This is a genomic window from Neoaquamicrobium sediminum, assembly GCF_013240295.1.
GTDB classification, from domain to species: Bacteria; Pseudomonadota; Alphaproteobacteria; order Rhizobiales; family Rhizobiaceae; genus Aerobium; species Aerobium sediminum.
On record NZ_JABETK010000002.1, the window covers coordinates 2163838 to 2221508 of the forward strand.

48 protein-coding genes and 6 pseudogenes (1 of these 54 running past the window's edge) are annotated in these 57671 nt (G+C 63.0%); 19 read left to right on the forward strand and 35 right to left on the reverse strand.

The window, feature by feature from the left end; genetic code table 11:
• The 4 genes from HK436_RS22410 to HK436_RS22425 all read left to right on the forward strand — a co-directional run.
• Positions 1-227 carry the 3' end of an NAD(P)H-dependent oxidoreductase gene (locus HK436_RS22410; RefSeq protein ID WP_173193311.1) on the forward strand. 361 nt of this gene lie to the left of the window's left edge, so 227 of the gene's 588 nt are visible here — the last part of the coding sequence; the start codon falls outside the window, past its left edge; its stop codon occupies positions 225-227.
• An 86-nt stretch (positions 228-313) separates the two neighbouring features.
• Complete coding sequence (locus HK436_RS22415; RefSeq protein WP_173193313.1) at positions 314-961, forward strand: helix-turn-helix transcriptional regulator; 648 nt, start codon at positions 314-316, stop codon at positions 959-961.
• On the forward strand, positions 958-2391 hold the full coding sequence (locus tag HK436_RS22420; protein WP_173193315.1) for an MFS transporter: 1434 nt from the start codon (positions 958-960) through the stop codon (positions 2389-2391). Before HK436_RS22415 ends, HK436_RS22420 begins: the two co-directional genes overlap by 4 nt.
• 2 nt (positions 2392-2393) lie before the next feature.
• Entirely contained in the window at positions 2394-3023 is a 630-nt protein-coding gene (locus tag HK436_RS22425) for a LysE family translocator (RefSeq protein WP_173193317.1), read from the forward strand.
• A gap of 6 nt (positions 3024-3029) precedes the next feature.
• Here the strand turns inward: HK436_RS22425 and HK436_RS22430 are convergent, their stop codons facing one another.
• The 11 genes and pseudogenes from HK436_RS22430 to HK436_RS22480 form a co-directional block, all read right to left on the reverse strand.
• Positions 3030-3836 carry an ABC transporter permease gene (locus HK436_RS22430; protein WP_173193319.1) on the reverse strand — a complete coding sequence of 269 codons (807 nt, stop codon included), beginning with the start codon at positions 3834-3836 and terminating at the stop codon, positions 3030-3032.
• On the reverse strand, positions 3833-4714 hold the full coding sequence (locus tag HK436_RS22435; RefSeq protein WP_173193321.1) for an ABC transporter permease: 882 nt from the start codon (positions 4712-4714) through the stop codon (positions 3833-3835). Before HK436_RS22435 ends, HK436_RS22430 begins: the two co-directional genes overlap by 4 nt.
• Positions 4707-5773, reverse strand: a pseudogene (locus HK436_RS22440) (ABC transporter ATP-binding protein). The gene HK436_RS22435 and the pseudogene HK436_RS22440 overlap by 8 nt, the downstream one beginning before the upstream one ends.
• A 91-nt stretch (positions 5774-5864) precedes the next feature.
• A complete protein-coding gene (locus HK436_RS22445; protein WP_173193323.1) occupies positions 5865-6992 on the reverse strand; it encodes an extracellular solute-binding protein in 1128 nt (375 codons plus the stop codon).
• 247 nt (positions 6993-7239) lie between these two features.
• Positions 7240-8637 (reverse strand): NAD(P)(+) transhydrogenase (Re/Si-specific) subunit beta, encoded by a 1398-nt coding sequence (locus HK436_RS22450; RefSeq protein ID WP_173193325.1) that lies wholly within the window; start codon positions 8635-8637, stop codon positions 7240-7242.
• 3 nt (positions 8638-8640) lie between these two features.
• Positions 8641-9069, reverse strand: a complete 429-nt coding sequence (locus tag HK436_RS22455; RefSeq protein WP_173193327.1) for an NAD(P) transhydrogenase subunit alpha part 2 — start codon at positions 9067-9069, stop codon at positions 8641-8643.
• Positions 9069-10337, reverse strand: a complete 1269-nt coding sequence (locus HK436_RS22460) for a Re/Si-specific NAD(P)(+) transhydrogenase subunit alpha (RefSeq protein WP_173193329.1) — start codon at positions 10335-10337, stop codon at positions 9069-9071. The genes HK436_RS22455 and HK436_RS22460 overlap by 1 nt, the downstream gene beginning before the upstream one ends.
• A 90-nt stretch (positions 10338-10427) precedes the next feature.
• Entirely contained in the window at positions 10428-10655 is a 228-nt protein-coding gene (locus HK436_RS22465) for an aa3-type cytochrome c oxidase subunit IV (RefSeq protein ID WP_173193331.1), read from the reverse strand.
• A gap of 82 nt (positions 10656-10737) precedes the next feature.
• Positions 10738-11955, reverse strand: coding sequence for an MFS transporter (locus HK436_RS22470; protein WP_173193333.1), 1218 nt, complete (start codon positions 11953-11955; stop codon positions 10738-10740).
• On the reverse strand, positions 11952-12494 hold the full coding sequence (locus HK436_RS22475) for an NADPH-dependent FMN reductase (RefSeq protein WP_173193335.1): 543 nt from the start codon (positions 12492-12494) through the stop codon (positions 11952-11954). Before HK436_RS22475 ends, HK436_RS22470 begins: the two co-directional genes overlap by 4 nt.
• Positions 12495-12497: 3 nt before the next feature.
• Positions 12498-12932 carry a YybH family protein gene (locus HK436_RS22480; RefSeq protein ID WP_173193336.1) on the reverse strand — a complete coding sequence of 145 codons (435 nt, stop codon included), beginning with the start codon at positions 12930-12932 and terminating at the stop codon, positions 12498-12500.
• Between the two features lie 74 nt (positions 12933-13006).
• On the opposite strand from HK436_RS22480, the gene soxR reads away from it, so the two are divergent.
• Together soxR and HK436_RS22490 are read left to right on the forward strand one after the other, a co-directional pair.
• Positions 13007-13477, forward strand: a complete 471-nt coding sequence (gene soxR, locus HK436_RS22485; protein ID WP_173193338.1) for a redox-sensitive transcriptional activator SoxR — start codon at positions 13007-13009, stop codon at positions 13475-13477.
• A gap of 90 nt (positions 13478-13567) precedes the next feature.
• On the forward strand, positions 13568-14269 hold the full coding sequence (locus HK436_RS22490; RefSeq protein ID WP_173193340.1) for a hypothetical protein: 702 nt from the start codon (positions 13568-13570) through the stop codon (positions 14267-14269).
• A gap of 12 nt (positions 14270-14281) precedes the next feature.
• Here the strand turns inward: HK436_RS22490 and HK436_RS22495 are convergent, their stop codons facing one another.
• The 11 genes and pseudogenes from HK436_RS22495 to HK436_RS22545 all read right to left on the reverse strand — a co-directional run bounded on the left by HK436_RS22495 (position 14282) and on the right by HK436_RS22545 (position 29524).
• Complete coding sequence (locus HK436_RS22495; RefSeq protein WP_173193342.1) at positions 14282-15118, reverse strand: ABC transporter ATP-binding protein; 837 nt, start codon at positions 15116-15118, stop codon at positions 14282-14284.
• 162 nt (positions 15119-15280) lie between these two features.
• Positions 15281-16594: an ABC transporter substrate-binding protein gene (locus HK436_RS22500; protein WP_173193344.1), complete on the reverse strand. Its 1314-nt coding sequence runs from the start codon at positions 16592-16594 to the stop codon at positions 15281-15283.
• A gap of 51 nt (positions 16595-16645) precedes the next feature.
• Positions 16646-17722 carry a branched-chain amino acid ABC transporter permease gene (locus tag HK436_RS22505; RefSeq protein WP_173193346.1) on the reverse strand — a complete coding sequence of 359 codons (1077 nt, stop codon included), beginning with the start codon at positions 17720-17722 and terminating at the stop codon, positions 16646-16648.
• 12 nt (positions 17723-17734) lie between these two features.
• On the reverse strand, positions 17735-18694 hold the full coding sequence (locus HK436_RS22510) for a branched-chain amino acid ABC transporter permease (protein ID WP_173193348.1): 960 nt from the start codon (positions 18692-18694) through the stop codon (positions 17735-17737).
• A gap of 28 nt (positions 18695-18722) precedes the next feature.
• On the reverse strand, positions 18723-18866 hold the full coding sequence (locus HK436_RS22515) for a DUF3096 domain-containing protein (RefSeq protein WP_173193350.1): 144 nt from the start codon (positions 18864-18866) through the stop codon (positions 18723-18725).
• Between the two features lie 15 nt (positions 18867-18881).
• Positions 18882-19709, reverse strand: coding sequence for an ABC transporter ATP-binding protein (locus HK436_RS22520; protein ID WP_173193352.1), 828 nt, complete (start codon positions 19707-19709; stop codon positions 18882-18884).
• A complete protein-coding gene (locus HK436_RS22525; protein WP_376769200.1) occupies positions 19706-21604 on the reverse strand; it encodes an AMP-binding protein in 1899 nt (632 codons plus the stop codon). Before HK436_RS22525 ends, HK436_RS22520 begins: the two co-directional genes overlap by 4 nt.
• Before the next feature lie 306 nt (positions 21605-21910).
• Positions 21911-22585 (reverse strand): Crp/Fnr family transcriptional regulator, encoded by a 675-nt coding sequence (locus HK436_RS22530; protein ID WP_173193356.1) that lies wholly within the window; start codon positions 22583-22585, stop codon positions 21911-21913.
• Between the two features lie 96 nt (positions 22586-22681).
• Positions 22682-23482, reverse strand: coding sequence for an N-acyl amino acid synthase FeeM domain-containing protein (locus tag HK436_RS22535; RefSeq protein ID WP_312860671.1), 801 nt, complete (start codon positions 23480-23482; stop codon positions 22682-22684).
• Between the two features lie 135 nt (positions 23483-23617).
• On the reverse strand, positions 23618-25939 hold the full coding sequence (locus tag HK436_RS22540; RefSeq protein ID WP_194248563.1) for a putative bifunctional diguanylate cyclase/phosphodiesterase: 2322 nt from the start codon (positions 25937-25939) through the stop codon (positions 23618-23620).
• A 106-nt stretch (positions 25940-26045) separates the two neighbouring features.
• A pseudogene (locus HK436_RS22545) lies at positions 26046-29524 on the reverse strand (indolepyruvate ferredoxin oxidoreductase family protein).
• A gap of 380 nt (positions 29525-29904) precedes the next feature.
• Between HK436_RS22545 and HK436_RS22550 the strand changes: the two are divergent.
• Both HK436_RS22550 and HK436_RS22555 read left to right on the forward strand, forming a co-directional pair.
• Positions 29905-30462, forward strand: coding sequence for a TRAP transporter small permease subunit (locus tag HK436_RS22550; RefSeq protein ID WP_173193358.1), 558 nt, complete (start codon positions 29905-29907; stop codon positions 30460-30462).
• Positions 30462-31853, forward strand: coding sequence for a TRAP transporter large permease (locus HK436_RS22555; RefSeq protein ID WP_173193360.1), 1392 nt, complete (start codon positions 30462-30464; stop codon positions 31851-31853). Before HK436_RS22550 ends, HK436_RS22555 begins: the two co-directional genes overlap by 1 nt.
• Positions 31854-31994: 141 nt before the next feature.
• On the opposite strand, the pseudogene HK436_RS33705 reads toward HK436_RS22555, so the two are convergent.
• Positions 31995-33154: pseudogene (locus HK436_RS33705) on the reverse strand (TRAP transporter substrate-binding protein).
• A 233-nt stretch (positions 33155-33387) separates the two neighbouring features.
• Between HK436_RS33705 and HK436_RS22565 the strand changes: the two are divergent.
• Positions 33388-34158 (forward strand): gamma-glutamyl-gamma-aminobutyrate hydrolase family protein, encoded by a 771-nt coding sequence (locus HK436_RS22565; RefSeq protein WP_173193362.1) that lies wholly within the window; start codon positions 33388-33390, stop codon positions 34156-34158.
• 21 nt (positions 34159-34179) lie between these two features.
• Here the strand turns inward: HK436_RS22565 and HK436_RS22570 are convergent, their stop codons facing one another.
• The 5 genes and pseudogenes from HK436_RS22570 to HK436_RS22590 all read right to left on the reverse strand — a co-directional run bounded on the left by HK436_RS22570 (position 34180) and on the right by HK436_RS22590 (position 38357).
• A complete protein-coding gene (locus tag HK436_RS22570) occupies positions 34180-34590 on the reverse strand; it encodes a hypothetical protein (protein WP_173193364.1) in 411 nt (136 codons plus the stop codon).
• Positions 34591-34652: 62 nt separating this feature from the next.
• Positions 34653-35650: pseudogene (locus HK436_RS22575) on the reverse strand (2-hydroxyacid dehydrogenase).
• 89 nt (positions 35651-35739) lie between these two features.
• Positions 35740-36759, reverse strand: a complete 1020-nt coding sequence (locus tag HK436_RS22580) for a LacI family DNA-binding transcriptional regulator (protein WP_173193750.1) — start codon at positions 36757-36759, stop codon at positions 35740-35742.
• Positions 36717-37778: a DMT family transporter gene (locus tag HK436_RS22585; RefSeq protein WP_194248564.1), complete on the reverse strand. Its 1062-nt coding sequence runs from the start codon at positions 37776-37778 to the stop codon at positions 36717-36719. Before HK436_RS22585 ends, HK436_RS22580 begins: the two co-directional genes overlap by 43 nt.
• Before the next feature lie 102 nt (positions 37779-37880).
• Positions 37881-38357, reverse strand: coding sequence for a MarR family winged helix-turn-helix transcriptional regulator (locus tag HK436_RS22590; protein ID WP_173193366.1), 477 nt, complete (start codon positions 38355-38357; stop codon positions 37881-37883).
• A 98-nt stretch (positions 38358-38455) separates the two neighbouring features.
• On the opposite strand from HK436_RS22590, the gene HK436_RS22595 reads away from it, so the two are divergent.
• The 5 genes from HK436_RS22595 to HK436_RS22615 all read left to right on the forward strand — a co-directional run bounded on the left by HK436_RS22595 (position 38456) and on the right by HK436_RS22615 (position 44095).
• Entirely contained in the window at positions 38456-39229 is a 774-nt protein-coding gene (locus HK436_RS22595) for a creatininase family protein (protein ID WP_173193368.1), read from the forward strand.
• A 73-nt stretch (positions 39230-39302) separates the two neighbouring features.
• Positions 39303-40340: a CobW family GTP-binding protein gene (locus tag HK436_RS22600; protein WP_173193370.1), complete on the forward strand. Its 1038-nt coding sequence runs from the start codon at positions 39303-39305 to the stop codon at positions 40338-40340.
• Entirely contained in the window at positions 40340-41314 is a 975-nt protein-coding gene (locus tag HK436_RS22605; protein WP_173193372.1) for a WD40 repeat domain-containing protein, read from the forward strand. The genes HK436_RS22600 and HK436_RS22605 overlap by 1 nt, the downstream gene beginning before the upstream one ends.
• A gap of 103 nt (positions 41315-41417) precedes the next feature.
• Positions 41418-42653, forward strand: coding sequence for a putative DNA modification/repair radical SAM protein (locus HK436_RS22610; protein WP_173193374.1), 1236 nt, complete (start codon positions 41418-41420; stop codon positions 42651-42653).
• Positions 42654-42655: 2 nt separating this feature from the next.
• A complete protein-coding gene (locus HK436_RS22615; protein WP_173193376.1) occupies positions 42656-44095 on the forward strand; it encodes a UdgX family uracil-DNA binding protein in 1440 nt (479 codons plus the stop codon).
• Positions 44096-44122: 27 nt separating this feature from the next.
• Here HK436_RS22615 and HK436_RS22620 read toward each other — a convergent pair.
• The 3 genes and pseudogenes from HK436_RS22620 to HK436_RS22630 all read right to left on the reverse strand — a co-directional run bounded on the left by HK436_RS22620 (position 44123) and on the right by HK436_RS22630 (position 47938).
• Positions 44123-45393: pseudogene (locus HK436_RS22620) on the reverse strand (glycerate kinase type-2 family protein).
• A 14-nt stretch (positions 45394-45407) separates the two neighbouring features.
• Positions 45408-46724 carry a guanine deaminase gene (gene guaD, locus HK436_RS22625; RefSeq protein ID WP_173193378.1) on the reverse strand — a complete coding sequence of 439 codons (1317 nt, stop codon included), beginning with the start codon at positions 46722-46724 and terminating at the stop codon, positions 45408-45410.
• Positions 46721-47938: a urate hydroxylase PuuD gene (locus HK436_RS22630; RefSeq protein WP_173193380.1), complete on the reverse strand. Its 1218-nt coding sequence runs from the start codon at positions 47936-47938 to the stop codon at positions 46721-46723. Before HK436_RS22630 ends, guaD begins: the two co-directional genes overlap by 4 nt.
• Positions 47939-48065: 127 nt before the next feature.
• Here HK436_RS22630 and HK436_RS22635 point away from each other — a divergent pair, with 127 nt between their 5' ends.
• Together HK436_RS22635 and dps are read left to right on the forward strand one after the other, a co-directional pair.
• Positions 48066-48986: a LysR family transcriptional regulator gene (locus HK436_RS22635; RefSeq protein WP_173193382.1), complete on the forward strand. Its 921-nt coding sequence runs from the start codon at positions 48066-48068 to the stop codon at positions 48984-48986.
• 251 nt (positions 48987-49237) lie between these two features.
• On the forward strand, positions 49238-49726 hold the full coding sequence (dps, locus tag HK436_RS22640) for a DNA starvation/stationary phase protection protein Dps (protein ID WP_173193384.1): 489 nt from the start codon (positions 49238-49240) through the stop codon (positions 49724-49726).
• Here the strand turns inward: dps and xdhC are convergent, their stop codons facing one another.
• Genes xdhC through uraH form a run of 4 tightly spaced genes read right to left on the reverse strand, consistent with a single transcriptional unit; the run spans position 49727 to position 54724 of the window.
• On the reverse strand, positions 49727-50533 hold the full coding sequence (xdhC, locus tag HK436_RS22645; RefSeq protein WP_173193386.1) for a xanthine dehydrogenase accessory protein XdhC: 807 nt from the start codon (positions 50531-50533) through the stop codon (positions 49727-49729).
• A 12-nt stretch (positions 50534-50545) separates the two neighbouring features.
• Positions 50546-52885, reverse strand: a complete 2340-nt coding sequence (xdhB, locus tag HK436_RS22650; protein WP_173193388.1) for a xanthine dehydrogenase molybdopterin binding subunit — start codon at positions 52883-52885, stop codon at positions 50546-50548.
• A 1-nt stretch (position 52886) separates the two neighbouring features.
• Positions 52887-54359, reverse strand: coding sequence for a xanthine dehydrogenase small subunit (gene xdhA / locus HK436_RS22655; RefSeq protein WP_173193390.1), 1473 nt, complete (start codon positions 54357-54359; stop codon positions 52887-52889).
• Positions 54359-54724, reverse strand: a complete 366-nt coding sequence (uraH, locus tag HK436_RS22660) for a hydroxyisourate hydrolase (protein WP_173193754.1) — start codon at positions 54722-54724, stop codon at positions 54359-54361. The genes xdhA and uraH overlap by 1 nt, the downstream gene beginning before the upstream one ends.
• 173 nt (positions 54725-54897) lie before the next feature.
• Here uraH and puuE point away from each other — a divergent pair.
• From puuE to HK436_RS22675, 3 genes and pseudogenes are all read left to right on the forward strand, one after another.
• A pseudogene (gene puuE / locus HK436_RS22665) lies at positions 54898-56330 on the forward strand (allantoinase PuuE).
• Positions 56331-56342: 12 nt separating this feature from the next.
• Entirely contained in the window at positions 56343-57170 is an 828-nt protein-coding gene (locus HK436_RS22670; RefSeq protein WP_173193392.1) for a bifunctional allantoicase/(S)-ureidoglycine aminohydrolase, read from the forward strand.
• Entirely contained in the window at positions 57167-57664 is a 498-nt protein-coding gene (locus tag HK436_RS22675) for an ureidoglycolate lyase (protein WP_173193394.1), read from the forward strand. Before HK436_RS22670 ends, HK436_RS22675 begins: the two co-directional genes overlap by 4 nt.
• Positions 57665-57671: the final 7 nt, after the last annotated feature.

Here is a 57671-nt window from a genome sequence, read left to right on the forward strand (position 1 = left end):
TTCCCGGCCTCAAACAGGTGATCGCCATCACCACGCTCGGCTCGCCATGGTGGGTCGACCGGTTGGTGTTGCGGCGACCGGTGCGCCGTGTCCTCAAGACTGCCGTCTTCGGCGGCTGCGCACCCAATGCACGCTTCACCTATCTGCCTTTCTATCAGGCCGAGACAGCGACGGACGACAGGATTGCCCGTTTCGAGAAGCGTATCGCCCGAGCGATCGGAAGCTGAAGCTCCCGGTTTTGGCCCAAGGCTTGTTTCTAGGCTGGCCGGCACAATCAATATAGAAACCTTTTGGTTTTTATATTGAGGTCAGCATGCAGACGCCAGCTACCAGCGCGGATCGGATCCTGCGCTTCCTCAAGTTCCGGGGACCGCAGACCGCGGAAACGCTCGCGCGCCATCTCGGCATAACCGTTCCGGGCACCCGCAAACATCTCGGCGCTTTGCTTGATGAGGGTCTCGTGCAGCATTTCGACGAGGCGGGGTCGGTCGGCCGCCCACGACGTTACTGGCAACTGACCGAGAAGGCGCAGGCCCGCTTTCCAGACGCTCACGCAGCGCTGACCGTGGAAATGATCGCCTCGATCCGCGCTGTCTTCGGTAACGACGGTCTCGACCGCCTGATCGGTGAACGTGAGCGCCAGACACTGGCCCGCTACCGCACCGCGCTTGCCGGGATTGATGAGTTCGCCGCGCGGGTCGAGTGCCTCACCCGGCTTCGCAGCGAGGAAGGCTACATGGCCGAAACCATCAAGCTCGACGATGGCGCGCTGCTGCTCGTGGAAAATCACTGCCCGATCTGCGCGGCAGCGCGAACCTGCCAGAACTTCTGCCGGTCCGAACTCGATGTCTTCGCGGCAGCCCTGGGTCCCGACGTGGTGATCGAGCGCGGCGAACACCTGCTTTCCGGCAGTCGCCGGTGCACCTACCGTATCGTACCGGTCAAGGAGTTCGCGGCATGAGCCATACGCAAGAGCTGCGTCCTGACTGGCGTGACCTGTGGGCGAGCGGTGACCTTGGCCGCTTCTGCTTCATCTCGCTCGGCATCGTCCTGCATGCCTCCAACGAGACGATGATCGCCACCATCATGCCGAGCATGATCTCCGACATATCCGGTGTCGAACTCGTCGGCTGGTCTCTCTCCATCTACGAGATTGGCTCCATCACCGCAGGGGCCGCCGCCGGGCGGCTGGTCAGCTACATGGCGCTGCGCACCAACATGGTCGTCGCCGCCCTGCTTTATGCAGCCGGCGCCGCGCTCTGCGCCACCGCGCCCGACATGCACTGGTTTCTCGCCGGCCGGTTGCTCGAAGGCTTTGGCGGCGGCGCGCTCGTATCGCTGTCCTATGTGTCGATCGAGAGGGTGTTCCCGCGCCTGATCTGGCCGCAGCTCTTCGCCATCATCTCGGTTGTCTGGGGCGTGTCGGCCTTCGGCGGCCCCTTGGTCGGCGCGCTTTTTGCAGAAACCGCCTCGTGGCGCTGGGCGTTCGGCGCGTTTGCCATCGCCGGAGCCGGCATGGCGCTGGTCAGCCTCGGAGTGCTGCGCGGGCCGCAGGCCACACAGCGCAAGACCAGCCCCGAAGGCGTGCCGCCCTTCCCCTGGTTGCCGCTCCTGGTGATGGCGGCAGCGATCATGGCGATCGCCCTCGCGGGCGTCCGCAACGACCTCGCCAGCGCCGTCATACTGCTTGCGGTCGGCGCTGTCGGCCTTGCCGCGTTCTTCCTGCTCGACGCCAGGAAACCACGTTCGCGGCTGTTCCCGACGCGGCCGCTCGACATGCGCACGCAGGTCGGCAACGGCATCGTCATGATGGCGGCATTGTCGGCCGGCACCATAAGCTTCTCGATTTACGGCCCGCTGATACTCACCAGCCTGCATGGTATATCGATCCTGACCACCGGATACATCATCGCGGCGGAATCGATTGCCTGGTCGGTCATGTCCATCCTCGTCGCCAAGGCGCAGCCGCAGCACGAGCGCGCGATCATTCTTGCCGGCGCTCTGATGATTTTCGGCGGCATGGCCGGCTTCGTCTTCGCCGTTCCTGGTGGCTCGATACCGTTGATACTCGCCTGCGCGGTGCTGCAGGGCGGTGGCTTCGGCATTGCCTGGCCGTTCGTCACCCGTCTCATCGTTTCCTCCGCGCGTGAGGAGGAACGAACCGTCACGTCGTCGGCCGTGCCAACCATGCAGAGGATCGGCTACGCCGCCGGCGCGGCATTGGCCGGCATCGTCGCCAATGCGGCTGGATTCTCCGAAGGTCTTTCGGGTGAAACAGCGGCAAGCGTGGCCCAATGGCTGTTCCTTGCATTCCTGCCCTTCGGCGTGCTGGGTTCCGTCGCGGCGCTACGGCTGATGAACGGCGAGCGCAAGCGCACCACGATGGAATAGCCATGCCCGAGACGACAAACCTGATCGCTTTCGCCCTCATCGCGCTCGGCATGGTGCTGACGCCCGGCCCCAACATGATCTACCTGATATCCCGGTCTATCAGCCAGGGTGCCGTCGCCGGCCTGATCTCGCTGGGCGGCGTGGCGCTCGGTTTCGTCTTCTACATGCTCGCCGCCGTCTTCGGCATAACCGCGCTGGTGATGGCGGTGCCCTTTGCCTACGATTTGCTTCGCTTTGCAGGCGCGGCCTATCTGCTGTGGCTTGCGTGGCAGGCCGTGCGGCCCGGCGGGCGCTCGCCGTTTCAGGTGCGCGAGTTGCCGAAGGACAGCCCGCGCAAGCTGTTCCTGATGGGACTGTTTACCAATCTCCTGAACCCCAAGGCGGCCGTGCTTTACATGTCGCTTCTGCCGCAGTTCATCGATCCTGCAGGCAACGTGCTCACGCAGGCCCTCACCCTCGGCTTCATGCAGATCGCGATCAGCTTCGTGGTCAACGCGATGATCGCCATCGCCGCAGGCGGCATCGCGCTCTTCCTGATGAGGCACCCGTTCTGGCTGGCGCTCCAGCGCTGGTTCATGGGAACCGTCCTGGCCGGCCTCGCCGTCAGCATGGCTATCGAAGCGCGGCGCTAGAACACCCTACGCCGCTTTGCCCGCCCTCGCCTGCCTGCGCCGCGCGATCTCGTAGGCGACGGCGCCCAGAACCGTGATCGCGATCATGATAAGCGCCAGCGCGTTGACGGCTGGCGTCAGTCCGGTCCGCACCTTGGTGGCGATGAACACGGTCAGCGGCGTGTCGAACCCGCGCACGAACAGCGTCGTGTTGTAGTTCTCGACCGACTGGAGCACGGCGAGGAAGGCTGCCGCGATCAGGGCCGGCTTGAGGAACGGCAACAGGATGCGCCGGAACACCATGAATTTCGACGCTCCAAGGCCGAGTGCCGCCTCCTCCTGCGTGCGGTCGAAGCGTTGCAGCCGCGCGGCGACCATCAGCATGACGTAGCAGATGATGAAGCTCGCCTGCGCGACGACGATGAGGAACAACCCGCCCCCGACGCCAAGCTGGCGCCACAGGACCAGCGTGGCGATGCCGATGACGACACCGGGCGTGAGCAGTGGCGAGACCATCACGGCGTAGAGGAAACCGCGTGCCCGCGCGTGCAGGCTGGTCAGCATCAGCGCCGCAGCCGTACCGACCGGCAGCGCGATCAACACAACAAAGAACGCGACCACGATGGACGTCCAGACCGACTGCCACATCGCGCTGTCGGACCAGAGTTCGGAGAACCATTGCAGGGTTGTACCCTGCCACGGCGTGACCGTCGGAAACCGGCTCGCATTGAAGGTCGCAGCCCCCATGATCGCGAGCGGCGCGAACAGATAGACAAAAAACGCGACGAGATAGAAGCCGAACAAGGCGCGCGAGATGCGGTCAGCGGCGCTCATTTCGCGACGTCCGTCAGGTTCACGCGCGCCAGCTTCAGCGTCACCAGCACCACCGCCAGGCAAAGCACGAGCAGCACCAGCGCATAGGCGGCACCGCGGTTCCAGTCGCCGCCCTCGAAGAACCAGTTGTAGATGATTTCGGTGAACCAGCGGCTGCCCGGCGCACCGAGCAGCGCCGGCGCGACATAGGAGCCGGCTGCGAGCATGAAGGTGAAGACGCAGCCGGTAGCGATGCCGGCCTTTGCATGCGGCATCACCACGCGCCAGTGAATGCGCCAGGTCGATGCGCCGAGGTCACGCGCCGCCTCGATCTGCGCCTTTTCAAGGCTTTCGATCGCGTTGTAGATCGGAAACAGCATGAACAGGATATAGGCGTAGATCATGCCCGCCAGCACGCCGCCATTGCCGTAATATCGCATCGGCTCGTCGATGACGCCGACACCGAGCAGCAGCGCATTGAGCGGCCCGCGGAAGGCGAGCAGGATGTACCAGGCGAGCGTGCGCAGCACCTCGTTGATCCAGAACGGGATCGTCAGAGCAAGGAGCGCGATGGCCGTCTGGCTGGGCGTCGCGTGCTGCGCCAGCCAGAAGGCGAGCGGATAGCAGACCACGAATGTCGCGAACGCCACGAAGGCGCTCGCCCAGATCGTCTTGAAGAAGATCGAGCGGTGGACTGCCTCGTTGGCGAGATAAAGCACGTTGTCGAGCGAATAGACGTCGTTCGGTCCGCCGATCTGGGAAGGCGGCAGGTTCGGTCGCAATGCGTAGTCGACCATCATGATGTTGGGCGCGAGCACCATGCCCGCAATCCACAACAGCACCAGGGCCAGGAAGGTGGTGGCAAGCCCGCCGCCGAAGCGCTTGTAGAGCTCACCCATCGGCAAGCACCACGGCATGGCGCTGGTCGAACGCGAAGGAGGCGCGAGAGCCGATGGCAGGCGCGCTCGAAAGATCTGTGCTGGAGATCGAGGCGACGAGTTCCGACCCGTCGTCGAGGCGGCCATGGGCGAGCGCGAACGCGCCCTCGAAATCGATCCGCTCCACGGTGGCATTCAACGTGTTGTCGCCGCCCTTGCCTGTCGTGAGCGCCTCCGGCCGCACGTAGAGCCGAGCGGCATGTCCCTGCGCTACGTCCGGCCCTGCCCGGCCGCGCATGACGCCGAGCTTCGTTTCGATGGACGCGATACCCGCTTCAATCGCCGCGATCTTGCCGGAAAAAGCATTGGTTTCGCCGACGAAGGCCGCCACGAACGGCGTCGCCGGGTTGTCGTAGAGTTCGCGCGGCGCGCCCACCTGTTGCAGCACGCCGGCACTCATCACCGCGATGCGATCGGACATCGCAAGCGCCTCAGACTGGTCGTGCGTGATGTAGATGAAGGTGACGCCGGTGCGCTTCTGCAACGCGCGCAGCTCGGCACGCATGTGCTGGCGCAACTTCAGGTCCAGCGCCGACAGCGGTTCGTCGAGCAGCAGCACCTGCGGTTCGACCGCGAGCGCGCGGGCAATCGCCACGCGCTGGCGCTGGCCGCCGGAAAGCTCGCCCGGCATGCGGTCGCCGTAGCCTTCCAGCGCGATCAGTGTCAGCAGTTCGTCGGCCCGCTTGCGCCGCTCGGCCTTTGAGGCCCCCGCGCTTCCAGCCCGAAGGCGATGTTTTCCCAGACCGGCATAAGCGGAAACAGTGCCAGCGACTGAAAGATCATCGCCGTCGGCCGCTGGTCCGGGCCAAGCCCCGCCATGTCGCGCCCGCCGATGACGATCCGGCCCTCGGTCGGGTTCAGGAAGCCGGCTATCATCCGCAGGATGGTGGTCTTGCCGCATCCCGAGGGCCCGAGGATGGAAAAGAACTCGCCACTCTCCACCGTAAACGAGACGCCGCCCACGGCCCGCGTCGTGCCAAAGGTCATGCCGATGTCGTGAAGTTCAACCGAATGCGACATGCCGCCCCTTCTTCAATCCGGTATTCCAGCCATGCCGCGCACGGGCGCCGGTGCATCGGGAGCCGCCAGTCGGCGGCTCCCGAATAATGGATCAGGCCGAGAGGAAGCGGTCCTGATATTCGTTGCGCTTGGTGACGTACCAGCTCTCCTGGATCGGCCACCACCACAGCTTGTCGAGCGCGTCGCCCGGATAGGCTGCGGCGAAGAACGCCTTGGCTTCGTCGGACAACAGGTCGGCAGCGCCCACTGCGGTCGAGTTGATCGACGTGGCATTGGAGTACATCGCGCCTGCTTCCGGCGTCAGGAACCAGTTGATGAAGGCATAGGCCTGGTCGATGTTTTCCGCGCCTGAAGGGATCGAGACGCCTTCCATCCACGCCAGTGCGCCTTCCTTCGGCGCGATGAAACCGACCGGCAGGCCTTCCTTGGCAAGTGCCGCACCGGTCGAATCCCAAGTCTGGCCGATCGCCGCGCCGTTGACGCGGAACGCGCCCTGCGCCTCGTTCTCGTTCGACCAGAACTGCACGATGTTGCCCTTGCGGGCGATCGCCTCGGCGAGGATCACGTCGAAGATTTCGACCTGAGCTTCCGGGCTGGCAAAGGCGTCGAGCAGCGGGCGCGGCAGCTTGCCTTCCGCTTCGAGCCAGAGACCGAGACCGACGAGGCTTGAATGGCCGCGGACAGTGGCCTTGCCTGCCATCTCTTCCTTCCAGATGTCGCCGTAGGATGCGGTGCCGTATTCCAGCGGAGCCTGTTCCTTGTCGAAGGCGAGCGCCTCCGTGCCCCAGTCAGTCGGCACCTGATAGCGCTTGCCGTCGACCACCGCGCCGAACTTGGCGGAATTTTCCCAGGCGCTCGGCAGGCACTTTGCGACTTCGATCTTCGCCTCGTCGAGCGGCTGGATCAGCTCGAATTCGACGTAGTTCGGCACGCGGTCAACGGTCGGCCAGATGATGTCGAAGCCGGCGCCGTTGTTGGCGCGGAGCTGGTTCAGCAGCTCGTCATTGGTGCCGTAGGGCGTGTAGTTGGCCTTGATGCCGGTGGACTTCTCGAACGCGGCCAGCATCTCGTCGTTGAGGTAGCCTGCCCAGGCAAAGACGTTGACTGAGCCGGATGACCCTTGCGCGAAGCCCTTGCGGGACACGAAGGGGGCTGCGAGCGAAAGCCCCGCCACGCTTGCGGCGCCCTTGAGTAGCGTGCGTCTTTGGAACATTGCCATGAAAGTTCTCCCTGTCAGGTTGCGTATTGCACGCGTTTATTTTCGCTATGATACAGTTCGATGACGATCCTGCAATTGACTCGATAGGCTGATGGCCGCACGGACCAGCCGGCTAACTGATTACCTGCGCATTTTCAGTGACGTGTTCCGCCCTGGCGACAAGCCGACGCGACAAATTGGCTTCGGGAAGTGACAAAAAACCCGGCGCTTCCGCCGGGTTTTTCATATTCGGAAAGGAGCGTGGGCCTTAGTGGTCCATCGCCTTGACGATCTCTTCCGTCATCTTCTTGGCGTCGCCCAGCAGCATCATCGTGCCGTCCTTATAGAACAGCGTGTTGTCGATGCCGGCGTAGCCGGACCCCAGCGAGCGCTTGACGAACAGGCAAGTGCGCGCCTTGTCCACGTCGAGGATCGGCATGCCGTAGATCGGGCTCGACTTGTCGTCGCGCGCGGACGGGTTGGTCACGTCGTTGGCGCCAATCACATAGGCGACGTCGGCCTGCGCGAACTCGGAGTTGATGTCCTCCAGTTCGAACACCTCGTCATAGGGCACATTGGCTTCGGCCAGCAGCACGTTCATGTGGCCGGGCATGCGGCCGGCGACCGGATGGATCGCGTATTTCACCTCGACGCCGGCGGCCTTGAGCTTGTCGGCCATTTCGCGCAACGCGTGCTGGGCCTGCGCAACCGCCATGCCATAGCCGGGCACGATGATGACCTTCTGCGCGTTCATCATCAGATAGGCCGCGTCATCGGCCGAACCCTGCTTCACCGTGCGTTCGATGCCGTCGTCGGCTGCCGCGGCCGTCTCGCCGCCGAAACCGCCGAGGATGACGGAGATGAACGAGCGGTTCATGCCCTTGCACATGATGTAGCTGAGGATCGCGCCCGAGGAGCCGACGAGCGCGCCGGTGATGATGAGCGCGAGATTGCCGAGCGTGAAGCCGAGGGCTGCGGCGGCCCAGCCCGAATAGGAATTCAGCATCGATACGACGACTGGCATATCCGCGCCACCGATCGGAATGATGAGCAGTATGCCGAGCAGCAGCGACAGAAGCACGATCAGCCAGAACACCGTCGTCGACTGCGTGGTCACCATCATGATGACCAGCACCACCAGCGCGATGCCGATGCCGGCATTGATCACGTGGCGCATGGGCAGCAGGATCGGCTTGCCCGACATACGGCCGTCAAGCTTCAGGAAGGCGATGACCGAGCCGGTGAAGGTGACGGCACCGATGGCAACGCCCAGGCTCATTTCGATGATGGCCTGCGTGTGGATAGCTCCGACCATGCCGATACCGAAGCTTTCCGGCGCATAAACGGCGGCGGCCGCGACGAGAACCGCCGCGAGACCGACCAGCGAGTGAAAGGCAGCAACGAGCTGCGGCATCGAGGTCATGGGAATGCGACGTGCGATCACCGCGCCGGCGCCGCCGCCGATTGCAAGACCGGCGAGGATCAGCGCGAACCCGGATGGCGACGGAATCGCAAGCGCCAGAGTCGTGAGCACGGCAATGGTCATGCCGATCATGCCGTAGACATTGCCCTGGCGGCTGGTCGTCGGATGGGACAGGCCGCGCAGCGCCATGATGAACAGCACACCGGAGATGAGGTAGAGGAAGGAGGCGAGGTTTTCGCTCATCTGTCAGGCCTCACTTTCTTTTTTCTTGTACATCGCCAGCATGCGCTGGGTGACGAGGAAGCCGCCGAAGATGTTCACCGACGCAAGGATGACGGCGATGAAGCCGAAGCCCATCGCCGCGCCTGACACCGAAATGCCGACGGCCAGCAGTGCGCCCACGATGATGACGGAGGAGATCGCGTTGGTCACGGCCATCAGCGGCGTGTGCAGCGCCGGCGTCACCGACCAGACGACGTAGTAGCCGACGAAGATCGCCAGCACGAAGATCGCGAAGCGGAAGATGAAGGGGTCGACGCCGGTTGCCGCGTGGGCGCCGGCTGCGATCGCGTCGGCTGCCTGCGCTGCCTTCTCGTCCTGAAAGGCCAGGCGCACAGCGGCGGCAGCCTGCTCGAGCTGCTCGATGGCGCGTTCCAGAGTACCGTTCTGTTCCATCACGCACCTCCCTTGGTTTTGGGTGCCGCGGGTTTGCGGGCTGGAGCCTTGCGGGGCGCAGCAGCCTTCTTGGGCGCTGCAGCCTTTTTCGCTGGCGCGGCTGCCTTCGCAGTCGCTTCGGCCCCTGCCGCTTCCGCCTTGGCGAAGTTCGCGTGCACCACCTTGCCGCCATGCGTCAGCAGCGTTGCCTTGACCAGTTCGTCATCCGGGTTGACGACCACCGCCTTCTTTTCCTTGTCGATCATCGTCTCGAGGAAAGCGAAGAGGTTCTTGGCGTAGAGCAGCGACGACGATGCTGCGACACGGCCGGGCACGTTCAGATGACCGATGATCTTGACGCCGTTGGCGGTCGTGACGACCTTGCCCGGCACTGAGCCCTCGACGTTGCCGCCGCGCTCGACAGCGAGGTCGACGATCACGGAACCCGGCTTCATCGAGGCGACCATCGCCGCCGAGATCAGCTTCGGCGCGGGACGGCCGGGGATCAGCGCGGTGGTGATGACGATATCCTGCTTGGAAATGTGGTCGGCGGTCAACGCGGCCTGCTTGGCCTGGTATTCCTTCGACATTTCCTTGGCATAGCCGCCGGCGGTTTCCGCAGCCTTGAACTCCTCGTCCTCAACGGCAAGAAATTTTGCGCCAAGCGATGCGACCTGCTCCTTGGCGGCTGGCCGCACGTCGGTCGCCGTCACCACACCGCCGAGCCGCCTCGCAGTCGCGATCGCCTGCAAACCAGCCACGCCAACGCCCATGACGAAGATCTTGGCAGCGGGCACCGTGCCGGCAGCGGTCATCATCATCGGCAGCGCGCGGTCATATTCCGCAGCCGCGTCGATGACGGCCTGATAGCCGGCGAGGTTCGCCTGCGACGACAAGACGTCCATCGATTGCGCACGCGTGATGCGGGGCATGAATTCCATGGCGAAAGCGGAGATGCCGGCTTTGGCCATCGCCGCGACAGCCGCATCGTTGCCGTAGGGGTCCATCGACGCGAGCACGACCGCGCCCGATTTGTAGCTCTTCAGCTCGGAATCTGTCGGTCGGCGCACCTTGAGCACCACGTCGGCCTTGCCCGCATCCGAAGACTTGCCGATGGAACCACCGGCGGCAACGAAATCGGCATCGGGTATGCGCGAGCCTGCCCCGGCGTCCTTTTCGACGACGACGTTAAAGCCCAGCCCGGACAGCCGTTTCACCGTATCCGGCGATGCCGCAACCCTCGCTTCCGTTGCGTCAACCTCTTTCGGCACGAATATCGTCTGTCCCACCGGCAAATCCTTTCGGTTGGAACCTCATCCCCGACACGCGACAGTCCCCCGCGGAACTGCCGAAAGCAACCCCCGACAGCGGTTGCGCGACTAGCGCAGCAGGAATGCGCCGACGGCGCTGATCAGGATAAAGAGGATCGTTGCTGAGAAGAAGCCGGCGCTCGTGAAGAAGCCGAACGCCATCGCGATGAGAAGCGCGACCGTGAGGAGCGACACGTATTTCGTGATACCGAGGAACAGAGAGTAGGTCTTCTCGTGTTCGGAATAGTCCATCTCGGCGCCCATTTCGACCGGACCGGTCGGTGTGTTGTCTGCCATCGCAGGAATCCCTCCGGAAATGCTATCGAGCGCTGATACCTAAATCAGCGCTCGAGGGCAATGGGAGGAATGTCGCGGCACCCTATGTGGACCGCCACGCTACCGCGCTGACGAAAGCGACAACAGCAACGAGGCAAAGCAGCAGCCCGCCCAGCAGAAAGGTCGGCGGATAGCCATAGGCGTCGACGAGGGGCTGACTTGCCACCGGCGACAGGAACTGGCCGAGAAAGATGCTCGACACCAGGCCTCCCGATAGCCGCCCTCTCAAATGCGCCGGCGCCGCAGCCAGCAGCGTCGTGCTTAGGTTCGGCATCACCAGACCGAAGCCGACGCCGGAGAAGACCATCGCGGCCACGAGCAGCCCCAGGTTGGGCGCAATCCCCTGCAGCAGCATACCGAGCCCCATGATCGCGAAGCCGGTGCCGAACAGCACCCAGGGCGACAGCCGCTGCCGCAGGCGTCCGAACGCGAGCGATCCCGGCAGCACGCCCAGCGTCGAGGCGCCGAAGGCCAGTGCGATCGTCGTCGGTGTGCCGTTGTAGGCTTCCGCGATCAGGAAGGGCGACTGGGTGGGCAGGATCATGTAGAGGAGCGGGCAAAGCAGCGCGAGCGCGTAGACCGCCATCACGACGCTCATGCTGGCCGGCTCACTGCCAGGCATGGCGCCCGCCGCCTGCGTATCCAGGCGGGGACGGTTTGGAACGAACAGCCAGAAGGCCAGCACCAGCGGCGCGGCAGCAAGGTAGATCAGGAACGCACCACGCCAGTCCATCTCGGCAAACACCCCGGCCATGAGGATCATGCTGAGTGCGACCACCGAGTTTGCGCCGACCTGTCGGCTCATGATCGCGCCCCGCGCCTGCGGCTCGAACATGTCGCCGATCAGCGACGTAAATCCCGCCATGAGGAACGCCACCGATAGGCCGAGCCCGGCGCGGGTCGCGAGCAACACCTCGAGACTGTCGGCGGTCGAGCCGGCAGCACCGAAGACGACGAAGGCGACAAGCGACCAGAACACGACAGGCCACCGTTCGAGCCTGTCGAGAACGTAGCCGGCGAGCGGTGCGGCTATCGCGATGACAAGAGCCGGCAACGTTACGATCAGCCGCACGAGATAGGCCGCGCCGGGCTGCCCGGCGAAATGCGCCTCGATTGCGGGCAGTGCGGGTGCGACGACCGCAGTCGCCATCACCACGAGCGAACCGACCAGCACCAACGTGGCCTGCGCCGCCCGGCCGGGCGCGGAAGGTGCAGGAACCGCTGCCGCCGCCACGTTCTCAATCTTGGTGAGCGCGTTCATGTCGCTTCTCCGAACTGCATTACGTTGCGGGCCTTGGACAGCGCCTCCGCCCACCAGTGAAGGCGCGAAAGCAGCGTTGCCACCGAGCGCTCGGCATCCGCCGGCTCCCGCAGCATTCCGTCGGGGCCAAAGCGTTTCCATGCGCCCGCGAAACTGACTGTGTCGCGAATGCCCACGGTGTGAAGCTCGGCAAAGACGCCGCGCAGATGCTCCACGGCCCGCAGACCGCCGGAAATGCCGCCATATGAGACGAAAGCGACAGGCTTTGCGTGCCACTCCACGCCGTAGGAATCGACCAGCGCCTTCAGCGGCGCCGGAAATGAATGGTTGTATTCCGGCGTCACCACCAGAAACGCATCGGCAGCGCTGAGCTGCTTGCCGACCGCGTCATATGTCTCGGCCCTGGCCGGATCGATCCTGATGATATCGTAGCGTCCATCGGCCTCGATCTGCTTTGCGGCCCAGGCAACCACGGCATCGCACAGCCTGCCCTCACGCGTGCTGCCGTAGATGATCGCGAGTTTTGTCCTCTCCGTCATCGGTCAGGCTCCTTCCGGGCTGAGGATCAGCGTGTTCTGGCCGGCGACGATCTTCCAACCGTCTGCTTCGCGAGCGATGACGTAGATCGGCGTCGCGCCTGGCTCGGGCAGCTCGCGGCCGCTGGCATCCGTCGGCACCTGTAATAGATTGACCACGCCGACATCGGTGCGCACGGGCACCACGTCAATGATCTCATAGCGCGCAAAATTGCTCCGGTTGCGCGTCATCATGGCGCGCGCCAGCTTTTCGATTTCCTGCCGGCCTCGCACCCGCACGCCGAGAGCGTTCGTCCACGACGCGTCGTCGGCAAGATTGCGGGCCAGCGCCGTCGCGTCCTTAGCGTTGAAGGCCTCCTGCATCGCATTCACCAGCGCATGCGCTGCGGCCTTAAGCTCCAGGCTGGGCTCGTGGACATATTTCTGGATTGCCGTCGCCATCGTCTCTCTCCTTGGTTTGCAATGGAACAGCCTCCCTGCTACAACCTCAACAATAGTTTAGGTCAACAGCTAATATGGAAAAAGATCAAACCCCGCCGAAACCCCGCCCCTTTCCGCGTGACCTGAGTGTCGGCGAGGTTGCGGCACGCAGCGGCGTGGCTGTTTCTGCGCTGCATTTCTACGAGAGGCAGGGGCTTATTCGAAGCTGGCGGAGCCAGGGCAACCAGCGACGCTACCCGCGCGAGGTGTTGCGTCGCGTGGCCGTCATCAAGGTCGCCCAACGCACCGGCATTCCGCTGGCATCGATCAAGCAGGCGCTCGCTGCTTTGCCCAACGAGCGCACACCGACGGTCGACGACTGGAAGCGCCTGTCGGAGGGCTGGCGCGAAGAACTCAACGAACGCATCCTGAAACTGACGCAGTTGCGCGACCGCCTTACAGGCTGCATCGGCTGCGGATGCCTTTCCGTGCGCGAGTGCCCGTTGCGCAATCCCTACGACGAACTCGGCCGCGAAGGGCCGGGCGCGCGGCTGCTCGAAGACTGAACGGCACCACCGTTGGCAAAATGCAACAGGCGATGGAAGATTTGCCGCGCCGCACAATCGTGATTGGCATGCGGGCGCCTGCGGAGTTACGTGATTGTAACCGAAAGAAACAATCCGTTATCGCCAGCACCAATTATTCCGATGAAAATCCGTATCCATCTCGCGGCGGCAATCCTCGCATGCCTTCTGTGGCCCTCCCTCTCACTGACCGCAGACGCGGGCGATCGTCCGCTGATCTGGGAATTTTCCAAGCAGTCCGATACGTCCTATTCGGCGCGTGTGGGCAGTTCCCTACCGCATGTCCCCGAGGCCAGCGTCGGCGCCGATGTAAGGATGCGCGGCCCTGATCCGGCAGTCTTCGGCGATCCTGTATCGCTTTGGGCAGACCTTAGGCTCGCCGAACAAAGCAAGCCGCGGGTAAAACGGGCAACGCATCTAAAAGCCCGCATCGACGGGCGTTCGGGCAAGCGCAGCGTCTCGCTGGACAATAGCGTCACCCGCCGGTTGCACACGCTGGATACCGAACTCCGGCAGAATGTAAGCGTTTTTAAGGAAGCCGCCAGCAACCGCAACACGCGGCTGCGGACCAGTCAGAGCGTCAAGCTTTCTTCGCCGGCGACACGGACCGCGGTTACGGCACGCGCTTCGCGCACGGACGGCGAAAGCTGGCAAACCAGCATCGCTCTCGAACAGGAACTGCGCAAATCGATCCGGCTTGCCGCCAGTGTCGAAAATCCGGGCACACGGAACCGCGCCGGGCGCGTCAGCGCACGCTATCGTTATAGCTGGTAGCGGACGGAACGCTTAGGCGAGCCAGCGCTTGCGCCGCTTGTAGTGCTTGACGTCCTTGAACGACCGCCGGCCTTCGCCGCCGACGCCGAGATAGAACTCCTTCACGTCCTCGTTCTCGCGAAGCGCCTGAGCCTCTCCATCGAGCACGATGCGGCCGGACTCCAGAATGTATCCGTATTTCGCATAGCGAAGTGCGATGTTCGTGTTCTGCTCGGCAAGCAGGAAGGAAACGCCCTGCTCCTCGTTCAGCTTCTTCACGATCTCGAAGATTTCCTCGACGAGCTGCGGTGCCAGCCCCATCGAGGGCTCGTCGAGCAGGATCATCTTGGGGCGGCTCATGAGCGCGCGTCCGATGGCCGTCATCTGCTGCTCGCCGCCTGAGGTGTACCCCGCCTGGCTCTGGCGCCGGACCTTGAGCCGGGGGAAGTACTCGTAGACGAGATCGAGGTCCTCGCGGATCGCGGCATTGCCGTCGCGCCGCGTGAACGCGCCGGTCAGAAGGTTATCTTCGATAGACAGATGACCGAAACAATGCCGACCTTCCATCACCTGAATGCAACCCCGGCGCACCAGTTCATTGGGCGACAACGCCTGCACCTGATCGCCTTCAAAGACGATATTGCCCTTCGTCACCTCGCCACGCTCCGCTCGCAGCAGGTTGGAGATGGCTTTCAGCGTGGTGGTCTTGCCCGCACCGTTCGCACCGAGCAGCGCCGTGATGCCGCCGCGCGGAACGCTCAGCGACACACCCTTCAGCACCAGGATGACGTGATCGTAGATCACCTCGATGTTGTTGACCGCAAGGATGGTATCGGCAGGTTGCGGTTCAGAAGCGTGAGACGCGGTCATGAAAGCTCCGGCGCGGATCGTTCGCTTGCCCGTCTGGGGCAGGCAATTCCGAAGAAACCGCGCGAGGGGCGGTTCCTTCGGGGTTGATTAAGGGGTGCCGGCGCAGCCCCTCGCCTGTCTGCCGGCACCCTCTCCCCGCGGACGGGGAGAGGAAGGCTGATGCTACATCGAGCACTCTTCGTTGGTCGGCCATGGCGCGTTGGCAGCCGCATATTTCGCCGCTTCTTCCTCGACCAGCGGGTCGATGAGCGCCCGGTCGGCTGATAGCAGTTCGGAAACCTTCTCGAACTTCTCGCCGTCCCACTGAACCATCCATGCGCCGGCATTGCCGGTATGGTTGGCGCAGGTGGTCTTGAGCGGTCCCATCATGCCCTCGACACCGAGTTCGGCGAGGCGGGCGTCGTCCATGTTCAGGTTTTCAAGCCCCCAGCGGAGCTGTTCCTGATTGATGTTGGGCGTGCCGGCATGGTCCTGCGCCACGCGGACCGCTTCCGCCAGAATGACCGACATCAGCACGCCGCGCTGATAGGCCATGCTGTCGAACTCGCCGCCGGCCTGGTCGATCTGCGATTTTCCGGCATCCACGACGTGCTTCTTGATGTCCTGCATGACCGGCGCCTCGGAATCGGTGAAATTCCAGCTCAGCGCCCTATAGCCCTTGCCGTCGGCTCCAACGAGCTTGAGGTCCGGGTTGTGCGCGCCCCACCAGACGCTGACGAACTGATCCATCGGATAGCGCGTCTTGACCGCCTCGGTAACGGCGCCGGCATTCATCGCGCCCCAGCCCCACATGATGACGTAGTCGGGACGTTCGCGGCGGATCTGCAGCCACTGCGCCGACTGGTTCTGCATCTCCGTCAGGCCGACGGGAATCGGCAGGAAGGTGAAGCCGTGTTCCGCCGCCAGCTTCTCGAACAGAGGAATCGGCTCTTTGCCGTATGGATGGTCGAGGTGCAGGAACGCGATCTTCTTGCCGTTCAGATTGGCGACGTCACCATCGCCGAGCGCCGTCATGATCATCGAGGCGCCGTCCCAGTAGGACGTCGGCGCATTGAAGGCCCATTTGAAGGTCTTGCCGTCCTGCATGGCAGAGAAGCCGTAGCTCGGACCGAACATCGGGATCTTGTCGACATTCGTGCGCGGCAGCACCTGCAGCGTGATACCCGTCGACCAGGGCTGGGTGACAAGGGCACCCTCGGATTTCAGGCGTTCGTAACACTCCACGCCCTTTTCCGTATTGTAGCCGGTTTCGCACTCGTCGAACGCGATCTTGACGCCGTTGATGCCGCCATCGCGCTCGTTGAGCATGGTCATGTAGTCGAGCTGACCGTTCTGGTGCGGCGTGCCGGTCGCCGCGAACGGTCCCGTGCGGTACGACATGTTCGGCAGTTTAAGCGTATCCTGAGCCACGGCCGACAGGGAAAGTCCCGCCAGTATGGTGGCCGAAAGCAGTACGTTTGCGATCAGTTTCTTCATTCTCTCCTCCTTCGAACCCGGTTGCCCGGACTTCCTCCACTTCGAACCCGCTCAGTGCGGGAACGGCCATATGATGAGTTTTTCCCGTGCCACCGCCCATAGCCGCGCGAGACCGTGCGGCTCCAGGATCAAGAACAGGATGATGAGGGCGCCGATGATCATGATGTTAAGGTGATCGACCGTGGCCGGCGTGAGCGGCAGGCCCAAAGCCGCCGGCACGCCACTGATGATTACCGGCAATGCCACGATCAGGATCGCCCCGAGATAGTTGCCGAGGATAGAGCCAAGGCCGCCGATGATGGCGATGAACAGGACACGGAAAGACAGCGGTATGTCGAACAGGTTCGCCTCGGCCGCGCCACGCCAGAGAAAGACGAACAGCGCGCCCGCCACGCCGATGATGTAGGACGACACGAAGAACGCGAGCAGCTTCGCCTTCATCAGGTTGATGCCCACCAGTTCAGCCGCGATGTCCATGTCGCGCACGGCCTTCCATTGCCGCCCGATGCGGCCCCGCGTGAGGTTGATCGCGACGAACGTTATCAGCGTCACCGTGCACAGGACGAAGAAATACTGGTTGATGGCCGGCGCGGTCGGTCCCGCGAAGGTGAAGCCCAATATGCTGATATTGGGCACCTGAATGGCTCCGGAGGCCGAATAGTTGTAGAGCCAACCCCATTTCTGGAACAACCAGACGAGAAAGAACTGCGCGGCGAGCGTGGCAATGGCAAGGTAGAAGCCCTTGATCCGCAGTGACGGCAGGCCGAAGGCGACGCCGATCGCCGCCGAGACGAACCCCGACATCAACACCGCCGCAAGAAGGTTGAGACCGGGGAAGATCGTCATCAGCTTGTAACAGGCATAGGCGCCGACACCCATGAAGGCGCCGGTCCCCAGCGAGAGTTGCCCTGCATAGCCCGTCAGGATGTTGAGCCCCAGCGCCGCCAGCGAATAGATCAGCACCGGGATCAGCAGCGTGCGGAAAACGAACTCGCTGGCCGTCATCGGGAAGACGACGAATGCCAGCACCAGAATGAACGCGAGTAGCCACGCATCCTGCCGCACGGGGAAGAGGGCGAAATCGGCCTTGTAGCTGGTCTTGTATTGTCCGGCGACGCGATAAAGCATGACGAAATTTCCTTACACGCGCTCGATGATCTTTTCGCCGAACAGGCCCTGCGGCCGGAAAAGCAGCACGAACAGCGCGAACACGTACGCGAACCAGGTCTCGGTGTTGCCACCCAGCAGCGGCTGTCCCCAATAGATCTCGAACAGCTTTTCGAGGATGCCGATGAGCAGTCCGCCGATAATGGCACCCGAGACGGATTCCAGCCCGCCAAGCATCAGCACCGGCAGCGCCTTGTAGGCGATTACCTCCAGCGCGAAGGACACGCCGGCGCGCGCGCCCCACGCAATGCCGGTCACCAGCGCCACGACGCCTGCGATGAACCAGACCAGCACCCAGATGGTCGACAGCGAGATGCCGACCGACAGCGCGGCCTGGTGATCGTCGCCGAGCGCGCGGATCGCGCGCCCCATCTTCGACTTGTTGAGGAACATCAGCAGCGCCAGCACGAGGATCACCGCGCCGACCACCGCCGTGACATCCTTCTGCTCGATGAGCAGGAAACCACCGAACGGCTCGAACTCGAAGCTGCCGGTCGGGATCATCAGTTCCTCGGTGATCATCCGCTTGTTTTCACCACCGAAGATGATTTCGCCGAAGCCTATCAGGAACAGCGTGATGCCGATCGTCGCCATGAACAGAATGATGTCGGGCTGGTTCACCAGTGGGCGCAGCACGACGCGCTCGATGCTCATTGCCAGCACATACATGACCGCAAGCGTTATCGGCACCGCGAGCAGGGCCGGCACGCCGTTCTCGTGCAGGCCGACAAGGGTAAGTGCGGCGAACACCACCATGATGCCCTGCGCGAAGTTGAAGATGCGCGACGACTTGAAGATGAGCACGAACCCAAGCGCGATCAGCGCATAGAGGGTGCCGGAGACGGTTCCTTCCCAAAGCACCTGCAGCAGGAAATCGGGCGCGGTCGCCATATCCGCGAAGGGCTTGATCAGGATCGAGTGCAGAAATTCCATTCTCCGGCTTCCCCCTATGCGCCGCCCGTCACGGCGTCAGCTGCGGAAACAGGCCCACTAGGCCGATGATGATGAGGTAGATCGCGACGATGTAATTGAGCAGTCGCGGCACGATCAGGATGACGACGCCCGCGATCAGTGAGATCAGCGGCGTAAACGGCAGGTTTTCCATCGGGTTTCCTTTCCATCAATGGGCTACGCCGAGATAGGCATCGATGACCGACTGGTCGTTCTTCACCTCGTCTGGCGCTCCGTCGGCAATCTTCTTGCCGTAGTCCAGAACGACCACACGGTCGGAAAGGTCCATGACCACGCCCATGTCATGCTCGATCAGGGCGATCGTCGTGCCGCGCTGCTGGTTCACGTCGATGATGAACCGGCTCATGTCCTCTTTTTCCTCGAGGTTCATGCCCGCCATCGGCTCGTCGAGCAACAGCAGGGAGGGCTCCATGGCCAGCGCGCGGCCAAGTTCCACGCGCTTCTGCAATCCGTATGGCAGCTTGCCGACGGGGGTGCGACGGATGTGCTCGATCTCAAGGAAGTCGATGATCTCCTCGACCTTCTCACGATGCTCGATCTCCTCGGCCAGCGCCGGACCGTGCCACAGCATCTGCCAGCCGATGTTGCTCTTCATGTGGACGGAGCGGCCGGCCATGATGTTGTCCAGCGTCGTCATGCCCTTGAACAGCGCGACGTTCTGAAAGGTGCGTGCAATGCCCTGACGCACCGCATGGTGCGGTTTCATCGCCCGGCGCTGTTGGCCGCGGAAGGTGATGGTGCCTTCCTGCGGCGTGTAGAAGCCGTTGATGACGTTCAGCATCGACGTCTTGCCGGCACCGTTGGGTCCGATGATCGCCCGGATCTCGCCCTTCTTCACGTCGAAGGAGATGTTGGTGATCGCCTTCACGCCGCCGAAGGACAACGAGACGTTCTTGACCTCCAGCAGGGTGTCGCCCTTGGCGACGCCGTCATCGTCGGCGGCAGTGAACTGGCTTCCGGCTGCGTGGGCGTTCATTCCGCGGCCTCCCTCACGGCCCGCGGCGACGGCGACCCATGCACCCTGGCATCGGCAATCCTCACGGTCGCCCTGATCTTGCCCTTGCGGCCATCCTCATAGGTGACTTCCGTCTCCACATACTTCTCGGTCGAGCCGTCGTAGAAGGCGGCGATAAGTTCGCGGTAGCGTTCGTCGACGAAGGCCCGCCTCACCTTCTGCGTACGGGTCAGTTCGCCATCGTCGGCGTCGAGTTCCTTGTGCAGGATGAGGAAGCGCTTTATCTGCGCACCGGCCATCATCGGCTCTTTGGAAAGGCGCCGGTTGGTCTCGTCGACGTTGCGCGCGATCATCTCGTAGACCTGTGGGTGCCCCGCGAGTTCCTGATAGGACGCGTAGGCGATGTTGTTGCGCTCCGCCCAGTCGCCGACGGCCTGAAGATCGATGTTGATGAAAGCGGTCGCAAAATCGCGGTCGTTGCCGAACGCTACCGCTTCCTTGATGTTCGGGAAGAACTTCAGCATGTTCTCGATATATTTCGGTGCGAACAGCGAACCGTCGTTCAGCCGGCCTACGTCCTTGGCGCGGTCGATGATCTTGAGCTGACCGTCCTTGTCGAAGAAGCCGGCATCACCGGTCTTGATGAAGCCGTCCGGTGTCAGTACCTCCGCGGTCTTCTCATCCTCCTTGTAATAGCCGGAGAACTGACCGGGCGAGCGGAACAGCACTTCGCCGCTTTCCGAAATGCGGATGTCGACGTTTGGCGTGGCAGGCCCCACCGTGTCGGCTCGTACCTGACCGTCCTGCTGGGCCGTCACGTAGAGGAAGGCCTCGGTCTGGCCGTAGAGCTGCTTGAGGTTGATGCCGAGGGAGCGGAAGAACGAAAACAGGTCGCCGCCGATTGCTTCGCCAGCCGTATAGGCAACCCTGATGTTGGACATGCCGAGCACGTTGCGCAGCGGCGCGTAGAGCAGCACGTTGCCGAGTGCGTAGGCCAACCGGCCGGAAAGCGGCACCGGGCGCTTTTCCAGGATAGCCTCGCCGTGGTTGCGGGCAACCTCGATGAAGTGCCGGAACATCCACTTCTTGAACCGCCCTGCATCCTCCATGCGGATCGTCACGCTGGTCAAGAGACCTTCGAAGACGCGCGGCGGCGCGAAATAGAACGACGGCGCGATCTCCCGCAAGTCCTGCGGAACGGTCTGCGGGCTTTCCGGGCAGTTCATGCAGAAGCCGGCCACGTAACCTTGCGCGTAATTCAGATAGTGGTCGCCCACCCATGCCAGCGGCAGGTAGGCCAGCACACTGTCGTGCTCGGTGATCCGGTCGAAGGCGACTGTGTCGGATGCGGCTTGCACGGCGCCCGCCGCCTTGATCATCACCCCCTTGGAGCGCCCGGTTGTGCCAGACGTATAAAGCATGACGGAAACATCGTCGCCGCTGCCCTTGCGGATGCCCTCTTCCCAGCGTCGTGCGCGCTCGGGCTCGGCCGCCAATACCGCACGGCCTTTCGCCTGCACCGCGGCGAAGCTGTGCAACCCCTCGGGCGGGTAATCGAGCAGGCCGCGAGGCTCGTCGTAAATCACCTCGGACAGCGCGGGAATCTTGTCCTTGAAGGACTGGATCTTGTCGACCTGCTCCTGGTCCTGGACGACCGCGAAGCGCACGCCGGCATGGTCGAGAACGTAGGCCATCTCCTCGGCCACCGCGTCGGCATAGACCGGCACCGGCACCCCGCCCAGAGATTGAACCGCGACAAAGGTCCAGTAGAGCCGGGGGCGGTTCGCCCCCACGACCGCGACCCTGTCGCCGCGGGCGAAGCCGATCGCCTCGAGGCCGACGGCAAATGCCCGCACCTCGTCGAGCTGCTGTGCCCACGTCCAGCTCTGCCATATACCGTGATCCTTGTGGCGCATGGCAGGGCGATCGCGGAAACGGTCCGCATTGAGCAGCAGATACTTCGGAAACGTATCAAGCGAGGTCGCAGCTTGCGCCAAAACCCAATTCCTCCCGTCGGAAGCGTTCGACCGCCCCTTATGCCCGACAGGCACCTCCCGCCTGTCGGAAATCCTCTTCTTCGTCGGAAGTTTTCACGAATCGGCCCGGCAGGCAACAATGCCCTTGACAGACAGACCCTCCCATTGTCTTTTCAACTGGGCGCTCGTGTGAGCCTGCCTCCCTAAATTGTCGAAACTCGTGTTGAAGCACCGTTGCGCGCTGCTCTAGGCGTCGTAGGCCGTCAGCGCCTGGATGTTGAGCGGCGTGATCCGCCCGTGCTCGACTTTCAGAAGCCCCTCGTCCTGAAGCTCCTGCAGGCAGCGGTTGACCACCTGGCGTGAGACTCCAACCAGCAGGCCGAGTTCCTCCTGGCTGATCTCCACGGCAGGTCCTGCCTTGGGGTAAAGCACACGGTTGAAGAACCACGACAGGTTGCGCGCCACGCGCGCCTTGGGGCCGAGAATGCGGTCGTATTCGATCGTCGCGAGAAACTGTCCCATGCGCTCGTTGAGCGCGCGGACCAGATAGCGGTTGAAGCCCTTGCTGTTCTCGTAAAGCCACATGAAGGTGGCGCGCTGCACCATCAGCATGCGCGTGTCGCGGATTGCCACGACATCGTATTTGCGTGGTTCGTCCTTGAGAACCGACCCCTCGCCAAACCAGCTTCCGTCCGTCGCGCCGGCAAAGGTCATGGCCTTTCCGTCCCGGGAGATGGCGCTGATCTTCACCAGCCCGCTGACGACCCCGGTCCAGTGATCGAGCCGGTCGCCGCGATGGCAGACATAGCTGCCCTTTGCGAACTGCCGTTCGACTACCCCGCGCCGGACGCGCTCTATCTCGTCTTCCGTCAGTTCGCCGGACCATATCGCCGCGCGAACGATGTCTTCCCTTGCGTTCATATGTCCTCGAATGCGGGCAGTTCGCCTATCGCCCGTATCTGCGACGGCTTATGAACGCCCCTTCCCCGAAAGACAAGAAAAACGGACCGGAACCGGTCAGGCGGCGCGCTTCATGTATTTCGCCGTCGGCAGGATGGTCAGCGGGGCGAGTTCGCCCTTAGGCGGCCGGGCAAACAGCATTCTCTGTTCGAAAGGGGTCGACTTGAAGAACGGAAAGCGCTCGATGGTCTTCGCCATGTTCTCCGAGCATTTCGACTGGAACAGGTAAACGGGGCAGACGAGACCCGGATACGTCCGCGAAGGCATCGTTTGCTCGGAGCCGAATATGCGGCGATAGAAACCCGTATGCTCTTCCTTGATTGCAGTCAGGCAATAGTCGACATCGAAGTACGAGCAGGCCGCCACAGCCAAGCGCAGGGTCACGTAGGGCAGTGCCTTGAACGCGCGGGAAAATTCGCTGTCCGCGGCAAAGCGGCTTGGATCGATGAACGTCTCGCCCGCGGCCAGTCGCGGTCTAAGTTCATCGCCGAAGACCTGCACGCTCGGAGAAACCGGCATCTGCGGGTGGACGTGGTGGACACGGATCGTGCTCGCCAGTTCACCGTCGATGAAGATGCCGAAGCGATAGGAGTTGGCCAGATCGTCGAACTCGTCCTCGACGATGCGCGTCGATGAGCCCGTTATCATCCCGCTTGCGAGATAGGCATCGTAACGCAGGCGATAGATCGCCTCGATGTCTTCGCCGCTTTCACAGCGCCGGTATTCGATGTGCTCAAGCAGTGCGGATACGCTTCTTGAAAAGCTGGATTCTTCCGCCGACGCAACAGAGGCCGCACCCTCCGCCGCATTCGAAAGCGGTACTACTCGTGACACCATCATATCCCCGCAAATGGTCACGTTACTCGACCAAATTAACGGTACATTAACCTAGAGGTGAGTAAAGGCGAAAATCCGAACCTCCCCGTTTACCGAAAGTTAACCTTAAGAAAGGGTTAACTTCACTACCGCGTTGATTGAATGAGGAAGGTTCGCTTAGCGCCCGGAGGCGGATACGGCGTTGATTTGGCTGGCGAACGGCCAGGTGGTTGTTGACATCGTTTCGATGCCCGACGCCGTCAAGGCCGAACCGAAGAGGAAACCCTGGACGAGATCGGGCTTCACTTCCAAAGCCAGCACCTTCAGTTGATCGAAGGTCTCGACCCCTTCGATCGTGACGGCAAGACCCAGCGGACGTGACAGGTTGACCACGCCCTTGAGCAGTTCGAGCGAGCGCTGGTTGCGGGTCACGTCGATAAGGAAGGAGCGGTCGATCTTGACCTTGTCGAGCGGCAACGTGTGCAGATAGCTGAGACTTGAGTAGCCTGTACCGAAATCGTCTAGCGCGATACGCACGCCCAGCGCCTTCAGTTGTTCGATATAGGTGCCGGTCTGCGACTTGTCGTCCAGCAGCGCGGTTTCGGTGACCTCGATCTCCAGACGATGAGGCGCCAGCCCCGACTTCTCGAGCGCCTCGCGCACCTTGTCGATCACACTGCTGTTGCGGAAATCCTTGGCGGACAGGTTGACCGACACGCTGATAGGCTCGGGCCACCTGGAACACTCCAGGGTGGCCGCTTCGAGCATGAAGGTGCTGATATCGGAGACGATGCCTATCTCCTCCGCCAGCGGGATGAAAACCGCGGGCGAGATCGGGCCGATCTCGGGGTGGTCCCACCGGCACAAGGCTTCGCAGCTCGCGATCCGCATCGTTTCCATCGAAACGATTGGCTGATAGACGACCCGCAGCCCTCTGGTTTCCACGGCATGGCGCAGATCGGCCTTCATCACCTGCCGGTTGCGGAACGCCTGATCCATGGCTGCCTCGAACAGCCGCCATCCGTTCTTGCCGTTTTCCTTGGCCTTGTAGAGCGCCAGATCCGCCTTCACGATCATTGCATCCACATCGGCGTCCCTGGCCGCGGCCAGAACCGCGCCGGCACTTGTCTGGATCCGTAATGCATGACCGGCGACATCCACATCGCCGTTCAGGCTGGAAAATATCTCGTCGAGCAGTGCCGGGAACGCCTCTGGCTCCTGAACGTCGTTGAAGAAGATCATGAATTCGTCGCCACCGAAGCGGCTGACCCGGACATCGTCGCCGGCGAAGCGGTTCAGGCGCTCGGCAACCGCATAGATGAGCCCGTCGCCGACCGGATGGCCCAGCGTATCGTTGACGCTCTTGAAGTCGTCTAGATCGAACACCGCGAGCGCGACCTTCCGATCCTGGCTTCCTGCAGCGACCGCTTCGGAGACGACTTCGTGGAAATAGGCGCGGTTCGGCAGTCCGGTGAGGCTGTCGTATCGCGCCATAAAACGGATGCGCTCTTCGGCCTCGATCCGGGCGGTCACTTCGTCGAAAGTGATGACGCCGAGTTCGTCATACCCTTCCCGAGCGGAAAATTCGAAGTAGCGGCTGTCGGTCAGTCGCAGAAGCACCTTGCGATCCTTGCCCTCACGCAAGGCGCGCGTGAGCTGCGTTTCTGCATAGCGCGAATCTTTGAGGCTCAGCACGCCCGCCGCCACGCCGCGCATGAGCAGGCCGCGCAACGTTCGCCCCAGGAGCCTCTCGGGCTTACGCACGCCCATCAGGCTGGCGGCTTCCGCATTGGCCACCACGACCTTGCCTTCGGGGCTGAGCATGATCAGTCCAGACGACATCGTGTTGAGCGCCCGGTCGAAGCGCTGGGCGATTTGGTCCGCGCGCCTGTGGCCGATGACGGCGGAGAACAACACTTCCCGCACGCCCTTCGCGGTACCGGAAATGATGAAAAAGAACGGAATGATGAGCAGGCCGAGCACGGCATTGAACGGATCCGCGCGCATCAGCAGCCCGACGGCGATCGGAAGCACGAAGGTCAGCGAGAAGATCGCCACCATCCGCGGCGAGCCGTAATTGCGGCCCGCCACCGTGACCATCGACCCCATCGTGACGGCCGTGGCCGACAGTTCGGCATAGGGATCCGGATAGAGATAAATCGCGATGAAGCAGAAGCTGCCGAGCGTAAGTCCCTGGATGCTGCCCTGGATGATGTATTCGCGCTCACAGCGTTTGGCGCTTTGGTAGTCGCGGATGACAGCATCCTTGACCACGCGGCGCATGCTGAAATAGCGCCAGACACCGACCGACGCCAGCAGAAGCGCCATCCACAAAAAGATGCCGTGACCCGTCTTGAGGTAGGACATGCCCGAAACGACGGCATGACAGAACGCACCGATCAAAAGCATGTGCACGTTGTCGTACAACGAGCGCACGAACTGAACGTACACGTCTCCGGGTACCTGGTCGGGCTTCACTCGGTTTATCTCGTGTGTCATGCAGTGTTTCTTCATGACACGCGCGCATTAAGAAAGACTTATACGGCAAAGCGCTTACCCGGGGCCTGCTGCTTCAAGCATTTCGCCAAATGCCGCCGCGATCGTACTACTCTGCCGCCTTCAGCGCCTCCGCCGACGTGGGTGTCTTCAGTCTAGCGATCAACCGCTGTCGTTCACTGGCAGCCTTGTCGGCATTTGCCTGCTTCACATGACCGTAACCGCGGATGATGGCCGGCACCGATGCAAGCGCCGCAGCCGCATCGATCCGGCCCGGCGCCATTGCCTGTCTGATCGTTTCCAGATCGCCTTCATATTCGTTCAGCAGACGGCGTTCCATCCGGCGCTCGCCAGTGTATCCGAAGACATCAAGAGCGGTGCCGCGCAGGCCCTTCAGGCGGGCGAGAACGGAAAAGCCTTTCATCATCCAAGGTCCGAAGCTCGACTTCTTCGGCCTCCCATCAGCATCCTTTCGTCCGAGGATGGGCGGTGCGAGATGGAATTCGAGCCGGTCCCAGGTCTGGAACTGGCCCGCAAGCTGCCTCTGGAACGCGCCATCGGTGTAAAGCCGCGCGACTTCGTATTCGTCCTTGATCGCCATCAACTTGAACAGGTTGCGCGCAACGGCCTCGCTGACGGCGGTCGAGCCCGGCACCGCACGCTCCTCCGCCTCGCGCATGGCCTTCACCGCGCCGAGATAACGCGCTGCGTAGGCGGCGTTCTGATACTCGGTGAGGAATGCGACGCGGCGTTCGACGATCTCGTCCAGTGTCTCGGACAACTGCCGCCCGGTCGCTGCGTTCCGGGACGACGCGACCAGGCCCCTGACGAACTCCGGATCGTGCGCGGCGCGGCGTCCCCACCGGAACGCATCGATATTCATTGCCACCGCCTGGCCGTTGAGTTCAATCGCCTTCTCGACCGCCTCCGCCGAAAGCGGCAGCCCACCATGCTGATATGCAAAGCCGAGCATAAACATGTTGGCGCCGAGCGAATTGCCGAAAAGCACGGACGCGGTGTTGGTAGCGTCGAAGAAATGCGCCTTGTCTTCACCGGCAGCGGTACGGATCGCCTTCTTGACGCGTTCGGTCGGCAGGGAAAAGTCGGCGGATCGGGCAAAGTCGCCCGGCATCACTTCGGCCGTGTTGGCTACGAAGATCGTCTCGCCTTCGCGCACGGACGCCAGAACCTTTTTGGAGCCGGAAACGACCAGATCGCAGCCCAGCACGAGATCGGCCTTGCCGGCAGAAACGCGAATGGCCTGGATGTCTTCCGGCGCATTGGCGATGCGCACATGCGAAAAGACGGCACCGCCCTTCTGCGCCAGTCCCGCCATGTCGATCATGCCGCAGCCCTTGCCCTCCAGGTGCGCGGCCATGCCGAGCACCGCCCCTACGGTCACGACGCCGGTACCGCCGATACCGTCGATGATCGAAGACCACCCCTGTTTCCCGAGCATGAACAGTGCCGGCTCGGGGACACCGTCTAGCGGGTTTGCCCTTCCAGCAACGCCTTCCGCCCTACGGATCTTCGCGCCATGCACGGTCACGAAAGAGGGGCAGAACCCGTTGACGCAGGAAAAATCCTTGTTGCACGACGACTGATCGATCCGCCGCTTGCGGCCGAACTCCGTTTCCACCGGCTGCACTGAAACGCAGTTGGAAGCGACACCGCAGTCGCCGCAACCTTCACAGACAAGCTCGTTGATGATGACGCGCTTGTCCGGGTCCGGAAACGTTCCCCGCTTGCGCCGGCGCCGCTTTTCCGCAGCGCAGGTCTGGTCGTAAAGCAGCACCGAAACGCCCTTCACATCACGCAGCTCGCGCTGCACGGCGTCCAGGTCGTCGCGATGATGAATGGTTGCCCCGGCCGGAAACTGCGCGCGGCCGGCATATTTTTCCGGCTCGTCGGTGACGATGGCGATGCGCTCGACGCCTTCGGCGCGCACCTGATTGGCGACCATGTCCACCGAGAGATTGCCCTCATGCGGTTGGCCGCCTGTCATCGCGACCGCATCGTTGTAGAGTATCTTGTAGGTGACATTGGCGTTGCTGGCGACCGCGAAGCGCAGCGCCAGCGAGCCGGAATGGTTGTAGGTGCCGTCGCCCAGGTTCTGGAACATGTGCCCGCGCTTCGAGAACGGCGCCTGCCCCACCCATTGCGCGCCCTCGCCGCCCATGGCCGTGAAGCCTACGGTAGAGCGGTCCATCCAGAGCGCCATGAAATGGCAGCCGATGCCGGCTGCGGCCATCGAGCCTTCCGGCACTTTCGTCGACGAATTGTGCGGGCAACCGGAGCAGAAATAGGGCGTGCGGCTGGCCACATCCTTCGTTTCGGCCAGCATCGCCTGGAACTGCCGCAACCGGCTGACCTTGGCGGCGATCTCCTCGGAATGGCCGATCGTCTTGAGAATGCGTTCGCCGAGCGCAATGGCAATGTCGTTCGGGTCGAGCGCGCCAGCCGCCTGGAACAGGGTTGCACCGCGTTCGTCCTTCTTGCCGACGACGGTCGGGCGGTTAGACGTATCGTAGAGATTCTCGCGAACCTGCGTCTCCAGAAGCGAGCGCTTCTCCTCAACGACGACGATCGTTTCAAGGCCGCGGGCGAATTCCGCGATATGCGCGTAATCCAGCGGCCAGGGACAGGCCACCTTGAATAGGCGCACGCCAAGGCGGTTCGCCTCGGCTTCGCCGATGCCAATGTCATCGAGCGCCTGCCTGACGTCCAGATAGCTCTTGCCGATGGTGAGGATGCCGATCTTCGGGCTCTTGCCGCCCGAATAGACGATACGGTTGAGCCCGTTGGCGTGAATGAAAGCGCTTGCCGCCGCGCGCTTATAGTCGTGCAGGCGGCTCTCCTGCGCAAACTGGTCGAGCTCGTGGCGAATATTGAGCCCACCCGCTGGCATGTCGATCTCCGGCAGGATGATGTTCAGCCGGTCGAGCGATACGTCTACGGAAGCAGTCGATTCGATGTTGTCCTTGACACACTTGATCGCCGACCAGGTGCCGGCGAACCGCGACAGCGCATAGCCATAGAGGCCGTAATCGATCAGTTCCTGCACACCTGCAGGGTTGAAGATCGGAACCATGGCATCGACGAAGGCGAATTCGGTCGCATGGGCATTGGTCGACGATTCCGCCGTATGGTCGTCGCCCATCAGCGCCAGCACACCACCATGCTTCGAGGAGCCGGCGAGATTGGCATGCCGGAATACATCGCCCGTCCGGTCGACGCCCGGCCCCTTGCCGTACCAGAGGGCGAACACGCCGTCATGTTTGCCTTCGCCAAGAAGCTCGGTCTGCTGCGTGCCCCAGCACGCAGTCGCCGCCAGTTCCTCGTTCAGGCCCGGCTGGAACACGATGTCCGCGTCCTGAAGTTGACGCTTTGCCCGCCAGAGCTGCTGGTCGAGCCCGCCTAGCGGAGAACCGCGATAACCCGAGATGAAGCCTGCCGTCGAAAGACCGGCGCGCCGGTCGCGTTCGCGCTGCATCATCAGCATGCGGATTACCGCCTGGGCACCGGAAATGAAGATGCGCTCTTTGAAAGGTCGAATTTGTCGTCGAGCGCGACTTCGTGCAGCGTCATCAACGTCCTCCTGATAGGTAGCCGCCCGCGTCGCCACGCGGACTCTGGCGTGCCGTGGCTCCAGTGTTTCCGCCTGAATCGCCCCCGTCAAACGAAATCGCCTGAGCCAGGCGAAGTAGGTCCTCATTGCCCTGAACTTCACAGAAAAGCCCCGCGCCTTGCTTTCCAAGCTTTCGCCAACCTGCTAATGCGCCGTGACAAAAAGGCTGGCCCGCGCGTCCTGAGGGGATTCGCAGGGTTGTCAAAAAGAGCAAAAAACGTCTAGGGGAACGCATTTCCGGCATCGCCGCCGGACGTGCCATAAGGGAGCCTGCGATGGCACGCTGCGTGCTGCGCCACCACGACATTTTCCACGGGATCGAGGTTCGGAGTCGGAACCCATGAAAGTCCTTGCTGCCATCGTCCAGATCATCAACGCTATAAACCGAGTGGTCGGCAACGTCTTTTCGTGGCTGTCCCTTGCGATCGTGCTTGTCTGTTTCACCGTCGTCGTTCAGCGCTATGCGCTTGCCACCACGCATCTGTGGATGCAGGACCTATATGTGTGGCTCAACGGCGCGATGTTCACGGCCGTTGCCGGGTTCGCGCTGCTGCGCAACGACCATGTCCGCGTGGACATCTTCTACCGACCTGCCACCCCCGAACGCAAAGCGCTGATCGATCTCATCGGCGTGGTCTTCTTCCTCATGCCTTTCGTGTGGATCGTCTATGCGTATGGCTGGAACTTCGTCTCACGCTCCTGGCGCCTTTATGAAGGCTCCGCAAATGTAGGCGGAATGCCGGGCCTCTTCGTTCTCAAGAGCTTCATCCTGGTCTTCGCCTTCGTCATCGGGATACAGGGTCTATCCATGGCGCTTCGCTCCATTCTTGTGCTCACGCGCAACGAACACCTGCTGCCGGCAGAGTACCGCTACGAAAACCAGCAGGAGACCCATTGATGGATCCCGTCCTTCTTGGAGAGATCCTCTCCGGCCTGATGTTCTTCGGCATCATCGGCTTCCTCATGCTCGGTTTCCCGGTCGCCTTCACGCTGGCGGGCGTGTCGCTGATGTTCGGCCTGGTGGGCATGTCTTTCGGCGTCTTCGACCCGTCAAATTTCGGCGCGCTGGCCAATCGCTACCTAGGCTTTATGACCAACGAGGTGCTGGTCGCCGTTCCGCTGTTCATCTTCATGGGCGTGATGCTGGAGCGCTCGAAGATCGCGGAACAGCTCTTGCTCACCATGGGCAAGCTATTCGGCAACATGCGCGGCGGCCTAGGCATTTCGGTCATCATCGTGGGTGCGCTGCTTGCGGCGTCAACCGGCGTCGTCGGCGCAACCGTCGTCACCATGGGCCTTATCTCGCTGCCTGCCATGCTTCGCGCCGGCTACGATCCCAAGCTCGCCTGCGGCGTCATCTGCGCCTCCGGTACGCTGGGCCAGATCATCCCGCCATCCACCGTGCTCATCTTCATGGGCGACATGCTCGCCGGCATCAACGCTCAGGTGCAGATGGCCAAGGGCAATTTCGCGCCCACGCCGGTATCGGTGGGCGACCTGTTCGCAGGCGCGATTCTGCCAGGCCTGCTGCTCGTTGGCCTCTATCTGGGATGGATGATCTTCAAGGCGATTTTCTCACCAGAGTCGTGCCCGGCGACTCCCGTGCCGCCGGAGGAGAAGAAGTATCTCGCAAAGGAAGTCGTCGTTGCGCTCGTGCCGCCGCTGGCGCTCATCGCCGCGGTTCTGGGCTCCATTCTCGGCGGCATCGCAACCCCCACCGAGGCGGCATCCGTCGGCGCGGTCGGTGCGATGGTGCTGGCAGCCCTGCGGTGGCGCCTGTCGTTCCGCATCGTGCGCGAAGCGACGGTCTCGACAGCCACTATCACGTCGATGGTGTTCATCATCCTCTTCGGCGCGTCGGTGTTTTCGATCGTCTTCCGCCTCATGGGCGGCGACAATCTCGTGCACGAGTTCCTGTCGAACCTGCCCGGCGGCGTCACCGGCGCGGTGATCGTCGTGATGGCGATCATGTTCCTGCTCGGCTTCATTCTGGATACGTTCGAGATCATCTTCATCGTGATCCCGATCACCGCGCCGATCCTGCTCAACCTGGGCGTCGACCCCATCTGGCTGGGTGTGATCGTGGGCGTGAACCTGCAGACATCGTTCCTCACCCCGCCGTTCGGCTTCGCCCTGTTCTACCTGCGTGGCGTTGCTCCCAACAACGTGTCTACGGGCATGATCTATCGCGGCGTCATACCGTTCGTGCTGCTCCAGATCGTGGCGCTGGCCATCATGTTCATGGTGCCCGGCATCGCAACATGGCTGCCGAAGTGGATCTACAGCTAGGCAACCACGGCGCGGCACGGATTGCCGACAACCCATCTTCGCTGAATGGACACACAAAAAAGCCCAGGATCGCTCCCGGGCTTTTCTGTTCTCGGTTCCAAAGGAAACGAGATGGCAGGGCCATCTCGCTCGGCCGCGGCCTTAGATCTGGAAGTACTTCTCGCGAGCCTGGATGAACAGCGAGTCGGTGCCTTCCGTCTTCTGGCGCACGATGTTGAGCGCGGATACGAAGCTTTCCGCGGTCTTCTTGGTCAGTGCGTCGCTGGAGTCGAGCAGGCCCTGCATGATCTCCTTGGCCGCGTTGGCGCCGGCTTCCAGGATCTCATCCGGGAACTGGCGCACCTGCACGCCATGGTCGTTGACGAGCGTCTGGAGTGCGCGCGGATCGTTCGCGGCGAAGTCGGCGGCGACGTTGTCGTACTCGGCAGCGCAGGAACCCTTGACGATCTCCTGCAGGTCGGCCGGCAGTTCCTGGAACTTGGCCTTGTCGACGACCAGTTCGGTCGCCAGGCCCGGCTCGATGAAGCTCGGGAAGTAGTAGTTCTTCGCGATCTGATAGAAGCCGAGAGCGAGGTCGTTGTACGGGCCGACGAATTCGGCCGCGTCGAGCGTACCGGACTGCAGCGCCTGGAAGATCTCACCGGCCGCCATGTTGGTCACGGACGCGCCAAGCTTCTCCCACACCTGGCCGCCGAGGCCCGGCGTGCGGAAGCGCAGGCCCTGCACGTCGGATACGCCGGTCAGCTCGTTGCGGAACCAGCCACCAGCCTGCGTGCCGGTGTCGCCCGACAGGAAGCCCTGGACGCCGAACTGGTCATAGATTTCATCCCAGACTTCCTGACCCCCAGGTGACGCACCCACGCGGTCAGTTCGCGCGAGGTCATGCCGTAGGGAACGCCGGTGAAGAAGGACAGGCCGGTGCTCTTGTTCTGCCAGTAATAGGCAGCACCATGGCTCATTTCGGCAGAGCCTTCGATAACGGCATCGAGCGCCTGCAGCGGCGGCACCATCTCGCCGGCCGCGAAGACCTGGATGGTCAGCCGTCCGCCCGAGGCCGCGGTGATGCGGTCGGCCAGACGCTGCGCACCCACGCCGAGGCCAGGAAAATTCTTCGGCCAGGTAGTAACCATGCGCCACGTCTGGTTGCCCTGCGCAATGGCCGGCGCGGCGAGCGTGGACGCGGCGACAGCGCCGGCCCCAGCAAAGCCTGCCTTGGTAATAAAGGAACGACGATCCATGAAGTAACCTCCCACTATGGAACGGATCTTTGAAGATACGGAACTCGGAACCGGATCGCACATGATGTACGCCCTCCCCGAAGCCGGCGCGTATAAATACACGGGCAAACTGCCAAGTCCAGCAGCGCGAAACAACGGCGTTCGATTGCCTTGCGGTTGTGCAGCGGGCCCCACTGCACGTTTTCGGGCAGTATGCTCGAGGCGTCGGCGACGCTTGGAAATACGCACGAACGGAGCTAGATGTATGTGACAGTTTCCAGCTTGAGAAGCCGGCTTTCCGGCAAACGGAACCAACAATGCGCCAACCGCTAATTGCCGTATCGACCGACGTTCGCCAGTTCGAAAACTACACCTGGCATGCAGCTCCCCAGCAATATCTAGAGGCAGCGCTGTCTGCGGCGGGCGTTCTTCCGATGATGATTCCGTCCTTTGGCGATCGGCTCGATCTGGACGAGCTTCTGTCGTCGGTGCATGGCGTCATGGTCACGGGCTCGAAATCGAATGTGCATCCGTCTCTCTATGGCGGTGACGCCAGCGAAGCGAACGGGCCGTATGACGAGGCACGCGATGCAACCACGCTGCCGCTGATCCGGCTCGCGATCGAGCGCGGAGTGCCGCTACTCGCCATCTGCCGGGGCATCCAGGAGCTCAACGTCGCGCTCGGCGGCACGCTGGCCACGGAAATCCAGGATCAGGACGGCATGCTCGATCACCGCGCACCCGCGAGCGACAATCAGGATGAGCGCTTCGCCATCCGCCAGCCGGTATCGATCAAGCCCGGCACCTGCCTTGCAGGTGTGTTTGGAGCCGGCGAGATCATGGTGAACTCAGTTCACCGTCAGGCAGTTGGGCGGCTGGGCGAACGGCTTCAGGTCGAGGCCGTGGCCGAGGACGGAACGGTCGAGGCGGTCTCGGTCGTCGGAGCACGTTCCTTTGCGGTCGGCGTGCAGTGGCATCCGGAATACTGGGCCAGGAGCGACGACAACTCCGCGCGTATCTTCCGCGCTTTCGGCGACGCAGTCCGGCTTCATGCCGCCGATCCTTCGGGGCGGCTTGCAGCGGAATAGAATTCTGCCGGCGTTGCGGGCTCAGTCCACCGCGAGCAGCGTCATGATCGGCTGGCGCGGTGCGTAGGAAACGAAGGCCGCGCCGTCTGCTACGGCAAACTCGGCAACCACCCCGCCATCATCCTTCGTGAATGCAATGGACCCATCCTCACGATCCTGCCACCAGCGCGCAGCGTTCAGGTTGCCGCCAAGGTCCGGGCATTGCGCACCAAAGCGCAGCGGCCGCCTGTCTTCCAAATCAGGGACCTCGGCAGCGATAAGCACGCAGGTGTCGTCAACGCCGCCCGCATGAAGGCGGAAGCGAACCTCGCTCCTAGCGGAAATGCTGCCCGTAATGGCGTCCATGTCCGGCGCGACAGGCGCGGCCTTGGACCCTGGCGCCAGGATGCCCAGCGCCATCAACAGGATCGCGCCGGTTTTCGTCATGCTCATCGGACTTCCTCTGCCCTGCAAGGACAGAAGGATCGGCATTCATGGTTAACGAAGCTTTAAGATCAGCGTGTCGGCAACGGAACGTCGCGGGTTTCCGCGACCGGCGTCATCACCTCGCCGCGCTCGAACCAAGCGAACAGATTGTCGGCGACGAGATCCGCCATCGCCTGCCTGGTATGAACGGTCGCTGAGCCGACGTGCGGCAGCAGAGAAGCGTTCTCGGCCTTGAGCAAACCCTCCGGAACGTTCGGTTCGTCAGCGAACACGTCGAGACCGGCGGCCATGATGGTTCCGTCCGCGAGCGCCTTGGCCAGCGCATCCTCGTCGACGGTAGAGCCACGCCCGATATTCACGAAAACGCCATTGCTCCCGAGCGCAGCCAGAACTTCAGCGTTGATCGCCTTTTCGGTCGACGCGCCGCCCGGTGCGATGGAAACAAGCGTATCGACGTTGCGCGCCAGGTCGACCAGCGTCGGATAGTAGGTGTAATCCACCCCTCGACAGGGCGGCGATTGTGGTAGCTAATCGGAAGACCGAACGCCTCGATCCGCCGAGCTATCGCCTGCCCGATCCGGCCAAGGCCGAAAATGCCGACCGAGCGCCCGCGCAGCGTACCGCGCGTCAGCGGATAGTTCCCGTCCTTCACCCACTTGCCGGCGCGAAGCCATGCCTCAGCCTTCGGCAATTCGCGCACCGTGTTGAGAAGCAGGCCGAGCGCGGTGTCGGCAACCTCCTCCGTCAGCACGTCGGGCGTGTTGGTCACCATGACGCCGGCGGAGCCCGCATGCTTGGCATCGACATGGTCATAGCCGACGCCGAAGCTGGCGACTATCTCGAGATTGGGCAGGGCATCGATGAAGGCTGCGTCAACGCGCGTCATCACGGCCGCGCCCCTGATCCTGGCCCGTTCGTCATCGCTCAGCAATGCCGGATCGGCACGGTCCGCCGTGACGACGTTGAACGCCTCCGATATGCGTCCGACCGCATGCGGATGGAGCTTGCCGGGGATGAGGATTGTTACGTCGTCGGTCGCTGCCAAGGTTATGGCTCCCTCTTGCATCATGATTGTGGATCGGTTGTCAGCGTAGGCAGTGGCCGGAGGTCAGGCAAGTCCTACCGGGCCGTCCACGCGAGAGCATGTTCAGTGGGTCAGCGCTCCACCGGCTTGCCGGTCGACTGCCGGACATGCAGTTCCGGCCGGATGAGCTCCTGCCCGCCATGCACCTCGACACCGTTGAGCCGGTCGAGCAACGTACGCGCCGCCCGGCGGCCCACTTCGCGCTGCCCGTTCCAGACGGTGGTTAGGGCCGGCGTGGCGATGGCCGCTTCCTCCAGATCGTCGTAGCCGGTAACCGAGACGTCGACGCCCGGCACCAGCCCGGCGCGCGCAATGCCGTTCATCAGGCCAATGGCCACCAGGTCATTCCAGCATACTGCTGCCGTGGGCTTGTCCTTGAGCGCCAAAAATTGCTGCGACGCCTCGAAACCAGCCTGCTTGGTACGAGGGCCGGGAATGCGCCAGCGCGTCTCGACCGGAAGCCCGGCGGCTTCCATGGCCATGACATAACCGCGATAGCGGTCGCGGCCGGTCGACGTCTGGTCGGTGCCGCCGATCATCGCGATGCGGCGATGCCCCAGCGAGATCAGGTGGTTGGTCGCAAGACCGATGCCGTAGGCGTCGTCGCCGCGGAAGACGGGCACATCGGCGTCCTCGACCGACCGAGCGATCAGCACCGCCGGCAAACCGTTGGCCTCGGCAAGCTGAATGTCGGCCGCGGGCGTTCCGATGGCCGGCGACATGATGACGCCGTCGGCGCCCAATTGCAGCAGGGTGTCGATGAAGGTCCGCTGCTTCTCGAGCTGGTCATAGTGGTTCGAAAGCAGGAAGGTCTGCCGACTGCGGTCGAGCTCGCTTTCGATCGATCGCAGGATCTCGGCGAAGAAAGGATTCATGATGTCGTGCACGACGACACCGACGATGCCCGATCGCGACGTGCGCAGGCTGGCCGCCCGGCGATTGTAGATATAGCCGATCGTGCGCGCGTGCTCCTTGATGCGCTCTCGTGTGGCATCGGCCACCAGCGGACTGTCGCGCAGCGCCAGCGATACGGTGGCGGTCGACACGTTCAACGCTTCCGCGATCGTCGAAAGCTTGATCTTCTGAGCCAGGGAACCCCTCCTCCCGACAGGCGCGGCCAAACGTCTTTAAACGGTTTAAAGAACCCTATGCCATCCGCGGCCGGCATTTCAAAGCTTTTTGCCAGCTCCTGGGTTTCGCTGTTCGGCGCGGTCCGGCTTGCAAGCCGCAGCCGGTGCTCGCGATGGACGATATAGAGGCCGCTGGACACGATGATCCCGGCGCCGGCGAGCGTCCACCAATCGGGCAGGTCCGAAAACACCAGGTATCCGAGCGCGATCATCCAGATCATCTGCGAATAGGGGTAAGGCGCAAGCGCCGTGGTGGTCGCCTGCTTGTAGGCCCGGATAAGCAAATAGTGTCCGAAGGCGCCGATGGCGCCAAGCCCGAAGAGCAGCACCCAATGCAGCGGCTCCTGCGGCATGGACCCATAGAGCGGCACGAACGGGAACATAAGCACCGTTGGCGCAAGCGCGGAATAGAAGATCAGGCTCGCCGATGTCTCCGTCGCCCCCATGTGCCGGGTCATGATGACGTAGAAGCTGTAGCTTGCCATCGACATCAGCGCGAAAACGTGGCCGGTGCCGAAGGTGCCCAGGCCCGGCCGGGTGATCACCAGCACGCCGAGGAGACCGACAAGCACGGCGAGCCAGCGCCGCCAGCCAGCCCATTCGCCAAGCAGAGGGCCGGCAAGCGCGGTGATCACCATCGGCGCGAAAAAGTAGATCGAGATCGTCTCGGCGAGCTGCAGCGTTTGCAGCGCGAGGAAATTGAACACCGTCGAGCCGAACAGGAAGACGCCGCGCACGATCTGCCTTGGCAGGCTCTGCGCGCGGAACATGGCCGGGTTCGACCATGACCGGAACAGTATCATCACCAGCACGAGGTGGATTGCAAAGCGCATCCAGGCGAGGAACGGAGCGGCCATGCCCTGCTGCACGAGATACTTCGCGCTTGCATCGAGAAAGGCGAACGAAAAGCAGGCCGACAACACAAGCAAAATGGCCGAGGTCGGCGTGGCCGCCTCCGGATTGCTTTGTTGCTGGGTCAATGCGTGTGGCCGGACATCATGGGAGCTTCATGCGCTTCTTCGACCAAGGGGGCCTGTGGCGCAAGAAAAACTGCATGAACATACGACGATTGGCCAGGCCTACTATTCGTCGGCGTCGTCAGCTTCCTCGTGATCTTCCGCAACGATCGCGCCGTTGGACAGGTTGGCCTCGATGCGCCCGAGCAGCTTGACCAGAGCCTTCTGCTCTTTCTTGTCGAGCCCCTTGAGTGCCTGTTTCTCCGTCTTGCGCACCGCTTTCTCAATGGCACGGATGGCGCCGCGTCCTTCCTCGGTCAGGAAGACATTGGCCTGGCGCGCATCGGTCTCCGAAGCACGCTTTTCGACATAGCCTTGAGTCTGGAGACGGTTGATCGTCTTGGTCACCGTTGGCGGCCGAACGCCGAGCTTGATCGCCAGTTGTCCGGGTGTCTGGCCGTCCTCGCGGTCCAGCGCAATCATGATCTGGTCCTGGCCGGCGTAAAAGCCGTGCGACAGGAGACGCGCCGCCAGCGCCGTGCGCGAAAGCCGCGCCGCCGAATGAAGCTGCGCCATCGCAGCCGCCTTGCCAGGTTTAGCCATCGACGTTTTCCCCTCGCTTTCGCATTGCCTGAGGGCCGCGGGACACGCTAGCCTGACCTCAACGCGACGAAGCCATGGCATAGCCACATAACAGAAACATGACAGCCAGCGAAACAAATCGTGCCGGCCTGCGATCCGTGGCCGTGCTGCCGCTCGGCGCGACCGAGCAGCATGGACCGCACCTGCCTTTCGAGACCGACACCATCATCGCCGAGGGCGTGGCCACGCGCGTCGCGAGCCTGCTGCCAGCGGGCCTGGAAGTGCACTTCCTGCCCGTCGAGCCAGTCGGCTATTCGATAGAACACCTGGATGTCGCCGGCACCCGGACGTTGACATTCGACGAAGCAGCAAGGCGATGGATCGGCATAGGCGAGGCGTGCCATCGGCAGGGCTGCCGCCGCTTCGTCATGCTCAACGCCCATGGCGGCAACTCCTCGCTGATGACGATCGTCGCCACCGAGCTGCGGGTGCGATTCGACATGCTGGCGGTAGCGACGAGCTGGACGCGTTTCGGCTATCCGCCCGACATCGTCTCACCGGAAGAAAAGGCGCTCGGCATCCATGGCGGCTTCATCGAGACCAGCGTCATGCTGACGTTGCGTCCCGACCTGGTCGACATGGACAAGGCACGCAATTTCACCTCGATGCAGGCAGTCTACGAGCGGGAGTTTTCGCATCTTCGCGCCTATGGTCCCCACGCCTTTGGCTGGAAGATGCGCGATCTGTCGCCGGATGGCGTCGTCGGCAACGCCGCCGCGGCTAATGCTGAGGCGGGCGAGATGATCCTCGATCATGCCGCGAAAGGCGTTATCGAATTGCTGGAGGATGTCGCACGCTTCGACCTGCGGATGCTGGGTTCGAACCCCGCATAATCCCCGGTGCAATCCGGTCGCCGACGTCCTATATGGACGCCACGACCCTTCATTCCTTGCGCGAGAGGCATCCATGGCGCAGATACAGACCCAAATTCCGGTAACGGTGCTTACCGGCTATCTCGGCTCCGGCAAGACGACCCTGCTCAACCGCATCCTCACTGAGGACCACGGCAAGCGTTATGCCGTCATCGTCAACGAGTTCGGCGAGATCGGCATCGACAACGACCTGATCGTGGAATCCGACGAGGAAATCTACGAGATGAACAATGGCTGCATCTGCTGCACGGTGCGCGGCGACCTGATCCGCACCGTCGAGGGCCTGATGCGCCGTCCCGGCCGCTTCGATGCGATCCTGGTCGAGACGACCGGTCTCGCCGATCCCGCGCCGGTCGCGCAGACCTTCTTCATGGACGACGACGTGCGGTCCAAGACCAAACTCGACGCCGTCGTTGCGCTTGTGGACGCCAAGCACTTGCCGCTGCGCCTGAAGGATTCGAAAGAGGCGGAAGACCAGATCGCGTTCGCCGATGTCGTGGTGCTCAACAAGACCGACCTCGTCACCGAGGACGAGTTGCGCGACGTCGAGGCCGCCGTGCGCGCCATCAACCCTGCGGCAAAGATCCACAAGACCGAACGCTCGGGCGTTGCCCTCAATGAAGTGCTGGACCGCGGCGCGTTCGACCTGTCGCGGGCGCTCGACAACGATCCGCACTTCCTCGACGCGCACGATCATGACCACGATCACGAATGCGGGCCGGATTGCGATCACGATCACGGCCATCATCACCATCACGGCGTTTCGCCGATCCACGATGTCGGCGTGACCTCGATCTCGCTGCGCGGCGGCGAAATGGACCCGAAGAAGTTCTTCCCGTGGCTGGAGAAGACCACCCAGATGGACGGGCCGAACATCCTGCGGCTCAAGGGCATAATCGCGCTCAAGGACGACCCGGACCGTTATGTGGTGCAGGGCGTTCACATGATCCTCGAAGGCGACCACCAGCGCGCCTGGAAGGATGACGAGCAGCACGAGAGCCGGCTGGTTTTCATCGGCCGCGAACTCGACGGCGAACGCCTCAAGCGCACTTTCGAGGCATGCCAGGCCTGATGCCCACAGTCGCTCCTCTCGACCTAGACGGCCATTGCGTCGCCGCCTGCTGGCTTGCCGGCATCCCGCATTTCGCGCTCGCCGACGGCGTGATCCACCGGCTCGACAACGGCCACAAATGGGTCGAAGCGCATAACGGTTTGCTGGCCGCGATGCCCGACGCCGATGGCAAGCGGCTTGTAACCGGCGGCGAGGACGGCAAGGTCCTCGACATCGGCGCCGACGGCTCGATCGAGCAGGTCGCCGAAATCGGTCGCAAGTGGATGACGAGCGTTGCGACCGGCCCACGCGGTGCCGTTGCCTTTGCCAGCGGCAAGACGGCATGGGTGAAATTGCCTGACGGCAAGCTCAAGGAACTGGTCCATCCGCGCAGCGTCGAAGGACTGGCCTTCGCCCCGAAGGGCATGCGCATCGCGGTCGCCCGCTACAACGGTGCGACGCTGCACTTTCCGGCGGCAGACGGCAAGCCGACGGAGCTCCAATGGGCCGGAGCTCATACCGGCGTGACCTTCTCGCCCGACGGCAATTTCCTCGTCACCACCATGCAGGAGAACGCGCTTCACGGCTGGAAGCTGGCCGACGGCAAGCACATGCGCATGGCAGGCTACCCTTCCAAGGTGAAGTCGCTATCGTGGAGCGCCAAGGGCCGCTGGCTAGCGAGTTCGGGCGCGCCCGCAGCCGTCGTCTGGCCGTTCCTCACGAAGGACGGCCCTATCGGCAAGGCGCCGGTTGAATTGGGCACGCGCGGCGACGCCATGGTCACGGCAGTGTCGTTCCACCCGACCGACGAGATCGTGGCAATCGGCTATGCCGACGGCATGGTGCTTGCCGGCCGCGTCGCCGACCAGAAGGAAGTGCTGCTGCGCCGCGCTGGCAATGGCGCGGTGACATCCATGGCGTGGGATGCCGAAGGACGTCGGATCGCCCTCGGCACCGAGACCGGCGACTGCGGCGTCATCGACGTGGCAGGCTGACTACTCCACCGAGCAGCTAATCGGACCGGTGAAACGCGCTGGCGATTGCGCACCTACGTCAAAGTGAATAGACGCGGGCCGCCTTGGAACATATCATGAACAGATGTCCAAGCTCTCGACACGCGAAAAACTCGCCATTCTCGCCGATGCAGCCAAATACGACGCGTCCTGCGCTTCGTCGGGTGCGGCGGGTCGCAATTCGCTCAAAACCAAGGGCATCGGCTCGACGGAAGGCAGCGGAATCTGCCATTCCTACGCGCCGGATGGGCGCTGCATCTCGCTGCTGAAGATACTTCTGACGAATTTCTGCATCTATGACTGCGCCTATTGCGTGAATCGCTCGTCGTCGAATGTGAAGCGGGCACGGTTCACGGTCGAGGAGGTGGTCAATCTCACGCTGGATTTCTACAAGCGCAACTATATCGAGGGGTTGTTCCTGTCCTCCGGCGTGATCCGTTCACCCGACGAGACGATGGCTGAGATGGTGGAGATCGCGCGGCGCCTGCGCATCGATCACGCTTACCAGGGCTACATCCATCTCAAGACCATTCCCGAGGCAAGCGACGACTTGGTCGAGCAGGCAGGCCTCTACGCCGACCGGCTTTCCATCAACGTAGAACTCCCGACCGACGCCGGTGTCCATCAGCTCGCGCCGCAGAAGAAGCCGGAGACAATCCGCGTTTCGATGGCGCGTCTGCGCTCCAGGATCGAGGAGCGGTCGGAGCCAACGATGCGCACGAAAAAGCGCGCTCGCTTCGTGCCCGGCGGTCAGTCCACGCAGATGATCGTCGGCGCGGATGCCACGACCGATGCTGACATCCTATCCACCTCGGCGCGGCTCTATGCGGGCTACCGGCTTCGCCGCGTCTACTACTCGGCGTTCAGCCCGATACCGGATTCGTCGGCCGTCCTGCCGCTGGTGAAGCCACCGCTGATGCGCGAGCACCGGCTTTATCAGGCCGATTGGTTGATGCGGTTCTATGGCTTCGAGCGTCAGGAAATTACTGCCGGTCGAGCCGACGGCATGCTCGATCTCGAAGTCGATCCCAAGCTGGCATGGGCACTGGCCAACCGGCACGTATTCCCGCTCGACGTGAACCGGGCGCCGCGTGAACTGCTGCTGCGCGTACCGGGCCTGGGCGCGAAGGTGGTGGACAGGATGCTCGCCGTGCGGCGCCATCAACGGCTTCGCATCGAAGACCTGGGACGCCTGTGTGCATCCATCGCCAAGGTGCGCCCCTTCATCGTCGCCGACGGCTGGTCGCCGCGCTCGCTGCTCGACGAGGAAAACCTGCGTGCCCGGCTGACACCGCCCGCACGACAGCTCAGCCTGTTCTGACCATGCGCTTCACGGTCACTCTGTCAGGCGAAACAGATTTCAACGGCTGGCGCGAAGCCGCCCGCGCACTGGCGTTGAACGATGTGAAGGCTGGCGACATCGGCTGGCGAACCGGCGAGGACCAGGACCTTTTCGCCAACCCAACGCCCCTGCCCGCCGCGCCGGAAGGCGCGACCATGAATGTGCCTCGCGCATTCATCGACAAGGCGCAAGCCGTCATCTGCCATTCTGACCCGCATCGCTTTGCGCTGCTCTATCGCCTGCTTTTGGCAATGCGGAAGACGCCGCATCTGATGAAGATCGCATCCGACCCCGACGTCATGGCGCTGCGCGATCTGGAAAAATCGGTACGCCGCGACATCCACAAGATGCGCGCTTTCGTGCGCTTCGTCCGAGTGAGCGATGGCAGCCACGAACGGTTCGTCGCGTGGTTCGAGCCGGACCACTACATCGTTGAGGGCAACGCACCGTTCTTCGTCCGGCGTTTTGCCGGAATGCATTGGACGATCCTCACGCCGCACAGGTCGGTCCAGTGGAATGGCGAGCGTCTGTCGTTCGGCGAAGGCGCTACGAAAGCGGATGCGCCGAAGGAAGACGCATCCGACGCGCTCTGGAAAACCTACTTCGCCAACATCTTCAATCCCGCCCGCCTGAAGGTTAAGGCGATGGAGGCCGAGATGCCCAAGAAATACTGGCGGAACCTTCCAGAGGCTTCGCTCATTCCAGATTTGATCAAGGGCGCCGAAAGTGCAGCCCGCGACATGCTGGAAAGGATGCCGACAATGCCGGCTCCGCATCATGCAAAGATCCAGGAACGTCTTTGGAGTGCACCTCCCGAAGCGCCGCCAGACGATGCAAAATCGCTTGGCGAGCTGCGTCGCCAGGCCGAAGGGTGCCGCCGGTGTCCGCTCTGGCAGGATGCCACCCAGACAGTGTTCGGCGAAGGGCCGGAGAGCGCCCGCATCGTGTTCGTCGGCGAACAGCCCGGTGACCAGGAGGACATAGCAGGCAAGCCTTTCGTGGGCCCGGCCGGCAAAGTGTTCGACGAGGTGATCGAGGAGGCTGGCATCGAAAGACAGAAACTTTACGTCACCAACGCCGTCAAGCATTTCAAGTTCGAGCCGCGCGGAAAGCGCCGTATTCATCAAAAACCCAATGCCGGGGAGGTGAAGGCCTGTCGCTGGTGGCTCGATCAAGAACTGGGATTCATCAAGCCCGACCTCGTCGTCGCCATGGGCGCGACCGCGGCTCAATCGCTTCTGGGCAAGGCCGTTCCCATTACCAGGATGCGCGGCACGATCGTCACGCGGGACGACGGTCTGCGCGTCTTTCTCACCATCCACCCGTCCTTCATCCTGCGCATCCCCGAGGCAGCGGAGGCGCAGGCCGAGCGCGAGAGATTTCTGGCGGACATGCAGCAGGTGAAGGAATTGGCGGGTTGATCCCCGCTTGGTGGCCGAAAGCCGCCCTCAGACGACCAAGATCGCCCGCAGGTCGTTGACGTTGGTGCCGGTCGGCCCGGGCGCGAACAGATCGTCAACGGCGTCGAACGCCGTCCATGCATCGTTGCGACCTAGAGCTTGCTTGGGGTCGATTCCGCAGCGCGCATTCGCGCCGCGCTCGTGAAATCCACGAAAGCGCCTGCATTGTCTTCAGATCCGTCGATGCCGTCAGTATCGGCGGCAAAGGCCTGTACGCCCTCGACACCTTCGATCGCCAGCGCGAGCGCCAGCAGGAATTCGGAGTTGCGCCCGCCCTTGCCGCCCTTGCCTCTGATGGTCACCGTGGTCTCGCCGCCAGACAGAAGCAGCACCGGTTTGCGGAATGGTCGGTTGCGCGCTGCAATCTCGCGTGCGATCGCGGCGTGCATGCCGGCAACGTCACGCGCTTCGCCTTCGATCGCATCGGAGAGGATGACCGCCTCGATGCCGCGACTTCTGGCCTCCTCTGCGGCCGCTTCCAGCGAACGCGCGGCTGAGGCGATCACATGCACCTCATTGCCGGCAAATGCCGGATCGTCGGGCGACGGCGCTTCGGCCGCCTCAGATTGCAGATGCCGCAGCGCCGCGTCGGGAAGCTTGAGGCCATAGTCGCGCACTATCGCAAGTGCTTCCTCGCGGACGGCGTGGTCCGGCACCGTCGGGCCGGAGGCGACAAAGGCCGGATTGTCACCGGGAATGTCCGAAACGACAAGCGAGACGACTCTCGCCGGATGTGCCGCGAGCGCCAGCCGCCCGCCCTTGATGGTCGACAGGTGCTTGCGCAGCGTGTTCATTGCCGAGATCGGCGCGCCGGACGCGAGCAGCGCCTCGTTGACCGCGATTTCATCGGCAAGGCTCATGCCATCCGGCGGCGAAGGCAGCAGCGCCGAGCCGCCGCCCGAGATCAATGCGACGACCAGATCGTCGGAAGTCAGTCCTTCGACTGACTCAAGCAGTCGCCGCGAAGCGACCAGCCCGGCCTCGTCCGGCACCGGATGCGCTGCCTCGATCACCTCGATCCGCTCGCACGGCGCCGCATAGCCGTATCGTGTCACAACCAGCCCTTCCAGCGGCGCATCCCAGGCCTTCTCGAACGCCGCGGCCATCTGCGCCGAAGCCTTTCCCGCACCGATCACGAGGGTGCGCCCCTTAGGCTTTTGAGGAAGAAAGTCACGAATGACACGTTCGGGGTCGGCAGCCGCAACGGCTGCTGTGAAAAGCCCGCCAAAAAGGGCGCGGGTATCGAACTCTTCCGCCATTTCGGATTCCCGTTCTATCTGCCGGCGATGGCGCTTTTTGCGGCCCGCCCGGCGACATACACCTCGCGTATCGCGCGATCGTCGCCCAATGTCTGTAGCAGGAACAGTTCTTCTGCCAGCGTTTCCACCGTTTCCATGCGCAGGGCCATGCCGGGCGTTGCCCGTGGGTCAAGCACGACGATGTCGGCGTCCGTACCGGGATCCAGTGTGCCCACCCGGTCCTCGATCGACAGCGCCTTCGCGTTGCCGAGCGTGATCTGCCAGAAGGCGGCGAGCGGGTTCATCTTCTCGCCCTGCAGCGCGATGACCTTGTAGCCTTCGTCCATGGTGCGCAGCATGGAGTAGTTCGTGCCGCCGCCGACATCGGTGGCCGCCGCGATCCGCAAGGGCTTGGCCCGCTTCGAATAGCGCTGCCAGTCGAACAGGCCCGAGCCAAGAAAGAGATTGGAGGTCGGACAGAACACGGCCACCGACCCGGTATCGGACAAGAGGTCGGCCTCACGCTCGGAAAGATGGATGCAGTGGCCGAGAAGCGTTTTAGGCCCCAGCAACCCGTATTGCGCATAGATGTCCGTGTAGTCCTTCGCCGCCGGATAGAGTTCCTGCGTGAAGGCGATCTCGGCATGGTTCTCCGAGAGATGCGTCTGAATGTGCAGGTCCGGACGCTCGCGCGCCAGGGCACCGGCCATTTCCATCTGCTCCGGCGAGGACGTGATGGCGAAGCGGGGCGTGATCGCGTAGTGCAGGCGCCCCTTGCCGTGCCACTCCGCAATCAGCGCCTTGGTATCGTCGTAACCTGCCTGCGGCGTGTCGCGCAGCCCCTCGGGCGCGTTGCGGTCCATCATCACCTTGCCGCCGATCGCCAGCATGTCGCGAGACAGCGCCTCGGCGAAGAATGCCTCCGCGCTCTCCTTGTGCACGGAGCAGTAGGCCGCGACCGTCGTCGTGCCGTGCCGCACCATCTCATCGAGAAACAGGCGCGCGATGCGTCGTCCGTGCTGCGTGTCGGAAAACTTCGTTTCTTCCGGAAACGTGTAGGTGTTCAGCCAGTCGAGCAGTTCGGCGCCGTAGCTGCCGATGATCTGCATCTGCGGGAAATGCGCGTGCGCATCGATGAAACCCGGCATCAGGATATGCGGGCGATGGTCGATGATTTCGGCATCCCGCGCCTCGGCCGAGATGAGCGAGAAATCGCCGACCGCCTCGATCCTGCCGTCGCGGATGAGAATGCCACCGTCTTCCTCGAAGACATAGGCGGCGGCGCGGTCATCGACACTCTCCGGCTTCGCACGGAAGGAGAGAACGCGCCCGCGCAGCAGCCGCGCGGTCACCGCCGAGCCTCCTCGAACCAAGCCACAAGCAACGCCCGCTCATCGGCTGTCATGGCGGAGACGTTGCCGGGCGGCATGGCGTGGCTGCGCCCGGCCTGCAGGTAAATCTCGCGCGCATGCTCGGCGATCTGCACATCGGCATCGAGCGTCACGCCTTTTGGCGCGAAGGTCAGACCCTCCCAGGCCGGCTCGGCCGTGTGGCACATCGCGCAGCGTCCCATCACCGTGTCGCGCACGGCGGGAAAGTGTGCCGAAGCCATCAGCGTCTCGGCGGTTGACGACACGCGCGCCTCGCCGGTCAGCACCTTCGGCACGGTCGAGAGCCACATGATGACGATGAAGAGGATACCCGCCGCCGCCCAGGTCCAGTGCGGCTTTCCCTTTCGCGCATGCATGGTGTTGAAATAGTGCCGGATCAACACGCCGATAATGAAGATCAGCGCTGCGATCACCCAGTTGAACTCCGTGGCGAAAGCCAGCGGATAGTGGTTCGACAGCATCAGGAACACGACCGGCAGCGTCAGGTAGTTGTTGTGCAGCGACCGGGTCTTGGCGATCTTGCCGTATTTCGGATCGGGCTTGCGCCCGGCAATGAGGTCCGCGACCACGATCTTCTGGTTGGGAATGATGATGAGGAAGACGTTCGCCGACATGATCGTCGCGGTGAATGCGCCCAGATGCAGGAAGGCGGCACGGCCGGTGAAAAGCTGCGTGTAACCCCATGCCATCGCGACCAGGATGGGGAACAGCACCAGCATCAGGAGCGTATCGTTGTCGGAAAGGCGCGACCGGCACAATAGATCGTAGATCACCCAGCCCAGCGCCAGAGAGGCGAGCGAGATCAGGATCGCGACCGGTTGCGACACGTCGAGCACGTTGCGATCGATCAGGTAGAGGTCGGCGCCGGCATAGTAGACGATGGCGAGCAGCGCGAAGCCCGACAGCCAGGTCGCGTAGGATTCCCATTTGAACCAGGTCAGGTGTTCGGGCATCCGGGCCGGCGCCACCAGATATTTCTGGATATGGTAGAAGCCGCCGCCGTGCACCTGCCATTCCTCGCCGTGAGCACCCTCAGGCATGCCGTCGCGGCGCACCAGACCCAGGTCGAGCGCGATGAAGTAGAAGGACGAGCCGATCCAGGCGATGGCGGTCACGACATGCAGCCAGCGCACGCCAAAGCTTAGCCAGTCCCAGAAGATCGCGAATTCGTACATGCCCTTCCCCTCGCATTCCGACACACAACCTTACGGCGTCTGGTTCAAACAGGAAGGGGAGAGTTGCACGATGACTTTCAAAAAAAACTGGAAAATAATGCTGCAATCGCAATCATGAGGACACCCCTTGGCCTATCTCGACAACGTTGCCGTCTTCGTCAGGGTGGTGGAACTGGGCAATCTGTCGGCCGCCGGCCGCGACATGCGGCTCTCGCCTGCCGTCGCCTCCAACCGCATCAAGGAACTGGAGAAGCACCTGCGGGTGCGGCTCTTCAACCGCACGACCCGTCAACTCACACCGACGGAGCACGGTCGCGTTTTCTACGAAGGGGCACGAAAAATCCTCGATGCCGTCGCGGAGGCGGAAGCCGCCGTCAGCGCGCTGTCCGGTCAGCCGCGTGGCACGATCCGCATAACCGCGCCGCTGGGGCTCGGACGCAGACTGATCGCCTCGGGCATTCCCGAGTTTCACGACCGCTATCCCGACATCGAGGTGCGGCTGCGGCTGTCGGACCACAATGTCGATATCATGAAGGAAGGGATCGACGTCGCGTTCCGGCTCGGGCTCATCGAGGATTCGAGCCTGCGTATGCGCGGTGTCATGGATTGCGAAAGGGTTCTGGCCGCGGCCCCCTCCTATCTGCAGGCGCGTGGCGAGCCCCAATCACCGCAGGAACTTGTTAACGGCAGGCATGATTGCCTGCTCCTGCGTTTTCCCGGCGCCAAGGAATATGTGTGGACGCTCAAGACCCCCGACGGATCGCGCAAGTTCGAAGTCCACGGTCCGTTTGATTCTGATGATGGCGACGTCATCACCGGCTGGGCGCTGGCCGGTCGGGGCATCATCAACAAGCCGCGCTTCGACATCGAGCCTTTTCTGCGCGATGGACGCCTCAAGGTCATTTTGCCGGATACGCCGCCGCCGCCCGTCCAGCTTGCGGCAGTCTATCCGCATCGCAAATTTCAGGACCCGAAGGTAAGGCTCCTGCTCGATTTCATGGCCGAGCGCTGTCAGCGGATGATCCGCGACATGCTGGCTGGTCGCTGAATCTGAAGCCGCCGGACTCAGCCCATGCCGAAGAACGACAGGATGGCGATGACGATAACCACGAGGCCAACGATATAGATGATGCTGTGCATGACGGTTCTCCCTTGTTTTCGTCCTGCAACAACAGCTTTGGGCACCTAACGGTTCCGTGATCGTCCGATTCTTCACCCATACGGCAACGCAACCGCGTAGCGGTTGACGCGTTGTGGAGGACGATTTCGATTTTGTGCCAGAACCGAAGGAGCGGCGCCGTGGCGAACCACAAGACCCTCAACGACCTCAAATCCAACGCAAAGAAAGTTGCGATCGAGATACTCAACGCAAGGCTCGCCGACGCCATCGACCTCGCGCTTCTCACCAAGCAGGCGCACTGGAATCTCAAGGGTCCGCAGTTCATCGCCATTCACGAGATGCTGGACGGTTTCCGCGCGTCCATCGACGGCCACGTCGACACCATAGCCGAGCGCGCTGTCCAGCTCGGCGGCATGGCGAATGGCACCAGCCAGACGGTGGCGGAAAAGACCACTCTGAAGCCCTACCCGACCGACATTTCGAAAACCAAGGACCACCTTGCCGCGCTCATCGAGCGTTACGGCGCGGTTGCGAATTCGGTGCGCGCCGCCATCGACGAGACGGAAGAGGCCGGCGACGCGGATACCGCGGACATCTTCACAGCATTCTCCCGGGACCTCGACAAGAACCTTTGGTTCCTTGAGGCACACGTGCAGGAAAAGGAATAGCTATACGGCGAGGCCGCGCATGACCTCAGCCGCCGCCAGCGCGGCGATGACGGCCGGCCTCTTGTCCTTGAGGTCCGCCCCGCCGATTGGGCACACCAGTCGGGCGGCAGCTTCCTCGCTGCCGCCCGCGTCTTTGAGATACCAGCTTCTGAACGTCGCTCGCTTCGTCTTCGATCCGATCATGCCGACATAGGCCGTATCGCCGCGCGCCAGTGCTTCGGCAACGATGAGGAAGTCGAGCGCGTGGTCGTGGGTCAGCACGATGAAGGCCGAGCCAGCCGGGGCCGCGCGAACGGCGTCTTCCGGTACTGCGGTCAGTTCCACGTCCACGCTTTCCGGCAAGTCCCCGACCGCATCGGCGCGGGTTTCCACCACGGTCACCTTGAGCGGCAGAAGCGCCAGCGCTTCTGCAAGCGCGCGGCCGACATGCCCTCCTCCGAACAGATACACATGCGGTCGCAACGCATCGGCGCGGGCGGTTCTTTCGGCCATTTCCGCGCGCAGGGCTTCATCGGCCAGCGTCAGATCGATTTTCACCCGCCCACCGCAGCACTGGCCGATCTCCGGCCCCAGCGGCACGTCGAGGAGATCGGCGGAGGCGGCATCCGCGATCATCTGCCTCGCCCTGTCGATCGCCATGAACTCGAGCTGCCCGCCGCCGATCGTGCCGAAGATCGCGTCGGGCGAAACCAGCATCCAGGCCCCGGCCTCGCGCGGGGTCGAGCCGGCCGCCTCGCGCACGTTGACCAACACGACTTCGCCCGCCGCCCCAAGAAATGCTTCCAGGCTTTTCGCCGAAGATACCATCGCGGCCGCCCGCTAGCGCTCCGCCCTGAGCCGTTCGACCGCCATCAGCACACGCTCAGGTGTGGCAGGCGCATCGAGCCTCGGGCAGACGCGATGATCGGCAACGCTGGCGACTGCGTCCGAGAGCGCATGCAGCACGGACATGCCCAGCATGAATGGCGGCTCGCCGACCGCTTTGGATTTGTGGATTGTCGGCTCGGCGTTCTCCGACCAATCCGCCAGCGCGACGTTGAAAATCTTCGGGCGGTCGGAAGCGAGCGGTATCTTGTAGGTCGACGGTGCATGTGTGCGCAGTCGGCCCTTCTCGTCCCACACGAGCTCTTCCGTCGTCAGCCAGCCCATGCCCTGTATGAACGCGCCCTCGATCTGGCCGAGATCGATCGCCCGGTTCAGCGAGCGGCCGGTCTCATGCAGGATGTCTGTACGCTCCACGACATATTCGCCGGTCAGCGTATCGACGGATACTTCCGAACATGCCGCGCCATAGGCGAAATAATAGAACGGATGTCCCTCGCCCTTGTCGCGGTCCCAATGGATTTTCGGCGTCTTGTAGAAGCCGGTGGCCGAAAGCTGCACCCGTGCCATATAGGCCTGCTTGACCAGATCGCCGAACAGGATTTCCTGGTTGCCCACCCGCACCCTATTAGGCAGGAACACCACCTGCTCGACAGGCACTTCGTACCTCTCGGCGGCAAAGGCGATAAGCCGGTCCTTGATCTGCTGCGCGGCGTTCTGCGCCGCCATGCCATTGAGATCGGAGCCCGACGATGCAGCCGTCGCCGACGTGTTGGGCACCTTGCCGGTCGTCGTCGCGGTGATCTTCACCTGCTCGATGTCGATCTGGAACGCCTCGGCCACTACCTGCGCAACCTTGACGTAGAGTCCCTGGCCCATCTCGGTGCCGCCATGGTTCAGGTGGACCGAGCCGTCGGTGTAGACATGCACCAGCGCGCCGGCCTGGTTGAAATGGGTGGCGGTGAACGAAATGCCGAACTTGACTGGCGTCAGCGCAATGCCGCGCCTGACAATGCCGCTGTTGGCGTTGAACGCAGCGATCTCGCGTCGGCGGCTGGCATAGTCACATGCTGTTTCCAGCTCCTCGACGATCCTTTGGACAACATTGTCCTCGACCGTCTGGTGATAGGGCGTGACGTTGCGCTCCGACACGCCGTAGAAGTTGCGCTTGCGGATTTCCAGCGGGTCCTTGCCCAGCGCAAAGGCAACCTCGTCGATGACGCGCTCCGCGCCAACCATGCCCTGCGGCCCACCGAACCCGCGAAACGCGGTATTGGAAACGGTATTGGTATAGAGCGGCGCTGAAACAGCCTTTACCGCCGGGTAGAAATAGGAGTTGTCGCAGTGAAACAGCGCCCGGTCCGTGACCGGCCCCGAAAGGTCGGAGGAAAAGCCGCAGCGCGCGGCGTAGACATAGTCGACGCCAAGGATGTTGCCCTCGTCGTCGAAACCGACTTCGTAATCGATCAGGAAATCGTGGCGCTTGCCCGTCGCGGTCATGTCGTCGTCGCGGTCGGGCCGGATCTTGACTGCCCGGCCCAGCTTCTTGGCCGCCACCGCGGCGATCGCCGCGAACTGGTTCGACTGCGTTTCCTTGCCGCCGAAGCCGCCGCCCATGCGCCGCACCTCGACGGTTACAGCATGGCTCGGCACGCCAAGAGCGTGGCCGACCATGTGCTGCACCTCGCTTGGATGCTGGGTCGAGGAATAGACGGTCACGTCCCGGTCCTCTCCCGGCACCGCAAGCGCGATATGCCCTTCGAGATAAAAATGGTCCTGCCCGCCGACACGCATCTTCCCGCTGATGCTGCGCGGCGCTTTCGAAATGGCTTCGGCCGCATTGCCGCGCTTGAGCGTGAGCCCCGGCGCCACAAGGCGGTCGGAGAGCGGGTCGAGCCCTTCAACGTCTAACACGGCGGGCAGCTCGTCATAGTCGATCTTCGCAAGCTTGCAGGCGCGCCGGGCCTGTTCGCGCGTCTCGGCGATCACCGCGAAGACCGGCTGGCCCAGAAACTGGACCTTGCCCTCCGCAAGCACCGGCTCGTCGTGCCTGCCGCTGGGAGAGATGTCGTTCACGCCAGGTATGTCGCCCGCGGTCAGCACGTCGACCACCCCGGGTGCGGCTCGCACCGCTGCAAGGTCCATGGCGACGATAGCCCCATGGGCCACCGTCGACAGGCCAAGGCAGCCATGAAGCGTCCCGGCGGGTTCCGGCATATCGTCTATGTAGACCGCTTCGCCGGTGACATGCTTGTGCGCGGAATCGTGGCGCCGATCGGTGGCGACGCCGCCGGAGATCGCTTTCGCCGTGAGATCAGGGAGTGCATGGCGATTCATATCACGCCTCCTCGTACCGCTTCACCGTGAACGGCTTGCCGGTGTCTCTGGTTTCTGCAAGGAAGCGCCGCAGCAGGTTTTTGGCCGCAAGCATGCGATAGGTGGCCGAGGCGCGCATATCGCTGATCGGCTGGAAATCCTCATCGAAGGCCGGCAGTGCCGCCTCCACCGTTTCCGCGCTCCATGCCCTGCCGAGCAGCGCCGCCTCGACCGCGCGCGCACGTTTCGGCGTCGCGGCCATGCCGCCATAGGCGATGCGCACCGACGAGACCTTTCCGTCCGTCACATGCAGATGGAATGCGCCAAGCACGGCGGTAATGTCCTCGTCGCGCCGCTTGGTGATCTTGTAGGCTGCGAAATGCGCCTTCGGGGCGGGAATGGGCACATGGACCGCCTCGACGAACTCGCCCGGCTGCCGGTCCTGTTTTCCGTAATCGATGAAGAAGTCCTCGAGCGGCAGCGTCCGCCGCTCCGCACCCCTGCGCAGCGTCAGCGTCGCACCCAGCGCAATCAGTGGCGGCGGCGTATCGCCGATCGGCGAACCGTTGGCAATGTTGCCGCCGATCGTGCCCATGTTGCGCACCTGATCGCCGCCGATGCGATCGATCAGCGGCCCAAGCGCGGGGATGCGCCAGGCGAGGAAGTCGCGCGCAGCCGTATAGCTGACCCCGGCACCGATCGTGATCGTGCCATTCATCTCGCCAATCTGCTGCAATCCCTCAAGCCCGCCGGTGAAGACGACGGGCGCGATGTCGCGCATGAATTTCGTGACCCAAAGCCCGACATCCGTCGAGCCGGCAACGATGGTTGCCGTCGGCTCGGCAGCAAGCACCTCCGCCAGATCGTCGACCGAGGCCGGCACCACCAACCTGTCCTCGCCTTCGCCGATCTCGACCCGCTTTCCATCGTGCATCGCCGCCAGCCGCGCGCGGATGTTGTCGCGCTCGCGGGCAAGAGCGTCCTCGGTCACCCGGCCGTATGAGGAAACGGCGCGCGCGGCGCGGGTGATCGCCTCATAGCCCGTACAACGGCAGAGATTGCCTTGCAGGGCCGTCTCTATCTCCCGGTCAGACGGTTCCGGCGAGCGCATCCACAGTGCGTAGAGCGACATGACGAAGCCAGGCGTGCAGAACCCGCATTGCGAGCCGTGGAAGTCCACCATTGCCTGCTGCACGGGATGCAGCGAGCCGTCCGGCCGCTTCAGATGTTCGATGGTCACGACATGACAACCGTCTAGCGAGCCGACAAAACGGATGCAGGCATTCACGCCTTCGTAGATCAGTTCACCATTAGAAACCCTGCCGACCAGCACGGTGCAGGCGCCGCAATCACCTTCCGCGCAACCCTCCTTGCTGCCGCGCAGCGAACGCCGCAGCCGCAGTAAGTCCAGCAGTGTTTCGTCCGGCCGCACATCAGCCAGCGCAACCTCGTCGCCATTGAGCAGTAAGCGGATCTCGCGACGAATATTCGTCATCAGCTCCCCCTGTAGGTCGAGTAGCCGTAGGGCGAGACGAGCAGCGGCACGTGGTAATGCGCCTCCTCGGCCATGCCGAAGCGGATCGGCACCTGGTCGAGGAAAGCGGGATCGGGCAGCTCCACGCCGGCAGCACGCAGATAGTCGCCCGCGAAGAAGATCAACTCGTACTGACCGGTCTTGAAGTCCGCGCCCTGCAGCAGCGGCGCATCGCAGCGGCCGTCGGCGTTAGTCACGACCTCTTTCACCTTGCGGTGCGAATTGCCGGTCACGCGGAAGAGCGCGATCTTCAATCCCGCTGCCGGATGGCCCGAGGCGGTATCCAGCACATGCGTGGTCAGCTTCCCGCCCGCGTTGTCAGCCATCATGCCTCCTCTTTGCCGTTGACCGGCCATCGTTTTCGTCCAACCCTCGACAGCCTATTGCATCATAGGGGATAGTCCGAGCCGGAGCGCTACAAAAACTCTTTCAAAATTTGGAAGGGAAATGGCATCCCCTTTTTCAACTATTCTCGGCAGAAACGGAAGATGGAGACCGAATGCGTTATCCTAGAGACATGCGCGGCTACGGGCGCAACGCACCCGACCCCCGATGGCCCGGCGGCGCGCATGTCGCGGTTCAGTTCGTCGTCAACTACGAGGAAGGCGGCGAGAACTGCATCCTCCATGGCGACGCCGCATCGGAGGCGTTTCTTTCCGAGGTGGTTGGCGCGGCGCCATGGCCGGGCAAACGCCACTGGAACATGGAATCGATCTACGAATACGGTGCGCGCGCCGGCTTCTGGCGGCTCCATCGCATGTTCACGCAGGCAGAGGTGCCGGTCACCGTCTATGGCGTGGCGACAGCGCTGGCGCGCTCGCCCGACCAGGTCGCCGCCATGCAGGAAGCCGGCTGGGAAATCGCCAGCCACGGACTGCGCTGGATCGACTACCGCGACCATGACGAGGCGTCCGAGCGCGCTGACCTCGAAGAGGCGATCCGCCTGCATACGGAGGTGGTCGGCGAGCGCCCACGAGGCCTGTATCTCGGCCGCACCTCAGTCAATTCGGTGCGTCTGGCCGCTGCCGAAGGCGGCTTCGACTGGATCTCCGACACCTATGACGATGACCTGCCCTACTGGCTCGATCACGACGGCCACGGCAATGCCATCCCCCGCAGCTCGTCATCCCTTACACGCTCGATGCCAACGACATGCGTTTCGCGACCGCACAAGGGTTCAACTCTGGCGACCAGTTCTATGCGTATTTGAAAGACGCCTTCGATACGCTCTATGAGGAAGGCGGCAGCGGGGTCGGCGGCATGATGAGTATCGGCCTGCATTGCCGGCTCGTCGGACGCCCCGGCCGCGCAGCAGCCCTCAAGCGCTTCATCGACTACGTCAAAAACCATGACAAGGTCTGGCTGCCGACACGCGGCGAGATCGCCGCGCACTGGCGCGCGCATCATCCCTATGCGCCGCACGCACTTCGTCCCAGCCGCATGGGCCGCGACGAGTTCGTGCAGCGGTTCGGCGGCATCTTCGAGCACTCGCCGTGGATCGCCGAACGAGCCTACGAGCTGGAGCTCGGGCCGGCGCACGATTCGGCCGGCGGCCTGCATAACGCGCTGGCTCGCGTGTTCCGCTCCGCAAGCGAGAATGAGCGGCTGGCCGTGCTGACCGCTCACCCGGACCTTGCCGGAAAGCTCGCCCAGGCCCGACGCCTGACGGCGGAATCCTCAGCCGAGCAGGCCTCGGCCGGGCTCGATGCACTGACCGATGCGGAGCGCGAGACTTTCACGCAGCTCAACACGGCCTATACGCAGAAATTTGGTTTTCCCTTCATCATCGCCGTCAAGGACAACACTAAGGCGACGATCCTCGACGCCTTCCGCACCCGCATCGAAAACAACCGCGAGACAGAATTCGCGACAGCGTGCCGTCAGGTCGAGCGCATCGCTCGCCTGCGGCTCACCGATCTCCTGCCCGCCTGAGGACAACGCCAGATGACAGGCCGCACCTATTACGCGCCGCATGGGGGCTTGCCCCCGCAAACGCAACTGCACACCGGCCGCGCGGTCTTCACCGATGCCTATGCCGTCATTCCAAAAGGCGTGATGAGCGACATCGTCACAAGCTGCCTGCCCTTCTGGGACGAGACGCGTGTCTGGATATTGTCCCGCCCGCTGTCTGGCTTCGCCGAGACGTTCTCGCAATACATCATGGAGGTCGCGCCCGGCGGCGGCAGCGACCGACCCGAATCGGAAGCTGACGCCGAAGGCGTTCTGTTTGTCGCCGAGGGAGAAATCACGGTGATGTTGGACGGGCAGACGCACGTCCTCACGCCCGGTGGCTATGCCTATCTGCCGCCCGCCAGCGGCTGGACCCTGAAGAATGAAGGCAGCGAGACCGCCCGCTTCCACTGGATAAGGAAGGCCTACGACTTCGTCGACGGTCTCGACGTGCCCGATCCGCTGTTTCTCAACGAGAGCGACATAGCGCCAGCGCCGATGCCGGACACAAACGGAACCTGGGCGACGACCCGTTTCGTCGACCCGTCGGACCTGCGTCACGACATGCACGTCACCATCGTCACCTTCGAACCCGGCGGGCTCATCCCGTTCGAGGAAACGCATGTGATGGAGCATGGCCTGTACGTGCTGGAGGGCAAGGCCGTCTACAAGCTCAATCAGGACTGGGTCGAGGTCGAGGCGGGCGACTATATGTGGCTGCGCGCCTTCTGCCCGCAGGCGTGTTATGCTGGCGGGCCGGGCAAGTTCCGCTACCTGCTCTACAAGGACGTTAACCGTCACGCGAAACTGGCATTCCGATGAGCCGTATAGTCACCGCCCGCCCCCTAACGCGCGAAGCCTTCGCCGAATTCGGCGACGTGCTCGACACAGAATGGGACGACCACTTCCCCATCAACAACGGCAAGTGCGAACGCTACCACGCGCTCGCCCGCGCGCAGGCCGAAGGTCCCAACGCCAGCGTCCAGCTCTCGATCTTTCGCGGCCAGCCCTATGAGTTTCCGCTGAAGCTGACGATGGTCGAACGTCACCCCTTTGGCAGCCAGGCCTTCATGCCTTTGTCGCCTGCCCCGTTTCTGGTCGTCGTCTGTCACGACGGCCCGGAGGGGCCAGCCGAGCCGCAAGCGTTCGTCACCTACGCGGGCCAGGGGGTCAACTATCCCCGCAACCTTTGGCACGGCGTTCTGACGCCCATCGGCGAAAGCCAGGATTTCCTGGTGGTCGACCGAGGCGGCGACGGCACCAATCTCGAGGAGCACTTTTTCGACGAGCCGTGGGAAATCCGTCTCGCGGAATGACGTGGAC

Excerpts from the sequence above, each read along its gene's own strand:
- HK436_RS22590 (WP_173193366.1), bottom strand. The coding sequence starts at position 38,357 with ATGGCTAAACCTGGCAAGGCGGCTGCGATGGCGCAGCTTCATTCGGCG.
- HK436_RS22520 (WP_173193352.1), bottom strand. The coding sequence starts at position 19,709 with ATGAACGCCCACGCAGCCGGAAGCCAGTTCACTGCCGCCGACGATGAC.
- soxR (WP_173193338.1), top strand. The coding sequence starts at position 13,007 with ATGGAAAAAGATCAAACCCCGCCGAAACCCCGCCCCTTTCCGCGTGAC.
- HK436_RS22570 (WP_173193364.1), bottom strand. The coding sequence starts at position 34,590 with ATGAGCATGACGAAAACCGGCGCGATCCTGTTGATGGCGCTGGGCATC.
- HK436_RS22510 (WP_173193348.1), bottom strand. The coding sequence starts at position 18,694 with ATGGAATTTCTGCACTCGATCCTGATCAAGCCCTTCGCGGATATGGCG.
- HK436_RS22465 (WP_173193331.1), bottom strand. The coding sequence starts at position 10,655 with ATGGCAGACAACACACCGACCGGTCCGGTCGAAATGGGCGCCGAGATG.
- xdhA (WP_173193390.1), bottom strand. The coding sequence starts at position 54,359 with ATGACGAATATTCGTCGCGAGATCCGCTTACTGCTCAATGGCGACGAG.
- HK436_RS22555 (WP_173193360.1), top strand. The coding sequence starts at position 30,462 with ATGGATCCCGTCCTTCTTGGAGAGATCCTCTCCGGCCTGATGTTCTTC.
- HK436_RS22505 (WP_173193346.1), bottom strand. The coding sequence starts at position 17,722 with ATGCTTTATCGCGTCGCCGGACAATACAAGACCAGCTACAAGGCCGAT.
- HK436_RS22540 (WP_194248563.1), bottom strand. The coding sequence starts at position 25,939 with ATGACACACGAGATAAACCGAGTGAAGCCCGACCAGGTACCCGGAGAC.
- HK436_RS22600 (WP_173193370.1), top strand. The coding sequence starts at position 39,303 with ATGGCGCAGATACAGACCCAAATTCCGGTAACGGTGCTTACCGGCTAT.
- HK436_RS22480 (WP_173193336.1), bottom strand. The coding sequence starts at position 12,932 with ATGGCGACGGCAATCCAGAAATATGTCCACGAGCCCAGCCTGGAGCTT.
- HK436_RS22675 (WP_173193394.1), top strand. The coding sequence starts at position 57,167 with ATGAGCCGTATAGTCACCGCCCGCCCCCTAACGCGCGAAGCCTTCGCC.
- HK436_RS22550 (WP_173193358.1), top strand. The coding sequence starts at position 29,905 with ATGAAAGTCCTTGCTGCCATCGTCCAGATCATCAACGCTATAAACCGA.
- uraH (WP_173193754.1), bottom strand. The coding sequence starts at position 54,724 with ATGGCTGACAACGCGGGCGGGAAGCTGACCACGCATGTGCTGGATACC.
- xdhB (WP_173193388.1), bottom strand. The coding sequence starts at position 52,885 with ATGAATCGCCATGCACTCCCTGATCTCACGGCGAAAGCGATCTCCGGC.
- HK436_RS22515 (WP_173193350.1), bottom strand. The coding sequence starts at position 18,866 with ATGGAAAACCTGCCGTTTACGCCGCTGATCTCACTGATCGCGGGCGTC.
- HK436_RS22630 (WP_173193380.1), bottom strand. The coding sequence starts at position 47,938 with ATGTACGAATTCGCGATCTTCTGGGACTGGCTAAGCTTTGGCGTGCGC.
- HK436_RS22595 (WP_173193368.1), top strand. The coding sequence starts at position 38,456 with ATGACAGCCAGCGAAACAAATCGTGCCGGCCTGCGATCCGTGGCCGTG.
- xdhC (WP_173193386.1), bottom strand. The coding sequence starts at position 50,533 with ATGGTATCTTCGGCGAAAAGCCTGGAAGCATTTCTTGGGGCGGCGGGC.
- HK436_RS22435 (WP_173193321.1), bottom strand. The coding sequence starts at position 4,714 with ATGGGTGAGCTCTACAAGCGCTTCGGCGGCGGGCTTGCCACCACCTTC.
- HK436_RS22450 (WP_173193325.1), bottom strand. The coding sequence starts at position 8,637 with ATGAGCGAAAACCTCGCCTCCTTCCTCTACCTCATCTCCGGTGTGCTG.
- HK436_RS22415 (WP_173193313.1), top strand. The coding sequence starts at position 314 with ATGCAGACGCCAGCTACCAGCGCGGATCGGATCCTGCGCTTCCTCAAG.
- HK436_RS22430 (WP_173193319.1), bottom strand. The coding sequence starts at position 3,836 with ATGAGCGCCGCTGACCGCATCTCGCGCGCCTTGTTCGGCTTCTATCTC.
- HK436_RS22670 (WP_173193392.1), top strand. The coding sequence starts at position 56,343 with ATGACAGGCCGCACCTATTACGCGCCGCATGGGGGCTTGCCCCCGCAA.
- HK436_RS22605 (WP_173193372.1), top strand. The coding sequence starts at position 40,340 with ATGCCCACAGTCGCTCCTCTCGACCTAGACGGCCATTGCGTCGCCGCC.
- HK436_RS22470 (WP_173193333.1), bottom strand. The coding sequence starts at position 11,955 with ATGAACGCGCTCACCAAGATTGAGAACGTGGCGGCGGCAGCGGTTCCT.
- HK436_RS22610 (WP_173193374.1), top strand. The coding sequence starts at position 41,418 with ATGTCCAAGCTCTCGACACGCGAAAAACTCGCCATTCTCGCCGATGCA.
- HK436_RS22530 (WP_173193356.1), bottom strand. The coding sequence starts at position 22,585 with ATGAACGCAAGGGAAGACATCGTTCGCGCGGCGATATGGTCCGGCGAA.
- HK436_RS22420 (WP_173193315.1), top strand. The coding sequence starts at position 958 with ATGAGCCATACGCAAGAGCTGCGTCCTGACTGGCGTGACCTGTGGGCG.
- HK436_RS22495 (WP_173193342.1), bottom strand. The coding sequence starts at position 15,118 with ATGACCGCGTCTCACGCTTCTGAACCGCAACCTGCCGATACCATCCTT.
- HK436_RS22475 (WP_173193335.1), bottom strand. The coding sequence starts at position 12,494 with ATGACGGAGAGGACAAAACTCGCGATCATCTACGGCAGCACGCGTGAG.
- HK436_RS22455 (WP_173193327.1), bottom strand. The coding sequence starts at position 9,069 with ATGGAACAGAACGGTACTCTGGAACGCGCCATCGAGCAGCTCGAGCAG.
- HK436_RS22525 (WP_376769200.1), bottom strand. The coding sequence starts at position 21,604 with ATGCGCCACAAGGATCACGGTATATGGCAGAGCTGGACGTGGGCACAG.
- HK436_RS22565 (WP_173193362.1), top strand. The coding sequence starts at position 33,388 with ATGCGCCAACCGCTAATTGCCGTATCGACCGACGTTCGCCAGTTCGAA.
- HK436_RS22445 (WP_173193323.1), bottom strand. The coding sequence starts at position 6,992 with ATGGCAATGTTCCAAAGACGCACGCTACTCAAGGGCGCCGCAAGCGTG.
- HK436_RS22500 (WP_173193344.1), bottom strand. The coding sequence starts at position 16,594 with ATGAAGAAACTGATCGCAAACGTACTGCTTTCGGCCACCATACTGGCG.
- HK436_RS22615 (WP_173193376.1), top strand. The coding sequence starts at position 42,656 with ATGCGCTTCACGGTCACTCTGTCAGGCGAAACAGATTTCAACGGCTGG.
- HK436_RS22425 (WP_173193317.1), top strand. The coding sequence starts at position 2,394 with ATGCCCGAGACGACAAACCTGATCGCTTTCGCCCTCATCGCGCTCGGC.